We start from the raw sequence: 57,521 nt of genomic DNA on the forward strand, positions 1-57,521 counted from the left end.
CGCCGGCATCGCCTGCGCATAGTGCGGCTCCCCTATCGTAGGGAAATCCAGGATCAGCTGCATTTTATCGCCGGAGATATCGTACAGCTGAGCGCTTTGCGCCAGTTCGGGACCCGTAGGAAGATAGCGATCCTTGGTGATCTTGTTATAGGCGATGAGGTATTTTCCATAAGGATTTTTAGAATCGCCGCCAGGTATGCACAGGTGCCCGACCGAATAATAGGTGGGGGCGCGGTCCAGCACCTTCAGGTCTTTCAGGCTCCATTTCACCACTTCGGAGGATACGAACATGGACGTGTATGCATTGCCCTTGCCATCGAATTCCGTATGCAGCGGACCCAGCCCGGGCTTTTGCACTTCGCCCTGCAATGCAGCCGCGTATTTAATAACGGGAATTCCTTCATAGTCTCCTTCAAACTGCTTGTCGGCAATAGCTTTCAGCATTTTGGTATAGGAAAATACAGGTATCAGCGCCGCCAGCTTGCCGCTGCCCACGATAAATTCTCCCGAGGGATCCACATCACAGCCGTGGGGAGATTTCGGACAGGGAATAAAGTAAACCATATCCTTCAGCTCTTTAGGATCCAGCACCCATACTTCTTTCTCTACCGTCGAAGTAGCGCTATGTTTTTTCTCATCGTAAAGATTATGTACATAAGACACCTGTTTTTTAACTCCTTTACCCTGGCGCATGTATTCCTCCGCCTTCTTCCAGTTGACGGCCATGATAAAATCTTTATCCCGCTGAGAGGCATTGACCTCCAGCAGCGTGTGGGCCTGTTCGGTATTATAGCAGGAAAAGAAGAACCAGTCATGGGAGGGGCCTTTGCCCGCGTGGCTGAGATCGAAGTCGATGCCCGGCAGCATGAGCTGGAAGGCGATCTTCATCTGACCGGAAGACGAATCAACGCTGATGAAGCTCACGGTGCCATGGAAATTCTTCTTATAAGAGTTGAGAGGGACGTCCTGGTTGTCACCCATGGGAACGCTGAACCGGGTGCCGGCCACTATATACTCGGTGTTTTCGGTGGTGAAGGGGCTGGAGTGGTTCCCGCCGCTGTTGGGTAATTCCAGGATCTCCGACGTCCTGAAACTTTTCAGGTCGATGCGGGCCACCCGGGGCGTATTATTCGCGTTGGCAAAAAGCCAGCGGCCGTCCGGCTGCCCTTTCGTCTGTGAAAGCTCCAGGTGGTGCTGGTCATCCCAGGGAACAAAACCGTGGGAGGTATTCAACATTGGTTTCGTTTCCTCGCTATAGCCATAGCCATTCTCCGGGAATACGGAAAATACGGGGATCAGCTTCAGCAGCCTTCCCGAAGGAAGCCCATAGACGGACACCTGTCCATTAAATCCACCCGAGACAAAATTGTAGAACTCATCGTATTTGCCGGGCGCCACGTAAGTCCTTTCCGCCGCGTCCCCGGTGACGGCGGCACCGGCGTTCCTTGGTTTGCAGGCAGGTAATCCGAAAGTCATCATTATGCAGACGGCTAACAGGCCGTATTGATTTAGCATTCTCATATAAAAAAGAATTAAATTGAATTACTATTTTACTCCATCATTCTGGCGCATGAATTCCAGCACATTGCGTGCATCGGTGTCGGTGAGGTTCTGATTGGGCATTTTAACCATACATATTTCCAGCATTGCCTGCGCCTTGGGATCCTTGTTCAACATTTCTTCCGTGTTGGTCACAAAGTTCATGATCCATTCCGGTTTTCTTCTTTCTGTCACTCCCTTCCATCCGGGGCCTACCAGCTTTTCTCCCGTCAGCTTGTGACAGGAGGAGCATTTCACGTCATAAACGGCCTTGCCACCGTCAGCCATTTTATGATCCAGGCTGGATGCAAGGTCGACATGAGTGAATTTGCCCGCGCCTTTCGTCGAATCATAGGAGGATGCGGCTGCAGCGTTCTTGCTTTCCTTTTCCCCGGTGGAGCTATCCTTTTTTTCAGACCCACTGTCAGAACAGGCATAGATAAGGCCGCTCAAGGTTATCAATACCAGTAATTTTTTCATTTTGAATTTGTTTGATGGTTAAATAGGACACAAGATTACCCCTCGTTTATCGATTAAAATATGATCTAAATCATATTTACAGGCCTAATAATTGACTAAACACTGACTAAAATCATGTACATTAGGCTCAGAAATCAGGCGATCCGGTTGGTAGCAACGTTAGTTTTGAGGATATTACCGGAATCAAAATCAATCGCTATGATGATCGACTGCGACTTACTGCTTTGTTGGGGGGCAATTCACAGGAAGGTAATCAAGGGGCAGGCCATTTTTTACGAAGGTGATAATGCACTGTTCTATTACCAGGTAGTGCGGGGCCGTGTGAAAATGGTGAATACCAATGAAGAAGGTAAAGAATTCATACAGGGATTCTTTGGGGACGGGGATGCCTTTGGAGAGCCTCCGCTCTTCGATGGGAATGGGTACCCGGCCACTGCCATTGCGGAAGAAGATACCATCCTTATCCGACTGCGCAAGGATAATTTCCTCCAGCTATTAAAGGATAATTTTGAAATCCATTTTGCCTTCACGCAGCTGTTAGCCTCCCGACTGCGCTTCAAGTCCATCTTGTCTAAAGAGCTCTCCTGTCATGGTCCCGAGCCCAGGATCACTACGCTGATCCATTTGTTCAAGCATGCGAGTAACGTTCCTGATCATATGCGGTATAAAGTAAACCTCACCCGTCAGCAGATAGCAGATATGACGGGCCTTCGGGTGGAAACAGTGATCAGGGTCATCCGCGTGCTGTATGGTAAAGGGCGAGTTCTGCTGGAAAAAGGAAAGATATACGTTTGAATCCAGGTCCATCCGCCCGGAAAAAGTAAAAACCCAACTGATGAAAGGAATAGACGTCGAAAATTGCAGGCGATGGTCCGTACTTTGCCTGCTGAACTTTGTAATGGTGGCAGCATTGGGAATTATCCTCAGATATAAGATCGCGTTTTCGCTACCCTTTGTCAATTACAAATATCTTTTGCATGCTCATTCGCATTTCGCCTTTTCAGGATGGTTATCTACGGCCATTTTTACCTCCTTTGTATATATCTTATTACAGACCGGCTTCACCGGCCGGAGAGTATATGCCTACCTGTTCTGGCTGGCGCAGGCGGCTAGCTTTGGCATGTTGCTGAGCTTCCCTTTCCAGGGTTATGGCGCCGTGTCCATCTTCTTTTCTGTGTTGTCCGTTTTGTTTTCGTGGTGGTTCGCCCTTCGCTATTGGAAGGATGCCGCCGGAGCTCTTCCCGTCCTGACACGAGGTTGGATTAAAGCAGCGCTATTATTTTTCGTTCTGTCCAGCGCCGGACCTTTTATGCTGGCCTATATTATGTCACACCGGATCTCTGACACCCATCTTTACTACAATGCCGTTTATCTTTTCCTCCATTTTCAATATAATGGATGGTTTAGCTTTGCCGCACTGGGATTATTTTTCCATTCCGCCCATCGTCACGGCATACAGCTGGACAAGCCCAAAAGCCGGATCTTCTTTTTACTGATGGTCAGCGCCTGTATTCCGGCCTATTGCCTTTCCCTGTTGTGGACCGATCCGCCTGCCTGGGTATTCATTATTGCAACGCTCGCCGGCTGTTTGCAGCTGGCGGCGCTTGTTCCATTGCTTCAGCTCATAGGTCGATCCCGCAGCCAATGGGCAGTTCGATTGCCCCTGCAGGTAAAAATACTTTGGGGATTATCCTTATTCGCGTTTGCCATCAAATTGATATTGCAGGCTTTATCTGCCTTGCCTGTACTGGGCCATCTTGCATTTGGGTTCCGGCCAGTGATCATTGGCTATATTCACCTGGTGGTGCTTGGATTCATCAGCTTCTTCATGATGGGGTTCCTGGTCACGGAAAAGCTCTACCACGTCCTTTCGGGAGCCTGGAAAGCGGGGATCGTCATCTTTATAGCAGGCGTATTTGCCAATGAGCTGCTGTTGCTGGCCCAGGGCTTATCAGCTATTGTGGGGGGCCATGTTCCATTCGTTCCTGTCTTATTGCTTATTGCAGCTGTCACCATGTTTGCGGGCCTTAACTTACTGTTGATCTCCCAGCTCCGGGTGAAAAAGAAGCACCAGCTTTTCCTTTACTGAGGGAAAATGGATCTCAGCAATGCCGCCAGGGATGTCTTCAGCTCGCTGAAAGAATTGGACTTCCGGTAAAAGGCCTTCGCTCCGACGTCTTCCGGGCTAACGCCTTCCTGATATAAATTTGCAGTAGAATACATTACAATGGGAATATGTTGTATATCCGCAATTTTTTTGATCTCTCTCAGGCATTCCCAGCCATTCAAGGCCGGCATATTCAGGTCCAAAAAAATAATATCAGGCGTATCGGTCCTGTTATGGGTTAACCTGTCCAGCGCCTGCTGGCCACCGGAGCAATATTCCATGGTCATATCAATCGCTAATTCCTTTATTGCATCTGAAAAGAATTGAGCATCATCTTCATCGTCATCGATCAAAAGGACAGTTCGTGCCATCGTTATCTGTAAAATAATTAATTTTCCGAATTAAATCTCCAAAAAAAAGGCCAGGCGGTACGGCCTGACCTTTACCATTTCAATATAAAGCGTTATTCTTCGGTAGCCTCTTCGTTGATCGAACCCTCGGCAAGCGCCGTAAGGCTTTGATCGGCCTCTTTCTCTTCTTTCAGCGTTTGTTCAAGCAGGGAAGCGACCTCATCATAGCCGAGGGTCCTGGCCACCTGGGCAAGGCCGCCATAGGTAGCGATCTCATAGTGTTCCGCCTTCTGGCCAGCCATGATCAGGGCTACATCCCGGGTATGGGTACCTTCTTCGGTGTCTTCGATGACGCTGGCGCCTTCCTCTGTAATACCTTCCATGGCATCGCATTTCTTGGCCTGGGGCTTATGGCCCAGGATATCGAATACTTTTTCCAGGCGGGTGACATGCTCCCCGGTGACTTTCAGATGCTGTGTAAAGGCATTCTTCAATTCTTCTGAAGTAGCGGCATTTGCCAGCTTTGGCAAGGTCTGGACCAGCTTTTTCTCGGCCCAGTAAATATCCTTGATCTCGTCGTGGAAGAATTCCTGCAGTTTGGAATCATTGGCCCGGCTGCCTGACTTCGTTTTTGACTTTTCGGATGAACTGGCGGCTGGCTTTTTATGGGTGGCTGCTGCGCCGCCTTTTTGGGTTGATGTTGACATAATAAAAAAGTTTATTGATTTAACAGGGAGGAATAAAATAAGTATGCCAGGGATCGCGCCGTTGTAATGACCTGAAATGGGCAAGGAATTACTCACTTTTTAGCCGCTAATTTCCTCTTCCACTCATGTTTCTGCTGTGCCTCATCTATGGAATGGGACACCAGTAAACTTTCCTCTTTTCTGCTGGCCTCGCTCAGCTGTTTATAGAACTTTTGAATGACCTTCAGCTCATCCTCGGAAATGTTCTCGATATTGACCAGGCGATTGCTGGAATACTCGTGGGAAGCAATAAGCTCATTGAGCTTTAGCTGAATGGCCATAGAATCCTTGTTCTGCGTTTTCTGGATGAGAAAGACCATCAGGAATGTGATGATGGTGGTGCCGGTGTTAATGACGAGCTGCCAGGTTTCGGAGTAATGAAAAAAGGGACCTGTGATAGCCCAGATAAGCACAATGGCAAACGCTATGATGAAAGCAGGGGTGCTGCCGGTGGCCCGGGTGACCTTTTGGGAAAAATTCTCAAAAAAGCTGGTTTTCCGCCGGGAAGCTGTCGGGGAAGTATTCATTTCTTTTGTTTTTTGTTGCAAGTTGATTTTTATATTTCGGTGATCTTATTTATTTTCAGTCAATTTTTTGAAAATATGGCAGCGCATTCAGGCATCGTTATAGCTGAAGATGATCCGGAAGACATGGAAATGATCGTTGAAGCCATTCTGCTTGCAGAACCAGGGGCCCAATTGCATAAATTCAGCGATGGGTTTTCTGTCTATGAGTACCTGCACACAAGACCGGATAACGACCTTCCTTCCCTGATCATACTGGATTATAACATGCCTCAATTGACCGGCGCCCAGGTACTGAAGAACATCAGCGCAGAAATGCGCTATGGCCCTGTTCCGAAGATCATCCTTAGTACATCCAATGCGCAGCTGCACCAGCACGAATGTATACGCAACGGCGCCACGCAGTATTTCGTGAAGCCCAGTAACCTGAAAGATTTAAATAATCTCGCCAGAACGATGATAGGCCTTCGTCTTTAACTATTCGAACTTGGGGAAGTAGACGTTGAAGCAGGCCCCCTTTCCGGGGGTGCCATCTGCCTTTATGAACCCATTATGGTTCTGGGCAATCTTCGTACAGATGGCCAGCCCTATCCCTGAGCCACCCACCCCCTTTGCAGTTGCCAGCCGTTGAAAGATCTCGAAGATCCTGTCAGCAAATTTAGCATCAAATCCAATTCCGTTATCCATGACGGAGATCTTAAAATATTGTTTGGAAGGATCAGCCCTGGACGATACATGCAAATCACCTTTAACCAGCAGGCTCCTGATTGAAATATGGGCGTCCCGGTCCGGGTGCCTGTACTTAATTGCGTTGTCTATCAAATTAGAGAACAACTGTTTGACCTGGAAATGAATTGCATGGATCATGGGAAGATCTTCTATTTCGATGGTAATATTTTTTTGCTCCATATCTACTTTATGGAATGAAACCAGCTCATGCATGAGTTGGTTCAGATCCAATTCCTCATAGGCTTCGGTATTAGCGGTAGCTTTCGAATAAGTGAGCAGATCTTCGATGAGGTTCTTCATCCGTTCTGTCGCGTTGATGGACCGTTCCAGATAGGTCATCGACGTGGCGTCCAGCACATTGGAGGGATTTTCGACCACATAGCTATTGTACAAACGGATCTTCCGCAGGGGCTCTTTCAGATCGTGAGATGCCGCATAAACAAACTGCTCCAGCTCCTTGTTTTGAAATTCCAGCATAGCCAGATGCTCCCTGGTAATATCTTCGGCCAGCTTTCTTTCGGTGAGGTCGCGGGTAACTTTAGAAAATCCTATGAGATTATTATGATCGTCATGCATTGCTGTCAGAAGGACACTGCCCCAAAATTTCGTTCCATCCTTTCTTTTCCTCCAACCTTCGTAAGCTGCTTTTCCATTCTCCCTCGCCTCGCGAATGAGTATTAGGGGAAGGCCATTTTGCAGATCCCCGGCAAGATAGAATTCCTGAAAGCTTTTGCCTACGATCTCCTGTTCCTTATACCCTTTTATTTTTTCCGCGCCTTTGTTCCAGTTGATAATGATCCCGTCCGCGTCAAGCATGATGATAGCATAGTCCTCTACTTCTTCGATCATTTTATGATACCTGTCATCGCTTTTCTTCAGCTCGTTTATTTTTTCAGCGACTTTCATTTCCAGCGTATTCGCAAGTGTCCGGTATTTTTCTTCACTTTCGCGTAAAGCTCTTTCATTTTCCTTCATATCCGTGATATCCACCAGCATGTTGATAGCGCCGGTTATCTTCCCGGAATCGTCAAAAATCGGCTGCGGATAAGGAGCCACATCCCGCAAAGAGCCATCCGGACGAACGACCAGTATTTGCTCGCCGTACACGGGCCGCTGTTCTTTCAGGCAAAGCGCCATCGGGCAGCTATCCAGCGGAAGATCCGACCCATCCGTCCTCATGATCCTGAAAGAGCCACACCAAAGCTCCTTGCCGATCTCCGGTTCCCTGCCCCACAGGTCAGCCGCCGCCCTGTTGAATAATGTAATCATGCCTTCGGCATCCGTGGTATACAGAGGGGTATCCAGGCTCTGGATCAGTTGACGGTAGCGCAACTCGCTTTCCCTCAATGCCTGGTAAAGTTTCTTTTGTTCGGTGACGTCGATGGTGAAACAACGCGTATGTTTGAAATTCCCATTCTCGCGAAGAACACTGGAGCTGATGTGAACGATCCTGACGGAGCCATCTTTTGCCCGCAACTCCGATTCATATTGTACCAGGTTCTCGTCGTCGGCCAGCCGCTTAAGGATCTCGCCGATCTTTTCCTGGCTGACATGGAATTCAGCGATATGATGACCGATGTATTCCTCCTGTGTGTATCCCAGCATATCCATCTCGGCTTTATTAGCCCATTTAATGACACCGTTCCCATCTACCCAGTGCAAGCCAATATTTGCATTATCCAGATAGTCCTGCAGCTCAGCGGTCTTTTCCTGCAGCTTTTTTTCGGCTGACTTTTGTGTAGTGATATCATATAAACAACTGATCATACCCACCTGGACGCCATTTTCGTCCCGGAGAGGTCCTACGTTCACGCGTACATCGATCCGGGAATGATCGGGCCGTTCAACCACGACTTCCACATCCTTCCGCGCTACCCCGTCCTTCAGGCATGCGGCCGCCGACGTGTGGTCATGGGGTAATAAATCCCCGTTTATGTTGTAAAGTTTGTAAGCGCCGCTATACCGCTGCTCTGCGGCGCCCATTTCCGGCGCACGGCCCCATAATTTCACGGCCTCTTTGTTGTAGCCTTTTATGCAGCCATCCAAATCGCAGGCATACGTGGCCACCGGCAAAAGGTCAAGCATGTCGTTTCGCTGAAGAAATGCTGGAAACACATAACCCGTTGACCCTTCGGCCATTATCTCGCTCATAGTCTTTTGCATCTGCTGGAAATTTGCTTTAGAATTTTGAAATTGACCCATCGGGTTCCAGGACCTCATCAAAGGGCAGAACGCGGAATTTCGCTGGCATGGATATTCAGAGCCTTAAGTTAACGACCTGTTTAAGCAAGAAGTATTGCAGGAATTGCGCCAACCTGGCGAAGTGGCGATAAACACGGCTGATTTGTTCGGTGATGGATGATAAGCCGGTCACAGGGTCTTTAGCCGGATCATCGTCGCAATAGACAGTGCCCGCTGTCTTGCCAACTCGGCAACAGGGCCCTTGAAATGCTCGTCCAGCGTCTCCCGGAAGAGCTTCATCCACCTGTCGAAATGCGCCTGTTCCAGCGGAAATATTGCATGGAGCTGCTTATGAACGCTCATGGGATTCCCGGCATAATTACCCGTATGGAACAAGACCCCTTCCCAGAATTCATACATCACGGGAAGGTGATGATCCCAATCCACTTTTGCCACGTCGCTGAAAATAGGTCCTATCAGCTCGTCCTGGCGCACTTTTGCATAAAAAGAGCCAATCAATAACCGTATATCCTCCTTCCCTTCCAGATCTTTTTTCATCTTTTCATTTTCCGCAAGGTAGCACATTTCCCTGCATTCGCCCCTGGTATTCAAATTGCAATATTGCCCCTTAATAAATGACCTATGCCTGATAGCTATGGAAAATTCAGGGCCGGCACCAGCGGGCTGGTCCTCAGGGAGCCGAATAAGCAGGCATTCCCGGAAGCGCACCGCCAGAAGTCCCGTCTTTCTTATTATGCGACACTTTTCAACTCCATCGAGATCAACAGCAGCTTTTATAGGGTACCCATGCCAGTGACATTCACCAAATGGACCCACCAGGTCCCGGATGATTTTCAGTTCACTGTCAAGCTATGGCGGGAAATCACCCATGCGAGGGGCTTTGCCTTTAAGCCAGCGGATATCAAGGCATTCCTGAGAGCGGCTGCCAACACAGGGAGTAAAAAAGGCTGTCTTCTCATCCAGCTTCCACCCAGCATTGGCTGGAATAAGCTGGATCAATTGCAGCGGCTGCTGGACGAAGTTCGTATGTCTGATGACGACCCTGCCTGGCGGCCGGCCGTGGAGTTCAGGCACCGGTCCTGGTACCGGGAAGAGACGTATCGCCTGCTGGATACTTTTGGGGCCGCGCTGGTGTTGCATGACATTCCTGCGTCCGCCATACGGGCCCCCACGGAGAAGGCCCGCTTCGTTTATGTGCGCTTTCATGGCGTGAAAGGCGACTATAAAGGCACCTATACGTATGACCACCTCCGGGAATATGCCTTGGAGATCGGGGATTGGCTGCAGCAGGGCAAAGATGTCTACGCCTATTTCAACAATACGATCGGCGACGCTGTCGCCAACCTGGAAACCCTGAACGAACTGGTCTCATAATTGCGGCCAATTCCGTATGCATCGGAAAAAAGCATACCGGTCTATCAGGAAACATGGCGCAGGCATCCGGCAGAGCGTGTCGGTCTCTGCTTTCTTTGACGAAGACGACGTACATCATTTCCGGACGCATGCCAAGAAGCTACGGGCGTTACTTCGCTGGCTGGGAAAGGACGAAAGGACCTTGCCGCCTTCATTCAAAGAGATCTACCGTATTTCCGGCCAGCTGAGGGATGTACAGGTGCTACTGAAAAGCATGGAGGACCGACGGGAGGATTACCCGGCTTTTGCCGCCTGGCTGCGTGAAAATGCCAGCAGGCTACAGCAGCTCTGGGACGACAAGTATGATCCTGCGGTAGTCAGACGGCTGGAAAGAAGACTACGTGAACCGAAGCTGAAAAAACCCACCGCAGGCAGACTGCAGTCTTTTTTTAATCAACGGGTGGGGAAGATCGAATCGATCGTCTTCTTACCTGCGCCCGCAGATGAAGATCTCCATGATATCAGGAAGGAGTTGAAGGACGCGTATTTCGTATATGCATGGGGACAGAAGAATGATTGTGCGGGTGGGAACGATCAGATGCCAGCGATCCTGCAGCAATTGGGAGAGCGGTGCGGGGAATTCAATGACAGGAGGATCGCGTTGGTGCTGCTGGCGGCTTATTTACAGCAGGAGCAGGAGCCGGATGCCCACAAGGCGGCGGAAGCGCTGCGGGAACATTGGGAGGAGGAGCGTTTGTCCTGTAAGAGAGCGCTATTAAAAGATCTGCGCGCATTCGCAGAAAATACATGAGCCATGCCATCGTCCGTCATCCGCCGATTCCAATACTTTCCCGACCGTCACACGCTGAGGATCGTTTTTGTTTCGGGAATGGTATATGATTATGACCAGGTGCCTGTAAAGATCTATGAACAGATGAAGGCTGCTTTCTCCAAGGGAGAATTTTTCAACCGGGAGATCAAGGACAAATATCCTTTCAAAAAGATTGATTGACCTTCTCCGTATCCTCCATAAAATGCTTGAAGCCTTCGATATCTTTTTCTATCATGTTCTTGAATACAGGGGTCAGCAGACGGGACAGTCTTTCACCTAGGACGCCCATGGGGGCGCGGTAGGATATCATGACGTCGATGCGGGTACCACCAGCCGGCGTGTCGGAGAAATTGATCTTTCCTGTATTTTCAACACTGGCGCCCTGAGTCGACTGCCAGGATATTTCAGCATTCTCAACGTCTTTTATGATCTCCGCCTCCCATCGCACGTCGCCCAATCCGCCGGGTATCTTTACTTTCCAGGCAGAGATGGTATCACTCAGCTCGTCTACGCTTTCCAGGTGTTTCATGAACAAAGGAAGGTTTTCCAGCCTGCGCCAGAAAGCGTAGACCTCTTCTCTCGGGCTGTTCACCGTCACCTGTGTCCGGACATTGACGTTGCTGGGGCGATGGTCACGCCCGCCTTCACGGAGCGTTGCGGAAACGGGGCATTTCCCGGAAATGGCCCTGTACAGCAGGTAGCCTCCCGCAGCCAGCAGCAGGCTTTCTTTTTTATGCTTGCGGCTGACAAAATAAAGTAACAGGGATCCGCCTATGGCAGAGATCGTTCTTTCCGTCTTTCCTAACATAAACAAGAATTTAGATCATACCTGCAATTAACAAGCCAGGGGGTTGCCAATTGCTAAATAAATTAGTATATTGCAACAAATGAAGCATACCAGGCAATTATCGACGCATTCCAGGGTAGTAAAGGAGCTGCTCACCCGCTATAAGGACACTTTTACGGCATTTTGCGAGCTCCTGAACAACTCTTTACAGGCGAAGGCCACCCGGATCGACCTTACCATCGATTATACGGGCAATGGGATCCAGAAGGCCCCCATGACCCGTATAGAACTGACGGACAATGGCATGGGAGTAGCCGCTTCGGAATTTGAAGACAAGATCCTGCTGATAGGCACCAATGTGAAGAAGGACGGCCAGGGCGTCGGACGTTTCGGTGCGCTGCAGATCGGCGAAAAAATGACCATTGATACCGTGGCCTTCGACCCCGTGGGCGCCCATTATACGCGGCTTCATTTTCCCCTGGACTCCTCCACTATCTCCTCTACCCTGTCCAAGGTCAACCTGGAATATGATGTGGAAGTAATGAAGAAAAAGGCGAATTCCTACTACAAGGTCACGATCGAAAAGCTGCATCACAACAGGCAGGGGAAAATACCGTTGCGGAACAGGATCTCGGAAAAGTTCAGCAGCGACGCCATACAGCAATCCATCTTCGAGAAATATCCCTTACAGATCTTCCACCGCGAGGTGCAGTTCACCGTCAACGGCGCTGTTCTGGACCCTTCAGATTTCGTCATCGGCACGCCCGCGCTGAAAAAAACAATGTATGTCGACCTGAAGGGTACCGAGCATGCTTTCGATATCCATTTCTACCAGGTGAAGAGCGCGCTGCATAAGGTGAAGATCTTTTTCTACATCGATCATGCCGGCATCAAGTCGGTGGCGCATGAGTTTACCTATTCGTCCGATTGGTATACGCCCGATCTGGGGACCTGGTTCATCTATCTGGACTCTTCCTTTTTCAATTCCGGTCTGTTCCGCAATATCGACCTGGACTCGCTGGGAGATGAGGAGATCAGGAATCTAAAGGAGTTTATAAAGGATACGGTGAACGATTTTTTCAAGGCCAATAATAAACGTTTTGAAAAATTCATCGCCGGGCTGGAGAAGGACAGCGCCTACCCTGCATCATTCGATTCTCCTATTGCCCAATCCAGGGAATTGTTGTTCCAGAAGATCGCCTACATCGTGGAAGACGACTACAAGCTGCTGGACCAGAAGAATGAAAAGATCAGGGGGCTCTTTTATTCCCTGATCGATAAAGCGCTGGCCAATGGGCATGTGGAAGAAGTGTTTGCGAAAGTGGCGGGCCTTTCGGACGTTAATATGCAGAAATTCCACCAGCTGCTGCAACAGACGGAACTGGAGAACATCATTGCTTTTTCCAGTGCCGTCGCAGCCAAGCTGTCGTTCATCGACTTCCTGTACGAGCTGACCTATGGCGATGTCGCCGGGGTCCTGCTGGAAAGAAGCCAGCTGCATAAGATCATTGAAAGAGAGCTCTGGCTCTTTGGCGAAGCGTACAATGGTTGTCCTCACCTGTGGTCCGACAGGAAGATCGGTAATATCCTGGAGGAGCTGAGGAATAAGTACCTCAACTACCAGCCTTCGAAAGAGGACGAGAACCTTGTCCCGGACGTGGAGGGCCTGGATAACATAACAGACCTGTTCTTCTTCAACGAGAAAGTGCTGGATAACGAGGACAGGGAGATCATGGTGGTAGAGCTGAAGTCTCCCCGATGCGCCATCGGAAAAAAGGAACTGCAGCAAATAGACGAGTATGCTTTTACAGTGGAGAACTATCCCGGGCTTCCCCGGGAAAACACCCGGTATAAATTTATCCTGGTCTCTTCCCGGCTGACGCCGTACACGAAGTCCAAGATGAAGTCCAGCAGGGAGAAATATAAAGTTCCTTTCCTGTATGACCGCAAGGCGGAAAAGAACATCGAGGTCTGGGTGGTGGAATGGGGAGAGCTGATAGAGCTGAACAAACGAAAATTAGGCTATCTTTCTTCCAGGCTGGAAGTGAAGAACAGGAGCGTGAAGGAGAAGTTCGAAGCGGAATACGGAAATATCATCAACGAAAAGGTCGCTGCAAGACTCACGAGGAATAAAAGCTCACTCACCGTCTGAAATGGTCGTGGGGCCGTCAGTCATCATCGTCATTGGCATTATCCAGGCGGGCAAGCTCCCCTTCGTCCAGGTCGTCATCGGGTCCTCCCATGTCCATGTCCGGATCATTGAGGATGTCTTCATCGGCATCCCGGTGCGCCTGTAGGATCTTCTCTTTTTCATTGGAAGGCGGAGGGATGGACGCGGCCGGCTGAGGGGGTGTGCTTTGCGGCTTTTTCTTGCTCTTTGCCATAAAGTAGTTTTTATATACAGCAAAAAAACTATGCCAACCTCTACTCTTTTTGCAGCAGTCCTTCCACCAGCGCCTTCCACTGGACCTTCGAGAGGCCGATGGCTCCCAGGGTCCCTACGACCGCATTGCGGACTTTATCGGCTGTTCCCGGATGGGCCGTATTGGGCACTTCGTTACGCCCATATACGGTGGCGCTGACGCGACGATCCTCCCATTCCACGACAAAATTACTGGTGGCCGAATCTTCGAGGAAATGGGCGATGACAGCGGTGTCCTTTGTCTGCGGGTTGGCGCAGGGCCTCACCTGCAGGAGGGAAATGCCGCCGGAAGGTGAAGGAGCCGGTTGTTCGATCTTTTCTATCCGGACCCAGTCGTAGCCACGCCCTTCATCTGTGGACGGACCGGGAATATCAATACGTATATAGTCGCCTACGGCTGCCCGGCCCTTCAATGGCTCCCCCTCGTCGTCCGTCAGCTGAAAACCAGCCGATAAGGCGCCGCAATGGTCCGTCCATTCATTGACATCCAGCAGCCTTTTGGTCGCCCTTTCGAAGATGAACCGGGCATCTGTCTCTTTGCCCGCTGTGACCTGGGCCGTCGTCATGGTGGATCTGCCCTTTACCTGGGGCGGCAAAAGCTTTTCGATATGAGGCGGGATCTCGTCCTCTGAAGGCTTTTCCCCCGCGGACTGTTCTTCCGTCGCGGCCCAGCGGATAGCCTCTTCCAGCTGGGCAACGGCGAAACCTTTGTACTCGCCTGGCAGGAGAAAGCTGATATTGTCGGTGAAATTCCGGATCTTCTCTACATCGGAGATGATGGCTATTTTGCGCCAGCTGGCAAACTGCTTCATACCCAGCCAGATATCACGGATCCAGGCTCCAATGCTAAAATTTTTTAATGGCGTGTCGACATAGAATACAAAATTCAGTTTACCTGAAAGCGTTGTATGTCGCTTCACTTCGGGAAAGATCACCTTTTCAAAATCATCCTTTGTTACCTCCCCTGTAGCCTTAAATCCCGCGACATTCGAAGGGAGGCCCGGTAATATACCGATCATATCCGCTTTTTTTAGTTGAAAAAGCATCAAAAGTCAAGCCAGCCAAGCTGATCTGTCATTACTTATACGTCGCAGCCAATTTGAGCGCTTCGTAGGTATTGACCACCCCGCCCGTGACACAGATGTCCGAAAGCTGCACCTGGCGTGGTTTGCCTTCTTCGACGATCGTCACTGTGTGGGTGGGTTTCACCGCGCTGCGAAGGATGATATCCTTCACCTGCAGCGCCGTCAGCCTGGGATAGTATTCCCGGATGAGCGCGGCCAAGCCTGTTACGACGGGGGCCGCCATGCTGGTGCCGTCATGGTTGGCATAATGGGAGCCAGGAGTCGTGGAATAGATGGCGACGCCGGGAGCGAAAACATCGACCTTCGTCTTTCCATAATTGGAAAAAGGCGCTACCAGCGTGGAGTCGTCATCCGGTCCCGATGCGCCGACCTCGATCCAGGCGCCGGCAAGACCGCTGCTGTCTTCGTATACCCGTGTGGGGTAGTTGGTGCTCTTTTCAAGATCCTTCCCTTCGTTGCCTGCCGCGTGCACCAGCAGCACATCCTTTGATACGGCGTATTTCACGGCTTCGTCCACGGCCTTTTTATCCCAGCTATATCCTTTCCCGAAACTCATATTGACGACCTTTGCGCCATTGTCGGCCGCATAGCGGATGGCATTGGCTACGTCCTTATCCCTTTCATCCCCATCAGGCACGGCCCGCACCGCCATGATGCGCACATGATCCGCCACACCCATGATGCCAATGGCATTATCTCTTACGGCGCCGATGATCCCGGATACATGGGTCCCGTGATCCGCATTGGGGCCCGTGACGTCGTTGTTGCCATAGTTCCGCTGCCTGCTATTGCTGTAATCATCCCCTACGATGGAACGGGGGTCGTACGAAAGATTGTACTGATATTCCTTTTGCACCTCGAAATGCTTCAGCGCCTCTCCCAGCTCACCGTCCCGGAATTTGATGTAATCGGGGTCTTTCTCCAGCTGGCTGGTCACCACCTTGCAAATTTGCGTCTCCCCGGGGTCTTTGGGAATGTATTTTTTAAAATCTTCGATGGTCGGCGTGTCCTTACCGATGCCTGCTACCACCCTGTCCAGTACGCTTTTAAATCCCTGGATACCCTGCAGGGTACGCTGGGCATTGGTGTAAGCCTGCTCATATTCAGCCTTCATTTTGCGGTAATTCTCCCATTGGGGCCTTTCGGCCGGGGGCACCGTCGTCTCTGTCAGGCTGTCATAGCGGGGGGCATCCCGGCGAAGGATCCTCACCAGTTCCAGATTGTCGTAGTTGACATCCCCCTTGGGTCCCCCTATGAAGTTCCATCCATAAATGTCGTCCGTATAGCCATTGCGGTCATCGTCCTTTCCGTTGCCGGCCTTTTCTTTTGGGTTACTCCAGACGATGGCCTTCAGGTCCTCGTGCGCCGTATCCACGCCGCCGTCGATGACGGCCACCAGGACGGTGGTCGCTTTTTTCTTTGGCAACAGCTCCCGATAGGCCTTTTCTGTGCTGATACCGAACACACTATCTGTCTTAAGATCGAGATTTTGCCAGTTGGCTTTCTGGGCGCCGGCCTCCATACAGAGGGTGGACAGGCAAAGAAAAATGACGATTTTTTGCATGGACGCAAATTTAGCTTTCCCGGTCCGTATCCGGAAATCTGCTTTATAAGGGCATTTTCGTGGTCCGGCAGGGGATCAAATCCACAGGATCCGCCTGCCATCGTACATTTACTAACGTCAAAGTACGGTCGTTATACCCCCAGCAGGCGGAAAATATAACGTAAAATAAATATCGGTTCGGCGTAGTCCCCCCACCGTTTCCCGGTGTTTTTACTATAATAGAAACCACTTAATTCTGATCTAGGGGTAAATACCTCCCCCCTGATCAGTCACCCTTAATGATCTCTGCCATGTATAATTTTCTAAAGGTGGGCGAAGAAGTAAATTTCCAGTGCCTCCGCGACATCACGTTGATCGTAGAAGAAGTAAATGAATTCAAAGGCAACGTCCGTTGCAAGTATTTCGATGAAAACCTGAACAGGTTCATCCAACTCACGCTTCCTGCGGAATCACTGGTTCCCGTGAGAAAAACCAAAAGGGTGTCTCATACCTGAGACACCCCTCCTGGATTGACAAAGTCAATCTGGACATAAATGAGAAAGAGGGTGTCTCGATTTTTTACTTTTGAGACACCCTCTTTCAGATTATTTCACAATGAATCTCATCAACTTCGGTTTTTGTCCATCCTGCTGTTCCACGGACAGCAAATAGACGCCCTTTGCAAGTCCCGATACGGGTAATGTCTGCCGGAAACCGGTGAAAGGACTATTCAGCATCAGCGTTTTTACCACCTTGCCGCTGAGGTCATAGATGAGGAATTTCACTTCCCCTGTCTTCCAGCCGCGCCCTTCCACGGCCAGCTGCTGATCGCCTGCGACCGGATTGGGGTATAGGCTTATCGACCGCTGAGGGCTGTCGCCGGCATCGATAGGAGATGCTGCGCCTGTCGCCGGCTTTCTCAGGGCCGAACCGCCCGTACCTGTCACAACGATGGTGTCCCTGGCGCTGATGGTGGCGGTGTTGTTGTCCGTCGTCTGGATATTGAAGATATAGGTGCCGTTGGTCAGTCCCGTTACGGCGGTAGTCAGCTGGTTCGGGTTTGCGATCGTGGCGCCCGACGGCCCGCTGACCTGTGTCCACTGGTATTTCGTGATGGTATACCCATAGTTCGGCTTGCCTGATGCCGACAGCAGGCTGGCCGTGGCGGTGGCCGTCAGCGTAGCGCTGCCGGAGCTGATGCTTTGCTGCGCCGGCGTCGTCAGCGTATACGGCGTAAAGTTATAGTAAGTCGTCATGGTGGGGCTGATGGCCAGGGGTGTCCGCATAGAGGGCTTCAGCACATCCAACGCATTGGGCCACGTGCCTTCCTGGCCGTTGGCAACGCCATCCCCGCCGACAAAGCTCTTGTTACGCCCCCAAAAGTAGAGGGAGTCCTTATCGTCGGTGGCATAATGATAATACACGAAGGAATTGCCCGTGAACAGCTTTTTGAACTTCGTCCCCGGCATCACCTGCACCGGTGCGCTGGTAAGCATCTCATTCTTCCCCCAATCCCAGGCATAAGGCGTCGCATACAGTTCAGTATGATTGACCTTTTCCTGGCCATTGCCGATCTCACCCTGCACATTATCCCCCAGCCCGTAAAGGTTGCCCAGGCTGTCGATGTAATGGATCGCGCTCTCATTAGCGGAGATCTCCCTGATGGGAACGGTCATGCCCCACAAGGACTTGCACGCCACAGGAGCCGTGTAATTCGCGGCGGAAGCAGCTAAATAATGACCGTTCTCCGCGCCCCAGGCGTAGGGATATCCCATGGTGCTGACGGCAATATTATCCGGTACCACCGCTATGAAATAGCCCAAATGGCTGGCGGCGATGTCGGAAGCGGGACGCGGCAGGATCATTTTCACGTAGTTGCTATCCCCTTTGCCCCAGATATAGACATCTCCCGTCGTGGTCAGCGCCATCAGCGCATTGCCCGTCGCTATCCTGGTGAACTGAACACCCGGAGGCGTATGCAGTTTTTTGGGCGCGGTGATCGTCGTTCCGCTGGAACTGTAGAAGTGGTAATCATCTCCTCCCCAATACCAGATGCTGCCGTCGTTGCGGATGGACAGGTAGGTATAGAAATATCCATAGAGGGAGACATTGCCGGTGAAGGCAGCCCCGGTGGCGTCGGTATTCACACGGGTGCAGGTGTAGGTGCCGGGATCGCTCACCCATACATAGCTCTGGTCATCCAGGATCGAGATCTGGTTGAAGCCGCAGGACACATCCACTGCCTTACGGCCGCCGAAGGTGAAGGGCATGAACTCCACATGGCCTGACACCGTGTTATAGACAAAGCTGCGTACGCTGCTGTCGGTGTACATATAGGCGGCTTTGTATTCCGTACAGGCCACTTTGCGGACGGTGTTGCCGGCAGGAACGACGGGCGCGTTGACGGTGACCTGGACCGTTGCGGTATTCGTCTGGCTGCTGTTGTCGGTGACTTTCAGGGAGAAGACATAGGTGCCGGCGATCAACCCGGTGACGGTGGTGCTGGTAGTTGCCGGTGTGCTGATCGTTGACGTATTGGGACCGGAGACCTGGCTCCATAGATAGCCTGCCAGCGAATGACCGATGCCTGCCGTGGAGGCCGAACCGTTGAGGGTGGTCGATGTGGTCCCTGCGGCAAGCGTCTGGTTGTTGCCCGGGCGGGACACGGGTGGTCCTTTCCGGAGGTTCCACATTTGTGTCCAGGCATTCTGCGTTGTGCTCCAGACCCTTGCATTCAGCGGGAAAGGCGCATTCCAGATGAGGCTGTCGTGCATCCCGCCGGCAATTATTTTATGGTTCCAGCGGCCAGGGATGCCGAAGGTGGTGTCTGCATGGGCGTAGGTATGATAGCCAATGGCATTAAAGCCCGGGTCCTGGTCACCGATGATGTAAAGGACGGCCAGGCCTCTGCGCAGGTTGGTATCCAGTGCCGCCGCCATACCGGCATTCGAGATCGCATTGTCATATCCTCCGTTGGCCATCGGCATAATACCCGTGATCCGTTTGCCCAGGACCGTATCCGGCTGCGGAGGGGTCGGAACATTGTTGCCCATCACGACGGACCACGTGGCGGAGCCGCCGGCGGAAAGTCCGCCCACGAAGACACAGGAGGTGTCCACCCGGTAGTTGGCATAAAGGTAAGGGATCGTATACTGCAGCTGCGGGTAGGAGTAAGATCCGCCGCAGGAAGCGCAGTGTGGACTGACGACGATGAATTTCACCGTATCGCCCGTTGCGCTGTCGATAGCGTAGGGTTTCAGGCCGTGCGCAATAAGCTCGGGCAACGAGGTCCTGGTAACCTCCGTAATATCGCTGGACGCGCCTTCTCCGGCGCCGTGCAGGAATACGTACAAAGGATACCGTTTGCTGGCATTGGCCGGCAGATTGTAATCATCCGGGTAATAAATAAGGGCCTGCGCCTGTGCATATCCGGGAGGCGCCACCGCGATGGGAATGACGGTCTGGTTGCCCACCACCGTGCCGTTGGGCAGGGGACCGGCGGATGCGTTGACAGTGACCTGAACCGAGGCGGTATTCGTCTGGCCGATGTTGTCGGTGACCTTAAGGGAGAAGACATAGGTGCCTGGGATCAGCCCTGTGACCGTGGTGCTGACAGCTGCCGGCGTAGTGATCGTCGACGTATTGGGGCCGGAGACCTGGCTCCAGAGATAGCCGGTGAGCGTATGGCCGGAACCTGGCGTGGAAGCCGACCCGTTGAGCGTGGAGGAAGTGGTCCCGGCCGCCAGCGTCTGGTTACTACCGGGATTCGACACGGGCGGCGATGCAGGCGCAGACGCCCCTTTCCGCAGATGCCACATCTGCGTCCAGGCATTTCGCGTAGTGCTCCAGACCCTCGCATTCTCCGGGAACGGCAGGTTCCAGACGTTGGAGCTATGGGTGCCGCCGGCGATGATCGTATGGTACCACCGGCCCGGCACGCCGTAGGTGGTGTCGGCATGTGCATAAGTATGATATCCAATGGCATTGTATCCCGGGTCCTGGTCGCCGATGACGTAAAGGACGGCAAGCCCCCTGCGCAGGTTGGTATCCAGCGCCGCGGCCATGCCGGCATTCGAGATCGCATTGTCGTATCCGCCGTTGGCCATGGGCATGATGCCGGTGATGCGTTTGGCCAGGACCGTATCGGGCTGAGGAGGAGTGGGGACATTGTTGCCCATCACCACGGACCAGGTGCCGGAGCCGCCCGCGGAAAGCCCGCCCACGAAAACACAGGAAGTATCTACCCGGTAGTTGGCGTAAAGATAGGGGATCGTATACTGCAGCTGCGGGTAGGAGTAAGATCCGCCGCAGGAAGCGCAGTGCGGGCTGACTACAATGAATTTCACCGTGTCGCCCGTCACGGAGTCTATGCCATAGGGTTTTAAGCCATTGGCAATGAGATAAGGCAGGGACGTGTTGTTGACCTCGGTGATGTCGTTGCTGGCGCCTTCTCCGGCGCCGTGCAGGAATACGTACAATGGGTACCGTTTGTTGGCATTGGCCGGCAGGTTGTAATCATCCGGGTAATAGATCAGTGCCTGCGCCTGTGCATATCCGGGAGGCGCCACGGCGACGGGAATGACGGTCTGATGGCCTATCACCGTGCCATTGGGCTGGGTGAATTGAGCATGTACGTTGCCGGTAATCCCCAGCACGTACGTGAACAGCAGGAATAAGACAGGTAAAAGTGCTTTTTTCATCTGGACATAGTTTACAAGGTTAAAAATAGGAGTCCTTCGGGCTGGCCTGGTCGGGCGCAGTCCGGCACTATCATCAGCGCCTTAACGTATTCAGGTATGCAGGTTGAATAAAATGGACGGGTAAGGAAGCGGGGTTGACACGGGTAGGGTTCAATTAATGCGTCAAAGGAAGAGAAATATTCCGGGGCGTCCGGTGAGAGTTTACGGGCGTGCAGGTCCAGCCTGAGAGGTGTGTTAATCTGGCAATGGGCGTGTAACACAAAGCCCGGCGATTTGCCGGGCTTTGTGTTGTTTTTATCCTTTGGGATTCAATGCGAGCTTGATCCGCTCTGCAAGGTCCTTGAGATGATAGCGGCTGATCTTATCGGTAGTCGCCGGTATGGCGTTCAGCAACCTTGCTCTCAGCTCTTCCAGCTCACCTTTGCCTATGGAGGTGAGGTCGGTATTCTTCGTATTGACCCCAAATGTGAGGGTGAAGCCCGGAGCGATGTTCATAGATTGCGGCGGTGCGGGATTGGCCAGTGCGATCAGGGCTTCCACATAGGCCTTCTGCAGGTTCCTGCGATAAGGGTCGATGGCACCGTGTGTGCTGAGCTCTTTCCAGATCTCTTTCCTTACGTCGGCCAGCAGCTCGTCCACCGTATAGACCTTAGCATCCCCGAAACGACCGGCCGCCAGCAGGAGATTGTTCAGTCTCGAATTGGACAGGAGGCTACCCAGCACGCTTGTCTGCATGGAGCCTACTGGGTCGCCGCCGGCGGGGTTGCTTATCTTATTGAGAATGCCCTTATCCAGGAGCCATTGCGGCGTTTGAAATACCTGCTTGTTCAAAAATGCCACTGCTTCCTGCTGCCTTGCCTTTGGCGCCGGCGCATACACGTCTCCCGGCTCTTCCACACTATGGAAATTCTCGTAGACGCCGCCCACATTGCGCAATACATGTCCTACATAGCGGTTAAACTGGCCGACCACCTGCCGGTACATATCGGAGAGGTTCTCATATTTATCGGCCTCTTCGCGAGTCCATTCCGGTAGGTTAGGCAGGATCCGCTGCAGGTTCTTTATGCCATATTCACCTGCTTTCATGTTATTGTCGCCCAGGTCTTCCGTCTGTGCCCTGGAGTCGAGGCTATATCCTTCTCCGCCGAACCACAGGCGGGGGTTGGACCGCAGGCTGTCGATGATCCATTTATTGACGATCTTCTCATCCTCCTTTTCATCTTTCGCGCCCGACCAGGAATAACCCCATTTGATCGCCCACCTGTCGTATTCGCCGATGCGGGGGAACAGATCCGCTTCCGGGATATTATCCTGCGGCTGTGCCACATAATTAAAGCGCGCATAGTCCATGATGGAAGGCGTATGTCCGTGTTCGTCCAGCCAGGCTTTATCCCTGAGCTTTTCCACGGGCACGGTGCTGCTGCTGCCCATGTTGTGCCGCAATCCCAGCGTATGTCCTACTTCGTGAGAAGAGACAAAACGGATCAGCTGACCCATCAGGCTATCGTCCAGCCTGACCTTCCGGGCCCGGGGGTCCACCGCCGCCGTCTGGATCATATACCAGTCATGGAGCAGCTCCATGATATTATGGTACCAGCCGATGTGGCTTTCGATGATCTCCCCGCTGCGGGGATCATGGACGTTGGGACCATAGGCATTCTCTATATCGGACGCGAAATATCGCAGCACGGAATAGCGGGCGTCCTCCAGGCTCATGGTGCTGTCATGCTCCGGCCATTCCCTGGCCTCGATGGCATGCCTGAACCCGGCTTTTTCGAACGCCTTCTGCCAGTCATTCACGCCGGCTATCAGGTAGGACACCCATTTTCTGGGCGTGGCCGGATCGATGTAATAGATGATCGGCTTTTTAGGTTCGACCAGTTCACCCCGCTGCCATTTCTCCATGTCCTCAGGCTTCGGCTCCAGTCTCCAGCGGACGATGAATTCCTGGTTCTCTACCTTCTGCTGATCGTCTGTATAGACAGTATAGTCGTCGGCAAAATAGCCTACGCGTCTGTCGAACAGCCTTTTCTTCATGGGCGTGGACGGCAATAAGATAAAAGAGGTGTTGAGCTCCAGCGTGGAAGCGCCGGCAGCATCGGTAGGCGAATTAAAGCTGAAGCCTAAAGGGTTGGAGGGGCCGCCGCCAACCATAAAAGTCTTTACGGTCCTTACCTCTGTATTGATGGGAAAGGTGCTGATGTGGTCTATATAGCTGCGGTCACCGGCGAGTCCTCCCAGCTTCATCCTGCCCTTTACGCTTTGGGGAATGCTTACAACGAGATTGTCACCCTTGAAGAAGTCCGTGACATCGATGATGGTACTGGTCGTATCCTTGCCAAAAGCCTTTATATCGAAGGATGCGGCAATGGGGTTAACGTTAGAGTTGGTGACGGCTTTGTAGATCTTATTGGTGGAATCGGCCATGTTTACCAGGATCACCACCCGCAGGAATAAGGTATTGTTGGGGCCTTTTTCCCATTGCAGCACCTGCTGGTTGGCCATCTCACCGCCATAAACGCCTCCCCCTGCCGTTTTGCTAAACCGGGTAATAGCCATGACCTGCTTTTTCAGCAGGGAATCCGGGATCTCGAAATACCATTTTTCCTCTACTTTATGTACGGTGAACAGTCCCGTCGTAGTGACAGCTTTGTCTGTGATGACGTCTTTATAAGCTTTGGGACCTTGCTTGGGAGGCGCTACCACCGGAGGCTTGGGTTTGGATGTGTCCGTTCCCGGCGGGATCACGGTCTTACGTTGTGCGAATGCAGAAAATACGGTCACTGCGGCCATTGCAGTCAAAATGATCGGTCGCTTCATGTAATTGATTGAGGGGGTGTTGAATGTTTTAATAGAATTGAATTCAATTGCGGCCGGAAAATACGATTTTGTCGCAACTTTCGTTTACCATCGATAAAATAACCCCGCCCTCCCATGCGACCTGTTTATACGCTTTCGCTCTTCCTGGCGACATTTGCCGTGACGGCTGGCCATGGTCAGAAAAAAGCCCCCGATGAGGAGGTACATGCCGGCCTTATTTCCGGCAAAAAAAGATCCATGATCGCCTATGCGGGGAAGGATCATTCTTTTACGATGGACGTCAGCAAAAATGCTAAAAATTCCGATCTTCCCGGGTTTATCACTGTCGACGGCCAGATCGTACAGGCTACCCTGGTACCTTCGCAGCCCGCTGTTGATGCACGACAGCTGACGACTGCGCAGGAGAAGGAAGTGTTGACAAAATACATGAATTATGAGTTGGGATATTACAAGAAAAAGTTAAAACAAAATTATAGCCAGCTGCAGACGGAGTGGATCACTGTGAAGGACAGGATCTTTCTTGTGTGGTATTTCGACATGCCGAAGGATTACAGGCTGGTGAGCAGGCAGCTGTATTTTTCGACATTGTTTGGCGGGGAGGTGCTGGACCTGAATGCACCGGTGTTTAAAACGGAACAGTTCTCGAAGGCGAGAGGAGTGCTGACGAGGTTGGTGAATTCGCTGAAGACGTATGAGAAGTTGCTGGATGTGGAGGGATTGAAGAAGGAGCTGAATAAGGGGTAGTTATTGGTTAAACAAATCCTTTGTATCTTAAACAAATGAAATCCTTGCTAACTTTCATTTGCCTGATATTTATTTTTTCCTTAGGCTCGCAAGCGCAATCCAAAAAATCCCCGCCGGATTATTTTCCCCCTCCCAACGAATGGCAGCACCGCGCGCCTTCTTCCCTGGGACTGGACTCCACTCAACTTGCCGAAGCGATCCGCTTCGCAAAAGACAACGAGGCCAGGATGCCCCGCGACCAGGAGCTGGCGCAGGCAGAGACGTTTGGCCGGGAGCCGCATGATGAAGGCGTGGGCCCCTTCGCGGACCGGGGCGATCCCACGGGCGTCATCATTTATAAAGGATATATCGTCGCCGAGTGGGGAGAGCCTCTTCGCGCGGACATGACCAACAGCGTTACCAAGAGTTTTTTATCCGTCGTCGTGGGACTTGCCGTGGACCAGGGACTCATCCGTAAGGTGACCGATACGGTAAGCTATTATGTTCCGCCCATAGAGGTGTACAATCCTCTGAATGTGGAAAGTTCCAGGCTGATCTATCCTTTCGAAACCCCGCATAACAAAGTCCTCAGCTGGGAGGTGATGCTCCGTCAGACCAGTGACTGGGAAGGGGTGCTATGGGGCAAGCCCGACTGGGGCGACAGACCGGGGAGCAAGCCGGAGGAATGGGTGGGGCGTCAGCGCAATGCGCCGGGCTCCGTCTGGAAATACAATGATGTACGCGTCAACGCCCTGGCGCTGGCTGCCACTTGTGTGTGGCGCAAGCCGCTGCCCCAGGTGCTGAAAAGCTATATCATGGACCCCATCGGGGCATCCTCCACCTGGAGATGGAATGGCTATCGCAATGCATGGATCGTGGTGGATGGGCAGCCTGTGCAATCCGTCAGCGGCGGCGGCCATTGGGGAGGCGGTATGTTCATCAATGCTTATGACATGGGGCGCTTTGGATTGCTTACCCTTCACAGGGGTAGTTGGAATGGCCGCCAGCTGATCTCAGAACAATGGGTGAGACAATCGCTGACGCCTACCGGCGCGAATCCCACCTATGGATATATGAACTGGTTTGTCAACACCGATCATAAAATGCTGCCCAGCGCACCAGCGACGGCCTTTGTCCACATCGGCAACGGGACTAACTTTATTTATGTAGATCCTGTCCATGACCTGGTAGCTGTCGTGCGGTGGATCGAAAACGCTTCCATGGACGGGATGGTAAAAAGAATTCTGGCGGCTGTTCCTTAAATATTTTTATCTTTAATAATAGGTTCCGCTGGTAGCGCTTAAAAACTTCAGCCATATGGAAGAATACAATGTACAGCGTAAACTGAGAACTTATTCTGTAAATATTCGATTACTCCAGCAGATTGAAGAACATATAATTGATAAAATGCCGGGAATCATGCCGACCTCACCGGGAGAAAGCCATTTGGAAGGACATACCACGCTTTTGGTGTCTGATCCTTCAGGCACCGAGCAATTCACCCCGATGAGCAAATACACGCAGCCACGTTTTGATAGTGATGTTGAAAAAGTAGCACTCGAATGCAGTTATTGGGTCGGGCAAAACGTGTCTGAACGCCAGGCACTTCTATTAGCCCTCAGGTTCAGCAGCGACAGCGGGGATACGGATCTCTCCATCACGCTGAGGACGCATGCCGCCAAAGAAAAAGCTATGGACCTTGAACAAAGCGTGCTGCAAAAGCTGGAGGAAAACAAGACCATCAACTGGATCGCCTACCCCAATGATTTTATTCCTACACTGATATTCGTCACTGGTTTCCTTTCATTTCTATTTGCATTAATGGTTGCCAATCCAATATTGAAAACCATTTGCATCCTCGTGTTCGCAACTGCTATCTATCTCGTCATGCATCGTTTTATGAAAGGATATTGCAGCTTTGATTCCGTTCGTCAACGGCGGCTGGATGCAATTTTTAAATGGATCGTCTTTGCTATCATTGGTTTTATAGTACTGTCCATGTTCACCCCCCTCAGAAAAATATGGTGGGGTTTTTGAATGGACCTTGCCAAAACATATCGTATCGAGACTGAAAGGCTGGTGCTGCGATGCTATGAGCCCGGCGATGCGTCCAGACTTCATGAAGCCATCATCCGCAGCCTGGATCATCTTCGTCCGTGGCTGCCCTGGGTACAACACGAACCCAAGGATCCTGAAGCGCGGATCGACCTTATCCGCATGTTCCGGGGACAGTTCGACCTGGGAATGGACTACGCATTCGGGATCTTCGACAAGATGGAAACAACGCTCATCGGCAGCACAGGTCTGCACACCCGCATCGGAAAGAATGCCCGGGAGATCGGCTATTGGATAGGCGTCGACCATGTCGGCAAGGGCTATGCCACAGAAGCCGTGAGCGCGCTGGTCAGGATCGCCTTTGGCATCGAAGGACTGTCGCGGATCGAGATCCGCTGTGCGCCGGACAATATCAGGAGCCGGCATGTTCCGGAAAAGCTGGGCTTTCAGATGGAGGGTGTCATAAAGAGGACGTTGTCTGACGATATTGTCGACACCATGGTCTGGGCAATGACAAAAAAAGACTATGAATCCAATCCTATCCGCCAATTGCGGATAAAGACATTCGATCTAGCGGGCAGGGCCCTCTTTCTCCCCTAGTTGCTTATACCGCAGCATGGCTTCCACAAAATAATAGTCGGCATAGGTTAGCGGCACATCCACTTCAGACTTTCCGGGGAGATGCCCCACGCTGTGCTTTAAAATAAATCCGCCATTGGAACCCACCACGGCCTTATAATTATTGGAAGACAGGGAGACGATGATCTGTTCCGCCACGTCCAGGTATTCCCTACCCTTTTCCGGGGCGACATCCCTGCTCAGCTCTATCAGTGCGGAGGCCATGATGGCTCCGGCCGAAGCGTCCCGTAAAGCCCGCTGGCCTTCCGGAGCGTTGTAGTCCCATACGGGGATCTTGTCTGCCGGCAGGTTGGGGTTGGTCAGGATAAAATGAGCGATATGTTCTGCCTGCTCCAGATAGCGGGGGTCATGGGTGCTGCGATACATCACGGTGTAACCATACAGGCCCCAGGCTTGTCCCCGCGCCCAGGCTGAAGAGTCGGAGAATCCCTGCGCCGTCTGACGGGCCAGCACGGCGCCGGTGGCCGTGTCGTAATCCACGACATGGAAGCTGCTGTAGTCGGGTCTGAAATGGTTCTTCATCGTCGTGTTGGCATGTGTCACAGCGATCTTGTAGAAGGAAGAGTCGCCGCTGACATGCGTCGCCCAGAACAGGAGCTCCAGGTTCATCATATTATCGATGATGACAGGGTATTTCCACTTCCCGTTATCCCAGCTGCGGATAACGCCTGCTTTCGCATTAAAGCGTGTGGAGAGCGAGCGGGCGCTGTTCAGCAGGATACTGTCATAGTCTCTGGTATTTAGTATGCTACGGGCATTCCCAAAGCTGCAATACATCATGAAGCCCAGGTCATGCGTGCCTTTGTTGAACTGTTCTTTTTCCAGGAGACTGAGCCTGCGCGTGGCTTCATGCAGCAGGGAAGTATCGCGGGTAAAACCGTACAGGTACAGCAGTGTTCCCGGATAGAAACCGCTGGTCCACCATTCCGAGTTGCTGGTCTCCAGCTTATCCGCGCCTGCATAATAGGTTTTGGGCAGACGGTCGGCCGGAACCTTTCCCATCAGCACTTTATATTGGTTGGCAGCTTGCCGGAGACTGCCATCGATGAGACGGATCAGGGGCTGCTTGGGTTGAAGGCGAACAGGCTTTTGCGCGATGCCGGGTAAGAAAGAACAGGCGATGATCAAGATAAGGAAAGGGATTCTAATCATAAGGTTGCCATTATTTATTTATGCTAATCTATGGAATGATCTCCGGAAACATCCTGCCCGCTCCATATTTTCTGCGCCGTCCATTGCGCCTGTGGAGAAGACCAGAACACGTCCGTATCCGGTAGCCCCAATGGCAGCAGGATGACAGCGCAAAGGTAGCCGCTGCCCGTCGTATTGTAAAAATCGGCCTGATCGGGTTGACTCCCCACCACTCCTATGTTCAGCCAACCGTCTTTCGTATAGGTATGGGGGTCGTCCATGGTCCTGTGCAGGACGGCCGTAAGAGCGCATCGCACCTGGGCTGGCGTCAGCTGTGCCGGCAGCTCTTTCCGCCAGGCCATATCTGCCAGGTGCTGGAAGACGGCGCCCCTGTAAATGACGGATCGTCCCATTACCGGGTAAGATCCATCAGGGTTGACCAGCCGCTCCTGGATGAGGGCATAGCGTTCATCCCGTTGTTTAAATTTATCCAGGAAGGGAGCATATGCGCCGTTCTTCCCGTGCACGATCTCCGTGATGGCGGTGAGAAAAGGATGAATGACAAAGCTGTTATAGTAGTCGTTGTGGTAGGCGGGTCCATCCGAATAAAGGCCATCTCCGATATACCAGTGATCCACCTGGCGGATGGCGTAGTCCATGCGCATCTCATCGTAAGGAAGGTCGTACCTGCAAAAGAAAGCTTCTATCATCCCCGAGAACAGCAGCCAGTTGTTAAAGCCGGGCTTTATCTTCCGCGTGCTGACCAGGGCCGTCACCACCTGCCGGCGGGCAGCCGTATCCAGATGTTCCCAGATCCAGGGACAGCGGACTAAGGCGAAAGCAAAAAAAGCGGCGTCCACCAGGGCCTGGCCGGGGCTATCCCAGGACATATAATCCGCCGCGGAAGGATCTGTGGCATGGGTGATGGCTTGCAAGACCCAGGTCCTGTACTGGCTACGGAGGGCCACCTCCATTGCCGGGCCTCCTTCGCCGCCGAGCCAGGGCGCGAGCCCGCAGAGAGTACGGCCAAAAGCTTCCAGGTAGGAGGCCTGGGTACGTGATGCGGCATTGTCCGACCTTTTAGAGACAACCACCGGCATGCTCTTCCTGAGATCGTCCTGCGCAAGATGGGAGAGGACGGGCCGCGCCAGCTTGTCCATTTGCTGCAGCCAGTATGCCCTGTCGGATGCCGTTTTCTGGCTGTAGGCGGCCGTACAAGCCATCAGCATTGGGAAAAGAAGCAATTTCAATTTGTTCACTATTCTGGATTTTGGCCTAATTTAATCAAATGTCGTCTTAACATTTCATACAGGCGTCGTGAAGCATCCTTTTTGCCCGATATGGCGTATAGGAGGTATGCCCGTGCTGCATACCAGTCAAACCAATAATATTTACATCCCCGGCCTGGGCAGGGCGGAAGATGACCTGGCTGCTTTCGCTCCGGGCGGCAGGGACCGGTGTGTGCGCGGTTTTACGGATGAGGAGGTGGCTCAGTTGCCGGAGTTGCCGGAAAGTCATGTGCAAAGCGGGATCTGGCGTCATCGTAAGGCATCTTCCCGCCGCCTGGTGGAGTACCTGGCCTTTAAGAAAAAGGCGCTCAGTATCCTGGAGGTTGGCTGCGGCAACGGGTGGCTCTCCTTTCAGCTGTCTTCCATACCCGGCAATAAGGTGCTGGGGCTCGACCGGGACCTGGGCGTGTTGCAACAGGCGGCAAGGGTCTTTCGTCACCAGCCCAATCTGAAATTCATGTGCGGGGACTTTTATTCGGACATCATGACCGGGCTTACCTTTGACACCATTGTCTTTGCCGCATCCATCCAATACTTCCCCTCCATGAGGGATATTCTGGGGGCCTCCATGCTGCGGCTGAAAGAAGGGGGTGAGATCCATATCCTGGACACGCCGATACGGGCAGGGGAGCTGCGCATTTTCAGGCATCGTTATATGTTCAATCCCCGGTCTTTCTGCAACAGGCTCATGGGGAGGGCTAAGCAACCGCCCTGGATACGGGTGACCAATTACCGGCTAAATCGTTAATGGCCTAAAGTTCTTAAATTTGCGCCCATGAGCGCAACATTGCTGAATTTGGCCCGGCAACTGGAAGGAGAATTCTATTTCGACGATACGATGCGGACCTTATATGCCACGGATGCTTCCGCCTATCGTGAGATGCCGCTGGCCGTGGCCGTTCCAAAGACGGTGGAGGATATTAAAAAGCTCATCGCCTATGCCCGGACGGAAAAGCTGTCCCTCATTCCACGCACGGCCGGTACGTCCCTGGCGGGGCAGGTCGTGGGTAAAGGCATCGTGGTAGACGTCTCGAAATATTTCACCAGCATATTGGAGCTCAACAAGGAAGAAAGGTGGGTACGGGTACAGCCGGGCGTCATCCGGGATGAGCTGAACCTGTTCTTACGTCCCCATGGGTTGCTTTTTGGTCCCGAAACGTCCACCGCCAACCGTGCCATGATCGGCGGAATGGTGGGTAATAATTCCTGCGGGTCCAATTCCATCGTCTACCGGAGCACACGGGAGCATCTGCTGGAAGTGAAAGCCTTGCTCAGCGACGGGACGGAGGCCGTTTTTCATTCCCTCTCACCCGATGCGTTCCATGCCAAATGTGATGGGACAGGATTGGAGGCGGCAGTTTACAGATCGGTGCGCCAGATCCTGGGGAACTATGACAACCAGGTGGAGATCCGAGCACAATTTCCCAAGGCCAGCGTCGAAAGAAGGAACACGGGCTATGCTTTGGACCTCATGCTGGATACCGCCCCTTTTACTGCCGGGATGCCGGATTTCAATTTCTGCACGCTGCTGGCAGGCTCCGAAGGCACACTGGCCTTTATCACGGAGATCAAATTGGATTGCTCTCCCCTGCCTCCGCCCGAATCCGGCCTGCTCTGCGTGCACTTCAATACCATCGACGAATCCCTGAGGGCCAATCTGATCGCCCTGCAGTATGGCCCCAGCGCCAGCGAGCTCATCGACCATTATATCCTGGAATGCACGAAGGATAATATAGAACAGCGCAAGAACCGTTTTTTTGTGCAGGGCGACCCCGGCGCCATCCTGGTGGTGGAATTTTCCCGGCACAGCCGGGAGGAGATCAAAGCCGTCGCAGCAAAAGTGGAAGCCGACATGCGGGCGGCGGGACTGGGTTATCATTTCCCCCTGCTGTTTGGAGAAGACACCAAAAAGATCTGGACCCTGCGTAAGGCGGGATTGGGATTGTTGAGCAATCTGCCTGGTGATGAGAAAGCCGTTCCCGTCATCGAGGACACCGCTGTGGATGTTCGGGACCTGCCGGCTTATATCCGGGAGTTCAATGAGATCCTGCAAAAGCATAACCTGTATTCCGTACATTATGCGCATGCGGGCAGCGGGGAGATCCATTTACGGCCCATCATCAATCTGAAGACTGCCGAAGGTAATCGGCTCTTCCGCACGATTGCGGAAGAGATCGCCACCCTGGTGAAAAAATACAAGGGGTCTCTCAGTGGCGAGCATGGAGACGGGAGGCTGCGGGGGGAGTTCATTCCTCAGATGGTAGGCCACCGGAACTATGAGCTGATGCGCGACCTGAAACGAAGCTGGGACCCTGACGGCATCTTCAACCCCGGGAAGATCGTCGATACCCCTTCCATGAATTCCATGCTGCGTTATGAGCCGGGCCAGCGGACCCCGGCTTTTCCCACCGTGTTCCGCTTCCACCGCCAGGACATCCTGCAGCATGCCGAGCAATGCAATGGCTCCGGCGATTGCCGCAAGACCCATCTGTCGGGGGGCACCATGTGTCCTTCCTTTATGGCGACCCGTAACGAAAAAGACACCACGCGTGCGAGGGCCAATATCCTCCGTGAATTCCTTACCCATAGCGATAAGGCTAACCGGTATGACCATAAGGAAATATACGAGGTAATGGACCTCTGTCTCAGCTGTAAGGGCTGCAAGTCCGAATGTCCCTCGAATGTGGACGTGGCGAAGCTGAAAGCCGAGTTCCTCCAACATTATTACGATGCCAATGGCGTGCCGTTCCGCAGCCGGTTGATAGCCAATTTCGCCGCCTCCGCCCGTCTGGGTTCGCTGGCGCCGGGACTCTACAACCGGGTGGTAAAGGGTCGTCTGACGGGCCGGTGGATCAAACAAATATCCGGCTTCGCCCTTGACAGGAGCATGCCGCTGCTGCACAAGACCACGTTAAAGGCATGGTATAAAAAACATACGCGCGCCGCGTCGGCTGCCAAGGGGCGTGTCTATCTTTTTTGCGACGAGTTCACCAATTACAACGATACGGACATAGGGATCAAAACGATCCTGCTGCTGGAAAAGCTGGGTTATGAAGTGGTGATCCCGGACCATGGGGAAAGCGGCAGGGCCTGGCTTTCAAAAGGGCTGGTCAGGCATGCGAAGAAGATCGCCGCATCCAATGTACGACTTTTGAGCCCACTGATAACGGAGGAGACGCCGCTGATCGGCATTGAGCCCTCCGCCATTCTCACGTTCAGGGACGAATATCCCGATCTGGCCGACGATGACTGGCTGGCAGCGGCGCAAAAACTGGCAGCCAATAGTTTCCTGGTGGATGATTTCCTGGCCCGGGAGATCGATAAAGGTAATATCACGTCGGGGCAGTTCATCAGCGATACCCGGCAGATCCAGCTCCATGGCCATTGCCAGCAGAAGGCGCTTACCACCGTAGCCGGCTCCGTAAAGCTCCTGTCCCTTCCGCAAAATTACTCCGTGAAGGTGATCCCGTCCGGCTGTTGCGGGATGGCAGGGTCCTTCGGTTATGAGAAGGAGCATTACGACCTTTCCCAGAAGATCGGCGAGCTGGTGTTGCTGCCGACGGTCCGCCGCCAGCCGGAGGATGTGATCATTGCCGCACCCGGCACCAGCTGCCGGCACCAGATCAAAGACGGTACGGGCAGAAAAGCGCTGCACCCCGTGGAGGTACTCTATAACGCCTTGTTGTAATTTAAATCTATCCAACGACCATGGCCCTGAATAAAAGGATCGACCCGTATATAAAACCCAACAACGATACGGGGTTCGGCACGAATGCAAGCAGTTACGGCGGAAGGTTCATCAACCGGGACGGGTCGTTCAACATCCGTAAGGACGGCGTGTCCTTTATGAACAGGTATAGCATCTTCCATGATATGCTGACCCTGCCGAGATGGAAGTTCATCTCGGTCATCGTACTTTTTTACCTTGTCATCAACCTTCTTTTCGCCGTCGTCTATCTCCTTATCGGGATCGATCAATTCCAGGGGGTCATTGGCAGCACTCCCTGGGATAAATTTAAGGAGGCCTATTTTTTCAGCACGGAGACCTTTACGACGGTGGGATACGGCAGGGTCAACCCGGTTGGCGACGGCGCCAACCTGGTAGCCTCTTTCGAAGCTATGATGGGATTCCTTTCCTTTGCCCTGGCCACCGGCCTCATGTATGGACGCTTTTCCCGCCCCAGGGCCTACCTGGTATTCAGCGACTTTGCGCTCATCAGCCCCTACAAAGGAGACCAGGCGCTGATGTTCCGGTTTGCCTCCTACAAGGACAAGCATACGCTGACGGATGTGGAGATCCGGGTGAACATCGGGTTGAAGGTCCAGGTGGATGGGAATGCGGAATACAGGTACTATGAATTGCCCCTGGAGCGCAACAGGGTGGAAATGCTATCGATGAACTGGACGGTGGTGCATCCGCTGGATGAGAAAAGCCCTCTCCGCGGCTTCACCTGGGAGGATATGAAGTCATCCGATGTGGAGGTGTATGTGCTGATCAGGGGATTCGACGACGTCTACTCCAACCAGGTGCTGCAGCGTACCTCCTATACCTATGACGAGATACGCTTCAACGGTAAGTTCGTACCCATGTACCGGGAGAGCGATGACGGCAAGACCACCATCCTTGAGCTGCATAAGCTGAACACTTTTGTCGAAACGGACCGTCCACCGGCAAACAGGCAAGATTAACCGATCCTTTACAACAGTCACGCAACGGCGTTCTGAAAATTGCCGTAATGTTGTGGCGGAACCCATTCCATTTGACCAGCCGTATCAAAATAGCCTTATTATTTCTTTTTTCCTTCCTTCTGATCTCAGCAGTAAGATCCCAGGATGCATCCAGGGAATCGGACCTGGTGGACCTGGGACGCCGCCTGCTGAAAGGCTCCGCGACGCGGCGCCGGGACACCGCCCTTCAACAGGCGGGAAAGCTCCACATTTCCGCTTTGCCCGTAGTAGGATATACTTTGCAGACCGGCTTTGCGGGAGTGCTGAGCGCCAATTTCGCCTTTTACACCAGCAGCGAGGGTCCCACCAACATCTCCAGTATCCTTACCAGTGTCACTTATTCCCAGTACCGGCAGATCATCTTCCCGATACAGGCCGACATCTGGACAAAGGGGAATAACTATAATATCATCACGGATTGGCGTTATCTCAAATATCCCTCGCTCACCTATGGATTGGGGGGGAATACGTCGCCGGACAGCGGATATAATATCGATTATGCTTACCTGCGACTCCACCAGGCCATCCTGAAAAGGATCGCCAGGGATCTCTACCTGGGGCCCGGCTATGACCTGGATTATTTCTGGAATGTACGGGAAGTTGACCCACCAGCTGGCAAAGAGACTGATTTTCAACAATATGGCTTACATAAGACAGCCATAGCGTCCGGCGTATCGCTCCATTTTCTATACGATGCCCGCCATAACCAGATCAACCCGGACGGCGGGGGGTATGCCAGCGTCAGTTACCGGCCCAATTTCACGTTTTTGGGCAGCGACGACAACTGGCAGTCCCTGATCCTGGACCTCCGCAAATACCTCCGCTGGCCGGGCAATACCCACAATGTCCTGGCCATCTGGAGCTATAACTGGTTTACCACAGGCGCTGGCAGGCCGCCTTACCTGCTGCTCCCCGCCACGGGCTGGGACGCATACAGCAATACCGCCCGGGGCTATATCCAGGGACGTTTCCGGAGCAGGAATATGCTGTACCTCGAGACGGAGTACCGCTTCCGGATATTATCCAATGGCCTGCTGGGAGGAGTGATCTTCGGGAATGCTCAATCCTTTTCCGAGCCGGGGTCAGGGCGATACGAATATTTTATGCCGGGCTATGGGACAGGCCTGCGCATTAGCCTGAATAAATTTTCAAGGACCAATCTATGTATCGATTATGGCTGGGGAACACATGGTTCAGGAGGGTTCTTTGTAAACCTGGGTGAGGTCTTCTAATCCACACTAATAATCAAAAAAAAAGTAATGTAACGGGGGTCTGCAGCCGTACATTACCTGTCTTTTCAGGGGTTGATCACAGGAGAATATATTTACGACTAGTCCTTACCGGGAATGGAGGACAGCCTGCATAAACAATGTTGGGTGAATTGCCACAAATTATGTACCACTTTTTCGTATCTGGCTGATATTCCCCGCATTAGCTATATAAAACCAAAAAAGGCAGGTTGAGATCAACCCGCCGGCATAGTGAGATTCACATGAGAAAACTAATCTTAAAACACCAGAATGAGATTATTGTACTATCATATTAAAAAAATATTTCCTTTAAAAAAAAGCCGGTCTTCCCGGTTACGTCCGGGGGACCAGCTTTTACTAATGGTAAATCGTACCCCTCATGGGCGGCACAGAACTAGGGCAAAATACATTCGAACATTTCGTAGATCTTTACTGTCCCTCTATTTTTTCAGCGATAGCCAAGCTGACAGGATTGAGGGATAATAAGGAGATCGAAGGATTGACGGTGAACGTCTTTATCGACTTGTGGAAGACCAACCATGAGCTGTTTACGGACGCGCGGCCTCCTGCCCTGGTGTATAAGATCATCCTATTGCATGTCTTCACCTATCTGAAGCGGGAAGGATACGAGGAAAGGATCATGCAGCTGCAGAATACCCTACCTATCGATCCCACCAATTATACCCCTGTCCTGGAGCCGCAAAGTGAAGAGCTCAGGGTCGCACTGCTGCGCAAATTGATCAACCTGTTAAATCGCTAGGGCAGATCGCTATTTTGCAATTCCCTTCTTAAAGTACTTTTTCACCACGAAGCTTGTGATAAGCCCGGCTGCCATGCGGAAAAGACTCGTCTTTACTTCGGAGCGGCCGCCAAATAAATTGGAAAAAACGCTTTTCAGCAGATTGACTGGTTTGAGCCTGTCGGCAATTTCCGCCACCTTCTGGCGCATATGCTGCTCATTCACGTAGTTCTGATGTTCCAGATCACGTATAGCCTCTCTAAGATCTTCTAAGTTCCTGATCTTTGGCATAGATGCTATTTTAATATTTTTCTTATCAGCAAGTTGCTGAAAGGCTCTTTCAGCCAACGATCCCGGCGAATAAAACAGATGAGTCCGAAGATGAAATAAGCGCCTCCGATGATGAAGAAGCCATAAAAGCTTTTCCCCAGCCAGTCGCCTATCAGTAAAGCAAAACCTACGCTGAAGAGCATCACTGTGAAGGCAACCAGCCCGATCATCCCCAGGCCGGACACCAGCTCGCCAGATACGTCTGCAAGACTTTCAATGGCTTTCAGTTTCCACAGGTTGGCCCTGGTCTCCAGGTAATCCCCTGCATCGGATAGCAATGCGTCTATATCGTGCCGTTGATCTTCCATGTTTGTTTGAGTTACACGACCGTTGTAGCTATACGGCGGCGTTTTTTGTTTTGCCGAGGTTTTCTTTTACACCATCCACCATCTCATTGAACTTTCCTTTGATCGTTTCCCCCAGGTCGGTGATAGAGTCACCGAGATCGGAACCTTTCTCTATTATCTTCCTTCTTGTCTCCGTGCCTTTGTCCGGAGCCAGCAATATACCTAATGCGCCACCGATGGCCGCGCCTACCAGGAATCCTACTAAAACTTTTGAAGTGCTCATATGCTTGATTTTTAAAGTTTACGATAAATCTACTCTCGTATATCTAAAAATCCCTGCCAGATTTAATTGCGCCTGATTCCCTGTGTTAGCAGTCCTAAAAGCATTCTTCATGAGAAATTTTTTCTACACTATGGGTAGATTCACCTATCGGTGTGCCCATTGCGACCGGAAAATTTTACCAAATCAGCCATAGTTGGGAAATGGTACTATTCTGGTTGTTATATCCCAAAAAGAAATAAACATGCAACCTCAAATTGGAATTTCAGCCAAAAATTTAAAAAGCGTTGCTTCGCTGCTGTCTGTGGTCCTCGCAGACGCCGTAGTATTGTATACCAAGACCCGCAAGTTTCACTGGAACGTCAAGGGAGAAAGTTTTATGGAGCTGCATCTCCTGTTTGAAAAGCAGTACAACGAACTGGAGGAAGCCATTGACGAAATTGCCGAAAGGATCAACAAACTGGGGGAGCAGACCATCGGCACCATGAAAGAGTTCCTGGAGCTGACCCATCTCAAGGAGGCGCCTGGCACCTATCCTACGCGCAAGGAAATGATAAAAGAATTATTAACAGACCATGAATCCATCATCATTGCTTTAAGAAAGGGTGTGGACCAATGCCAGGATGAGTATAAAGATGCGGGTACGGCCGACTTTCTTACAAACCTGATGGAAGATCATGAGACCAATGCCTGGAAGCTGAGACGATATCTTGATTAGTTTATTTTAAACCCTAACCTGTAAGCATGCAGAACGGAACTATCTTTCAATTTTTTCATTGGTACTATCCCAATGACGGCAGTTTGTGGAAAAAAGTAAAGGAAGAGGCAGCTCATCTGGCCGGGCTCGGCTACACGGCCGTGTGGCTTCCCCCCGCCTTCAAAGGCACCAATGGCATCTATTCCATCGGTTATGACGTATATGATATCTATGACCTGGGCGAGTTTGACCAGAAAAATTCGATCAGGACCAAATATGGCACCCGGCAGGAATATTGCGACGCTATCAAGGCATTGCATGACGCCGGCCTGCAGGTGTACGTGGACATTGTGTTGAACCATAAGGCCGGAGGGGATGAGTCCGAGCTGATAAAGGTGAGAAAGGTGGATCCGGAAGACAGGAATAAGTTCATCAGCGAGCCTTTCGACATAGAGGCTTTTACCAAATTCACTTTTCCGGGCAGAAAGGGAAGATATTCACCTTTCATCTGGGACTTCCGTTGTTTCACAGGGGTGGACTACGACAATAAAAGCAAGGAAACGGCGATCTATAGCATTCTCAACGATTACGGCGAAGGTTGGGAGGAAGTAGTGGACGATGAAAAGGGAAACTACGATTACCTGATGTTTGACGACATCGAATTCCGGAACCCGGCCGTACGGGAGGAGCTGAAGCGTTGGGGTGAGTGGTATTGGAAAGAGACCGGGTTTGACGGCGTCCGCCTGGATGCGGTGAAGCATATCGCTCCTGATTTTGAGAATGAATGGCTGGATCACATGCGTAAGTTCACGGGGAAGGAATTTTTCGCCGTGGGCGAATACTGGGCGCCGGGCAATCTGCCCCTGCTGTTGAAATACATCGATGCTACGGAGGGAAGGATGTCGTTGTTCGATGCTTCCCTTCACCACAATTTCGAGGCGGCTTCCAGGCAGGGAAAGGATTTTGATCTGACCACCATTTTCAACGATACCCTGGTGGCCACCAAGCCCGGGCTTTCCGTCACCGTGGTAGGCAATCACGATACCCAGCCCCTTCAGGCCCTGGAAGCGCCCGTGGAACAGTGGTTCAAGCCCCTGGCTTACGCCCTGGTATTATTGAGGGAACAAGGTTATCCCTGTGTCTTTTACACCGATATGTACAGCGCTACTTATAAGGACAAAGGACATGACGGGCAGGAATATGAGATCTTCCTTCCTGCCTGCGAGAACATTGATAAACTATTGCTGGCCAGAAAGCAGTTTGCTTACGGCCGGCAGCGCGATTATCTCGACCACGCCAATTGCATCGGCTGGACCCGCGAAGGGGACGGGGACCATTCCGGCTCAGGCTGCGCCGTTCTGCTCAGCAATGGAGATGAAGGCTTTAAGACAATGGAAGTCGGCAAGATGCATGCGGGCCGGAAGTTTACGGACTGGCTGGGCAAATATCCCGGGGAAGTTATCATCGACGAGGGAGGGAATGGCATCTTCCATGTCAGCCCGGGATCTGTCAGCGTGTGGGTTCCAGCCGGCAATTGAGGGAAAAGGTTGCGTTAATGGGAGGCAGATGTTATGAGTACGGTCATGAAAAAATTTGCAGTTGATCTGCATACCCGTGTTGGCTATGGAACGGCATTCTTCCTGCTGTTGATATCCTACCTGTTAACCCTTTATGCCAATTCCGAGCTGTTGAAGCAGGCCCGGCTGGTGGACCGGAGCAATAAGATCATCATCCAGATGGAGGATTTGCTCTCTTCCCTGAAAGACGTGGAATCAAGCGCGCGGGGTTATTTATTATTGAAAGACGACCGGTTCCTGCGGCCATATGAAAACAGCAAACGCCTCACCGACTCTTTATACGGTGAACTGCATGTAGAAACATTGGGCGACACGATCATCGGGGAGGACCTGCTGACACTGCGCAGCCTGATAGACAAGCATTATCAGCTCGTCGCCTTTGTCATCGACGATTTCAATCAGCATCAATACCAGCTCAACGACGCACAAAGATCGAAAAGCTTCTTCAGGGAGGAGATCATGGATCACATCCGTACCATAGTGAAAGAGATACAGGGAAACGAACATTCCAGGTTAAAAAAAGGCCTGGATGAAATGACTACCCGCTACCGCATCCTGAACGCTGTTATCATCATCTCGCTGATCCTGGCCGTCGCCCTGGCGGCATATGGCTTCTTCACCTATTCAAGAGAGAACAAAGCCCGCCGCATTGCGGACGAAAAAGTTGCCGGTTACCAGGAGCAGCTAAAACAGCAGATCGCCGAGCTGGACAAGGCCAATAAGGAGCTGATACAAGTGCGCAGCATTGAAAAATTCGCCTCCACCGGCCGGATCGCCCGGACCATCGCCCATGAGGTGCGTAACCCGCTGACCAATATCAACCTGGCCGTGGATCAACTGGAGACGGAGTTCAACAGCAATTTACCGTCCAGCTACAGGATGATGCTGGATATGATCAGCCGCAATAGCGTGCGGATCAACCAGCTGATCACCGATCTGCTCAATTCCACCAAATTCGCTGAATTGGTCTATAAGAAGATCCCGGTGAACCAGCTGCTGGATGAGACGCTGGAACTGGCACGGGACAGGATCGACCTGAAGAATATCACCGTAGTGAGAAACTATTCCAATGATATCTGTGATATTGCCGTGGATGTGGAGCGTATTAAGATCGCCTTTCTGAACATCATCGTCAATGCGTTGGAGGCCATGGAGCCGGGCATCGGGATACTCCAGGTGCGAACGTGCAGTAAGGACGATAAGTGTGTCGTCACCATCACTGATAATGGACCGGGCATCGACCCGGAAGCACAGTCCAGGATCTTTGAGCCTTATTACACCACTAAGTCCAAGGGCACCGGGCTGGGGCTGACCAATACGCAAAATATCATCCTCAACCACAATGGGCATATAACGCTGGAGAGCGAGAGAGGGAAGGGAACTGTATTCACGATCACGCTTGACTTTGCATAAAAAAAAACGCCTGCGGCGTTTTTTTTTATCTTAATCTGCTCTGCGGATGACCTTCAGCAGGATCGCGATTACTGCTATCACGAGCAAAAGGTGGATGATGCCTCCCGCATGGTAGCCCAGAAATCCAATGGCCCAGGCTATAACGAGTATCACTGCAATCAGGTACAATAGATTTCCCATCTTGATGTTATTTAAAGGTTAGAAACTACAGTATGATTTGCAGCCGCCCTGTTGAATCGGGCCTGTGAAGCTTGTCAATGGCCTCGAAGATCATCTGCCTGTTCAGCGGCTTTGCAATGAACAGGTCTACTCCTCCATTGTAAGCCTTTTTACGGTCAGCCGCCCCGTCATGGGCCGTGATCATCACGACCTTTATTTCCGGGTAATTCTTTTTTACATAAGGTATAAAGTCAAGGCCAAACCCGTCCGGCAGGTGATTATCCAGAAACAATAAGGAGGGAGTATCCTCCTGAAGGGCAGTAACGGCGTCGGATAAGGAATTTACAAAAGCGGCCCGAAAATTTCGCTGTTTCAACATCCCGCTGAGCAAATAACAAATATCCAGTTCATCGTCAACAATTAAAACCTTGGAATTGTCTATCATAATATTGCTTTCCACGTACCTCAAAAATTAAAATCTCATTAAAGCGCTGCGTTCGTTGTATGAATCTATTACAATTTTATTGCCATATAAAGTGGCAACATCAACCGGGCGGAATAAAGGGTTCTTCCCTTATGGGATCTTCCGGAGGAAGCATTATGTCCCCCCAATCCACCCGGCGACACCCCAATGTGTGGAATTTTTTCCCCATTTGAACTTTAACTTGCGGTTTAACAAGTGCTTGAAATTTGGCGTGATGTTCGGTATAAAGACAATGTAAACTATTAGATAGTCCCTTTTTATACTTTTTCCAGTAATTTTAAATAAAGAAATTATCGTTTATGAAGAGAATTCTGATCATTGATGATGATATGGATATGTGTAATTTATTGAGCCGGTTCTTGGGAAAAAAAGGGTTTGAGACGGAAGCAGGGCATAGCGGTAATAAGGGCATTGCAAAATTCAAGGAATCGAAGTTCGACGTAGTGCTCTGCGATTTCAGATTGGGCGATAAAGAAGGAAGGGAAGTATTGAAGGAGATCAAGCAGATCGATCCTTACGCCATTGTCATCATCATTACGGGCTATTCCGATATCAAAACGGCGGTGGACGTAATAAAGGCCGGCGCGTTTGATTATATCACCAAGCCGTTGATACCGGAAGAGGTATTGAATGTCATTGGGAGGGCCTTGCAGCAGCAGGCTTCCGGCGATGTCAGCGCTACTGATTCTCCCAGGCCGGCAGCGGCGCAAACAGCCAAGAGGAAGTCCTATACCGAAGATGAATTCCTGGTTGGCCAGGCTCCGTCCACCAAGGAGCTCTATCGCCAGATCGAGCTGGTAGCACCCACCAATTACAGTATCATCCTATATGGAGAAAGCGGCACGGGAAAAGAGGTCATCGCCCGTACCGTTCATCAACTCAGTGCCCGCAAGGACAAGCCTTTTATCGCGATGGACTGCGGCACCCTGTCCAAGGAACTGGCGGGAAGTGAGCTGTTTGGACACATGAAGGGCGCTTTTACGGGGGCCCTTGCGGATAAGGAAGGTCATTTCGAGCTTGCCAATGGCGGCACGCTCTTTCTGGATGAGGTAGCCAATCTTTCCGTGGAGATCCAGGCAGCGTTGCTGCGGGTCATCCAGGAAAGAAAGTTCAAAAGGGTTGGCGGCGTGAAGGAAATGGATGTGGACGTCCGGATCATCGTCGCTTCCAATGAGAACCTGCAGGATTCCTATCGGAAAGGAAGGTTCCGGGAAGATCTTTTCCACCGTTTTAATGAATTCTCCATCGTATTGCCTGCCCTTCGCTACAGGAAGGAAGATATCCTGCCGTTTGCCGATTTCTTCCTGGCAAAGGCCAATAAAGAGCTGAATAAAGAAGTAGAAGGCTTTGATGCCGAAGTGATGCAGATCTTCATGAATTACTCCTGGCCGGGTAACCTGCGTGAATTCCGGAATGTCATCCGGCGCGCGGCCTTATTAACGTCCGGGGGGCTTATCAATACCCGGGTATTGCCTCCTGAGATCGTGGATAGCAATGCCTTCGGCCCCTCCGCCAGTGACGCTTATTCCCCTACCGTCCAGCATCATCCCGTGGCGCATAAGGAGACAGACCTGAAGAATGCGGCAGCACAGGCAGAGTATGATACGATCATGAATGTGCTCAAACAAGTGAACTATAATAAATCACGTGCGGCGGAGATCCTGAAGATCGACCGTAAGACGCTGTATAATAAGATTAAGAGTTACCAGCCGTGAGCTACAAGCTGCAAGCTACAAGCTACAAGCTAAGGAATGCCTAAGAATATCCGGCTTGCAGCTTGTAGCTTGTCGCTTGCAGCTTAATATATAGCCAGTTTTGCCCGATTCACCGTGTGGGCGCTGAAATAGCCCAATGCTCCTCCCGTGAGATTGGTGATGGGGTTATTGGGTGTGGCGGCCTGAAAGCCGTTGTTGGCAGTCACCTGTAACAGACTGAAGAAATAATTGTAAATATTCCTGTCGATACAATACATTTTTAGTTGCAGTGTATCTCCTCTTTTCAGATAAGCGCTGTCATTGAATAAAGGCTGTTCTATGTACCTTCCATCCGACAGCCTGTCCTCAAAAACGAAAGTGTTGGGGATCATCTTACCGTTGAGATATTCGATGAACTGATAATAATTCACTATTCCCGAAGGGTCCTGGAAATTCACCACCGCATTCAGATCCTTTTTGCCATTGAAGTCCGTGTTCAGGGCGAAGGAGACGGAGTCAAGAGGGACGAGTGCCGGCATGGTAGAGACGGCTGTATATTGTTGCCCGTCCGCCTGCACCACCAGGCTATAGGTGTGTCCTGGCTTGCCAGTGAAGGCGGAAGTTTCATACCTACCGGGAGATGCTTCCGTCAACGCGTAGGACAGGCCGCCCGTGCTGTCCGAGATCTGCACAGCGGCGCCCGTGACGGGAGGGAAGGTATTGAGGTCGGAGAAATTCACTGTCCGGGTGATCTTCACCAGGTGGGGGCCAGCCTCGTTTGTGATGTCTCCCTCGATGACGATCCTTGACGGGGCGTCATCCAGCTGTACCTGTATGGTCCTTTTACAGGCGGGGCCGCCTGTTGCAAGCAGCAGGATCAGCAGCCGGGCGGTATATGTACTTTTTATTGTCATGAGAACAGGTCCCCCAGGGACGCATCCGTATAATCCTCTATGAAATGGACGATATTCGGATAATCCCGGAACTCCTCTTTGTCATGCATGGTCGTCAACACTACACAACGCATCCCTGCATTCAGGGCGGCTTCCACTCCTTTCGGAGCGTCCTCGAAAACCAGGCAGCCTGGCGGGGCCACCCCCAGCAGGTCTGCAGCTTTTAAAAATGTTTCCGGATGCGGCTTGCTGATGGTGACATCATCCGCACTGACAATGGCCTGAAAATAATGACGGATCGACAGGTTATCCAGTATAAAATCGATGTTGAAAGTAATGGCGGCCGAGCCGATAGCCATCCTGATATGGTGTGCTTCGGCTTTCTTCAGGAGATCGGACAAGCCGGCGATCAATTGAAGGTGCGGGCGAAAAGCCTGCTGGTACCTGTTCTCTTTCGTCTTCGAGATCTCGAGCACCTGGTCCTGGCTAAAATGTCCTTTACCAAAGATCCTGTCCAGCAGCTCTTCATTCTTGCCATACATATGGCCTTTTACTTCTTCCCGGCTCAGGCCGGCGTTGAGGTCCTCATTCAGAATATTGTACCACGCCGTGAGGTGGTATTCCATGTCGTTGATCATCGTTCCATTAAGGTCGAATACGAATGCCTTAGGTTGCTTCATCCTGTAAAGATACAAACCCCGGCAATTCCGTATTTTGTGCACATGAAAAATTATAAGTGGGGTATCATCGGCCCCGGAAAGATCGCTCATAAATTTGCCGTCGCCCTAACCCTTGCGGGAGGCGCCCGGTTGGAGGCCGTTGCTTCCCGGGATGGCAGCCGGGCCCGGGAGTTTGCTGAAAAGTTTGGGGCTTTAAAGCATTACGACAGCTATGAAGCACTGGTAAAGGACCCGGATATAGATGCCGTGTATGTTGCCACCCCCCATGCCTTTCATTGTGACCAGGTGTTGCTGTGCCTGGCCCATGGCAAGCCTGTGCTTTGCGAGAAGCCCATGGCCCTGTCCGCCAGGCAGGTGGAGAAAATGGTGCAGGCAGCCCGGGACAACCAGGTATTTTTAATGGAGGCCATGTGGACCCGCTTTCTGCCCCATACGGAAAAGATACTGGAGCTGATCCGGGAAGGGCGGCTGGGAACCATCCAGTATGTTCGTGCCGACTTTGGGTTCGCGGGTGTTTATAATGTCGAAAATCGTCTTTTCAATACGTCCCTGGGTGGCGGCTCGTTGCTGGACATCGGGGTATATCCGTTGTTCCTGTGCCTGCTCCTGTTGGGTAAGCCTGACAAGATCCAGGCTACGGGAAAGCTGGCCCCCACCGGAGCGGACGAGAGCTGTCATGCCCTGCTGCATTACAGGGAAGGGGCCACTGCAGTCGTCAGTTCCACTTTCTCCTGTCAAACCTCTATTACGGCAGAGATCGCGGGTACGCTAGGGCTGATACAGGTGCCTTCGGCATGGTATAAGAATGATCGTTTTACTTTACGGGATCCGGGTGTGGATAGTACGCCTGAGGCATTCCAGCTGGAGCCGATGGTCAATGGATTCGAATACCAGATCCGGGAATTGATGCGTTGCGTGGAGGGGGGACTGATCGAAAGTCCTGCCATGTCCCATGACTTTAGCCTCCTGCTGAGCAGGACGATGGACGAAATCCGCCGGCAGGTGGGGGTCAGGTATCCGGGGGAGTGAGTTTTGAGCTGTGAGCCGTGAGCTACGAGCTGTGAGTTGGGGTTGGATCAGGTCTTTTTGATGTCGATGGAATAAGTGAACTTGTCAGCCCTGTAGTATCCGATATTGTACTCAATGGGGCGGTTGCCGGGATCGTATACAAAACGCTCCCGGATGAGAATGGGATCGTTTGCGGATATACCCAGCTTTTTGCCCATAGGGCCGGCCAGGGCGGCGCTGATGTTCTCATTGGAACGTACGACCAATACGCCGAACTTGTCCTCCAGCATCGTATACAGCGGTTTGGAGAAATTGTCCTCCGGCACCACGCCGATGCGGGGGTGGAAATAACTTTCGAAATATACGATGGGGTCGCCCGCGCTGCCTTTCAACTTAGCCAGCTTTACCACAGGCTTGCCTTCGCGGATATTAAAAAAGCGGAGTATTTTTTCATCGGCCTTTACATATTCAGCCTTTATAGAGATATTTTCCACCTGTATGCCCCTTTCCCGCATCTCCTGCGTAAAGCTATACCAGTGATCCAGGCCTGTGGACAAAGGCTTTTTTTCCGCTACCTTGGTCCCAACCCCTTTCTTACGGAGCAGCAATCCCTCATATTCCAGCTTATTGGTAGCCTGCCGGATGGTGTTCCGGGAGACGCCCAGCCGGTTAGCCAGCTCGACTTCCTTCGGCAGGAATTCGCCGTTCCGGAATTCCGGAGAAGCGATCAGCTTGCGCATCAGCTCTTCCACCTGGATATGGAGGGGGACTTTCTTTTGATGGTCAATATGCAGCTTCATTCGTATGGTATGAACCTATGTTATGAATGTTCAAACATACTACTTTATAATGAATTTCTCAATGTGAGATAAAAAGGAACTTCCTGCTTCCGGCAGGTGTTATCCAGCACCAGCCTGGCGGCCATGGTCCCCATCTCCTGGAAGTCAGTGGAAATAGTAGTGATCCCATTGAGGATGATCTTCTTCAGGGGCGTCTCATTATAGGATATCAGCCCTACCTGGCGGCCTAATTCCAGCTTCAGGGAGATGATCCGCTCGATCAGCAGCACGAGGTCTTCCTCCATCAGGTTGATATACACTTCTCCTTCCCGGATGGGCTCTTCGGCAATGTTGCTGACCGTCTTGAACGTGAAGGCATATTCCTGGCAGAATCGCCTGCAGCCGTCGAGGATCTCTACGGGATGATAGGTATAGGCGGGGAAAATGACCTTGATCGTGTGGTATTTGCTGAGGTGCTCCCTTGCCTTATCCAGGGCGCCGTAGATATCCGCTTCGAAATTCTCATAGACGGCGCAATAATCCCCTTCGATGCCGGGGATCATTTTATCCAGCAGGACCAGCTTGTTGGCTGGGATGGTGTTGATGATCTCCGGAGCACGCTCCTCCCCTTCCCGGAAATGGGGGATAATGACAAAGTGGGAGTAGTCCTCGTCCTTTTTTTCCATCAGGAGCTTTTTGAAGAGGCCGAAGTCGTTGTTGTAGATATAGAAGTCGACTGCCGCGTATTCACCCAGGGCGGACATGAAGGCGTCGTAGATGATCTTCTTGTGGGCGCTGAGCTTATTGAAGAGGAGGAATACTTTCAGCGTCTGTTTGAAATCCGCGTTTTGTATGAAGTAGCCTTTGCCGGGCACGGACCCCAGCACGCCCATTTTCTTGAGGTATTTGTATCCCTTCTCTGCGGTGTCCCGGGAGATCTCCAGCTCGAAGCTCAGTTCGTTGATGGAAGGCATGATGTCGTTCTTTTTGATCTTGCCTGATTCTATGGCTTTGAGGACGGAATTGGTCAGCTGCAGGTATTTTGGAGTCGCAGAGAACTCATCCACACGGATCCATTCGAATATGTTGTTGTGCTTCATGATGAATTCAAATATAATCAATAAAACCCCGCATCCGACATCTCCTCATCGAGGAGGAAAACCGTCATACTTTTCGGCCCGTGCGCACCCAGCACCAGCGATTGTTCGATATCCGCCGTCTTCGACGGCCCTGCGATAAAAACGCCAAAGCCGTATTCAGCCCCGGCAATTCGCTCGTATGCCTCATACATGGTGGGGACGATGTCCTTCCTGCGGATCACCAACGCCAGGTCTTGCGCAATAAAAGGAAGGGCACGTTCGATCATTTTTTCTTCCGTGATCCAGCAGGCGCCATTTTCAGCGACAGCAAAATGCGCTTCGAGTACCACCAGCCCCACATTTTCCAACGTATGGGGATCTTCATAGTGTTGAGAGATCTCCGCCAGCGCAGACAGTTCCGGGCAGGTGGAGACGATGCGATGCGTATCCGTATATTGCTCTTTCAGGATCGTTGCGATACGATGGAAGCCGGACACTATATAAGCGCGGCCTCCGATGCCTTCCAGGACTTCGATGAACTGACGGGACAAGCCGGAAAATTCACCTGTGCCCGGAGGGGTTACTGCAGGCAGGTCCCGCTGATCCGGTTGATTATTCTTGATAGCTGCCAATATCTTATCCCTGCTGCTCATATCATTTTCTGTTTTTCTTATACCATTGCCCGAATGATTCCCTGGGAACTTCCGGCATATCCCTTCCCTTCCACCAGGGGTTCAGCCCATTATTCACCGTGAAAGGAGCATTGAGCATGAACCAACGCCCTGCTTTCCCGGCCGTATGATAGACGGAAGGATTGGACAGCACCCAGTTCATTGCCTTCATGGCGAGTTTTTTCCCGGCAGGGGCATACCCCTCCTGTACGATCACCTGTCTCCATTTGTAGAGCTGCTCGTGTATATCGATCTTCACCGGGCATACATTGGAGCAGGACCCGCACAAAGTGCTGGCGAAAGGCAGATCAGAATATTGTTTCATGTCCAGGTTGGGCGAGAGTATCGACCCGATAGGGCCGGCAACAGCCGTATGGTAGCTGTGCCCGCCACTGCGGCGGTAGACAGGGCAGGTGTTGAAACAAGCGGCGCAGCGAATGCACTTCAGCGAGTTGCGGAAGTCTTTCCTGCCCAGCTGGACGCTCCTGCCGTTGTCTACGATCACGATGTGCATTTCCTGGCCGGGGCGCGGCCGTTTGAAGTGACTGGAATAAGTGGTGATCGGCTGGCCCGTTGCGCTCCTGGTCAGCAGGCGGAGGAAGATGCCCAGGTGCTTACGCTGCGGGATCAGCTTCTCGATGCCCATGCAGGCGATGTGGATATCGGCAAGATGAGCACCCATATCGGCATTGCCCTCATTAGTGCAAACTACAAACTCACCCGTCTCCGCAATAGCAAAGTTCACCCCCGTGAGAGCGGCCCTGCGGGTAAGGAATTTTTCCCTGAGATGCAGCCTGGCCGCGTGCGTGAGGAACTGCGGATCGGCATTGCCGGCAGGTGTGCCCAGGTGCTCGTGGAAGATCTCCCCTATCTCTTCTTTCTTCTTGTGAATGCAGGGAAGCACGATGTGACTGGGAGGCTCGCCCGCCAGCTGGACAACACGTTCTCCCAGATCGGTGTCCACTACATCGATGCCCTGCTCCTTTAAGTATTCGTTGAGATGGCATTCTTCCGTAAGCATCGACTTGCTCTTCACCATCCTGTCGATCCCGTGTTTTTTGAGGAGGCTATAGACAATATCATTATGCGCTTTCGCATCAGCCGCCCAATGGACGACGATGCCGTTGCGGATGGCCTGTTCTTCGAAAAGGGTCAGGTATTCGCTGAGGTTGGAAAGGACATTGTCCTTTATCTTCGAGGCAGTGTCCCGCAGCCATTCCCATTCAGGAACTTTTTGGGCTGCCTTATCCCTTTTTTCCCTGACGAACCAAAGGGTCTGGTCGTGCCAGTCCACCCGGGGCTCGTCCTTATTAAATTCGTCGGCCAATGCCGCGTGGTCTTGTTTGCTCATTCCTTACTATCTAATATTTCTGCTATATGCTTGACTTGTACGGGGCTCTTCTGCCGCCGGAGAATACCCTCCAGGTGCATGAGACAGCTCATGTCGGCGCCCGTGATATATTCCGCGCCATGGTGCAGATGATCCGCTACCCTGTCCTTTCCCATCTTCACCGACACAGCCGCCTCGGCCACACAAAAGGTGCCGCCAAAACCGCAGCATTCGTCCTTGCGTGCCAGGTCTATCAGCTGAATGCCTTTCACCATCTTCAATAGTTGCTCCGGCTTGGAAAAAGGCGGCGCCATCAGCTCCGTCATCTGCGCCAGCTTCAGTCCACGCTGCCCATGGCAGCTCTGGTGCAGGCCTACCTTGTGCGGGAAGCTGGCCTCAATATTTTCAACTTTCAGGATGTCCGTGAGGAATTCCACGAGCTCGTAGATCTTTTTAGGAATATCGGCATCACCGTGCAGATGATCTTTGATATGCAGCGTACAGCTGCCTGAAGGACACACGATATAGTCATAGGCTGCAAAATTCTTTATGAACAGGTCGTTGCACCCCTGCGTAAGATGTTCGAAGCCGGAATTCGCCATCGGCTGTCCGCAGCAGGTCTGATCGGCGGGGTAATCCACGTCGCAACCATATTTTTCCAATAAATGAAGGGTGGCTATCGCTACCTGTGGATACAGCTGGTCAACATAACAGGGAATGAATAATCCTACACGCATTTAACGAAACTACTTATAAAATTTCAATTCTATGATATCTCCCGGCAGCGATAAGGTATTCCAATGAGGATGGATTGCCAGGGCGGCTCCGATGGCAGTGGCCTGTGGTATGCTGGCGGCAAATACTTCTATATGAGGGAAGGCGGCTGCCAGCAAATGCATATAAATCTGGTTCCTGGCAAATCCGCCATCTACAAAGATCCTTTTGACTTCCGTCCCTTCCAGCACCAGCCGGGTAGAGGCCGCCTGCTGTGCCATGATATCCATGATCAGGTGATGATAAGCCTGCTCAAAGCTGACGTGGTCGTCCGGGTCACTTAAGTGTAAAGTTGACACGATAGAAGGGTCATAGGCCACTGTTGCTGCATATTGCGGGTCTTTATGGAACCGGGCCGCCAGCTTTTTCACCTGCTGCTCATGCTCATACCCCGCAAACAGCCTGGAGGCCTTTACAGGACGTCGCTGGTAGCTGATGTAGCACAAACAATCCTTCTGCAGCTCGGCCACGGTGAGGGGATGATCATTGAAAGGGTTCATGCTGATGCACCAGGTCCCGGTGGAGATGAGCACAAAGGGCTCCTGGAAGCTTTCCAGGTAAGGTATCATAGCTGCCGAGCTGTCGTGAAGGCCGATGCCGGTCCGCAGAGGTTTTCCGTCAGTCTGGACGGGCAGCACGCTGTCTGACCCCAGCAGCGGCGCCAGTTTATCAATGATGCCCTCCCGGAGTACCCATTCATGATAATTGTCCTGTGAAAAATTCCAAAGGTTCGTGTGGCATCCGATGCTGGTGATATCCGAATATTGTTGTCCCGTCAACAAGAAGCTCAGGTATTGAGGAAGGTGCAGGCTGCATTGGATCTGCTCATAGATATCCGGCTGCTCCTCCTTTATCCTGTATAACTGCATGCCCGAGTTCAAACTGCCCAGCACCGGAGAGGCCGTCAGCATGCTGAAAGTGATCTCCCCGCCGTACTTGTCATAAAACTTCTTCTGTAAGTTCTCCGGGTAAGGCTTAAGATAGTTGTAGAGCGGGGTCACGGGCTTACCGTCTTTGCCGACGTGTACAAAGCTGGCGCCGTAGGCGGAAAAATTCACTGCGCGGATGTCGAAGTCTTTTTGGGCTTTCGCCGTAGCATATGCTTCTTTGACCCAGGCGGTGAGACCTGCGATGTCCTCACAGGCCTGGCCATCTTCGTCTGTAGTTTCGGACAGGGACCGGGACTGCTCCCAAACGATCTTATACTGTTCGTCCAGCAAAAACACCTTTTTATTGGTCTTGCCTACATCGAACAGGGCAATTACGGATCTGGCGGGCATAGCGCGTTGTTTATAGGCCCGTAGCCACCGTCCTGGCGCCACGTTCTTTGATCAAATGTTCACGGACTTTTTCACTGCGGTACAAAGCCAGCGGATCCAATGCGCCGCCAGCCCGAAGACGCGCTTCAGCGACCAGGGCACGTACATCGGTGCGGAAACTGTTCTGCAAAGCTTCCTGCGCCGCCACCGTGTCGTTGGATTGCTGTGCTTCCGACAATTTCTTCCTGTCCACGATCAGGGCCTGCGCATAGGTGAGCATAATGGCTTCCACCGATTGCAAGAGGTCTTCCAGCGGATCTTTTACGTTATGCGAAGCATCGATCATCCAGCCCAGGTCCTTCGTATGGTCCATGCCGCGGGCATCCATCCCTTCCACCAGCTCGTTGAAGATGAGGAAAAGCTGGTAAGGCTTGATGCTGCCTACGGTCAGGTCGTCATCGCCATATTTGCTGTCATTGAAATGGAATCCGCCCAGTTTCCCCTCCATCAGCAGCAATGCCACGATCTGCTCTATGTTGGCATTGGGCAGGTGATGTCCCAGATCCACTAATGTGTATGCCTTAGGGCCCAGTTTGGAGGCATACAGGAGGGACTGTCCCCAATCGCCGACGGTGGTGGAATAAAAATTAGGTTCAAAAGCTTTATACTCTACGAACATCTTCCAGTCGGCAGGAAGTGCCGCGTAGATCTGCTGCAGACCATCCAAAGTATTTTGAAAGGCCTTGCGGAAATTCAGCTGTCCCGGGAAGCAGGAGCCGTCGGACAACCAGACAGTGAGGGAATTGGACCCCAGTTCCACCCCGTGCCGGATCACTTCGATATTATGATCGATGGCCTGCTGCCGGACTTCCTTGCGCACGTGCTGCAAAGACCCGAACTTATAGCTATGCTTTTGTCCCGGCTGATCCTGGAAGGTATTCGAATTCATCGCGTCAAAACGAAGACCATGCTGGGCAGCCAGCGCCCTGATGGCGGCGGCATCCCTGGGAATATCCCAGGGGATATGCAGGGAGATCGCTCCGCTGCTGCGGTTCAACGCATGTAACGTTCCAATGTCTTCCATCTTTTCTTCCAGGCTACGCGGCTCGCCTCCGCCGGAAAAACGTCCGAAGCGGGTGCCGCCCGTACCCAGCGCCCAGCTAGGTATGGCTACCTGGAAATCGATCAGCTTTTGGAGGATACTTTCGAGGTCCCCGATGCCGGCCGCGAGGAATTCAAATCTCCGGCGATGCTCTTTAAGCAGGGACTGGTTATGGCTATCTATCTTATATTTTTCAATTTGCATATGGATACAATTTTTTATGGCATATAAAATACTTCCTGCAAGGGTTTTGTCACGGGCGAGGTATCGGGATGCACTTCCATGATATCTTTCATATGGTCCCACCATTTCCACATGATGTCATGGGCCCTGGTCTCGTAGAGCTTTTCAGGATCCTCTATCTGAAGGTAGGCGAACAGCAGAAGGGTCTCTTCGTCCAGGAAGATCGAATAATCCTTTACGCCCACCGACTTCAGCAAGGCTGCCAGCTCCGGCCATACAGCAGCATGGCGGCGCCTGTATTCGGCCTCAAATCCCGGAAAAAGTTTCATTTTAAATGCTATCCGCGACATGGCAATGATTTTTATCTTACAAAGGCCATCGCTACGCCTCCGTCCACATTGAGCACATTCCCGGTGGATTTGTTCATCAGGCCCCCGGTGAGCACAAAACAGGCGTTGGCAATATCTTCCGGTAAAATTATCTCATTTAGCAATGTCCTTTTCGCATAATAAGCAGGGAGCTCTTCCACCTTGACGCCATACGCTTTCGCGCGGCCTTCGGCCCAGGCGCCCGCCCAGATCTTACTGTCCGAAATGACGGCATCCGGGTTCACCGTGTTGACACGGATCTTGTCGGCGCCCAGCTCGGCGGCATTCAGGCGGCTGAGATGCAGCTGGGCAGCTTTGGCCGACCCATAGCCTGCATTGTTCGGGCCCGACACCAGCGCATTTTTACTAACGATGTTGATAATATCGCCCCCGATGGCCTGTTTACGCATGATCTCTACTCCTGCCTGCGTCACGAGGAACTGTCCTTTTACCAGCACGTCATACAGCAAGTCCCAATCTTTCTCCGTATGTTCTTCGATGGGCTTGGAAATGGACAGCCCCGCACAATTCACGATGATGTCCACGCCTCCGAAGGCCAGGGCCGCCGATTGGTATGCATGATGGATCGTTGCGGCGTCCGTCACGTCCAGCAGCTCCGCGACGAAGACATCCCGGCCATATTGTTTCTGGAATTCCTGCTTAGCCGCCTCCAGCCGCTGAGCATCATTGTCATTGATGACGATGCAGGCGCCTTCATCCGCCATTTTTTTCGCAATGGCTTTTCCAATGCCGCCCGCACTACCGGTGACCAGGGCAATCCTTCCGGACAGGGCCTTGGGCTTGGGCATCCGCTGCAGCTTTGCTTCTTCCAACAGCCAGTATTCGATGTTAAAAGCTTCCTGCCGGGGCAGCGAAGTGTAGGAAGACACAGCTTCCGCGCCCTTCATCACGTTGATGGCGTTGATATAGAACTCGGCAGCCACCCTGGCCGTCTGCTTGTCCTTCGAAAACGTAAACATGCCTATACCCGGGTACAATATGACGACGGGATTGGCATCGCGCATAGCCGGGCTATTGGGATGCCGGCAGGAATCATAATAGTGCGCATACATTTGCCGGTAGCTTTCGAATTGGGGCGCCAGCTTTTCCTTTAGTTTTTTTACGTCTTTCAGGTCTTCGGTCGTGCTGATATCCAGTACAAGGGGACTGATCTTGGTACGGAGAAAGTGGTCAGGACAGCTGGTGCCCATGGGAGCCAGCCTGGCCAGGTCATTGGAATCGATGAACTCCAGCACCCGGTCGTCATCCGTAAAATGACCTACCATCTTCGATTTGGAAGAGCAGAAGCCTCTCAGCACAGGGGCCAGGGCCGCCGCCCTCGAGATACGCTCCTGCTTTGAAGCAGCCTGCAACCTTGCCCCGCCGAAAACGGGCCCTTTTTTCCCGATGTGATCTTCCAGGTATTGCGCACAGGTCTCTATCACCTCCAGCGTATTGATATAACTTTCGTAAGCGGTATCCCCCCAGGTGAACAACCCATGGGAGCCCAGCATGATACCGCGGATACCGGGATTGTCATCCAGGCATTTTTTCAGCTTTAATCCCAGGTCGAAGCCCGGGCGCTGCCATTCGACCCAGCCTATCTTGCCGCCGAACAGGTCCTGCGTGATCTTTTTACCATCCTTAGCCGCGGCGATGGCGATGGCCGCATCCGGATGCAGGTGATCGATGTGTTTGAAGGGTAAGAAACCATGCAGTGGCGTATCGATGGAAGGCGCTTTGGAGCTCAGGTCATAGATACAATGATTGAACAGCTCTACCATTTCGTCCTCGAACTCGATGCCGCGGTATACATTCTTCAGGCTCAGGAGTCTTTCAGTGTACAAGGCGGCCAGTCCGCTGCGCTTCAATGTACCCAGGTCGCCGCCGGACCCTTTCACCCACATCACTTCTGTTTCTTTTCCCGTCAGGGGATCTTTGGCGTTAGTCTTACAGGAAGTATTACCGCCACCATAGTTGGTAAGACGAAGGTCCGCACCCAGGAGGTTGCTGCGGTATATTAATAATGCCACTTCATCCCCGGCAAGGGCTGCCGCTGCTTTTTCATCCCATAAATAGCTGACATGCTTAAATTGCTTCGTTGTAACAGACATATTGATTCGCTTTGTTATTTATTCAATGAATTGCCATATCCCACCAGGAACACCGACAGGAGAATAGTAATGATCCCCCATGTTATGGTGGTCCGCGTTTTTTTGCTTACGCCATTCCATTCCTTCAAGGCTATTCCCCACATATTGGCCACCAGTATGATGAATGCCATGTGGAGGATCCAGGAGCTGGCGCCATTGCCCAGCCTGCTCTCGCCCATGCCATAAAAGAAAAATTGCAGGAACCAAATCGTGCCGGCCAGCGCTGCAAAAAAGTAATTGTTCCTGAGGGGAGCTTTTTTATTCGTATAATCCCCAAAGGTCTTATTTTTCGCGTTCAGGATCATGCACCATATGAAGTTGGTGGTGAGCCCACCCCACAACAGCACGATGTAGGTCACATTATTTTGATACAGGAATTTCGTCGTTGCCTCCGGATGAGCCGCCTGCCAGAAGCTATTGGCCATTTCGGACATCGGACCGCCCGCTTCGATGCCATAGTTGAAACAGGCGCTTAGGATACCGGAGATGGTACATACCACCAGCCCTTTTACCAAATTGAATTCCTTGATACTTTCTTTCTTCTTTTCTTCGGGGAGCTCCTTTTCCTTGAGGACGCCTGCACGGCCGCAGATATAAATGCCCAACAGGCAAAGCACCACGCCGGCCAGCACGATCCGGCCCCATGAGGTCGTGAGCAATTCCGTAAAAGTAGTTTTGCCGGGAGTTTTTGCGAAGTTGTAATAGATGGAAGGAACAAGGGCGCCGAATGCGGAAGTGAAACCGAGGAGCACCGAATTACCCAGGGACATACCGAGATAGCGCATCCCCAGTCCATACATCAGCCCTCCTATCCCCCAGAGTATCCCCCAGAAAAAAGTCCATCCCAATGTAGCGGCGGAAGTAGCTGAAATGATCTCTGTAAAATGTGGTACGGTGAGCCAGGCTGCCAGTGGAGGGATGATCAGCCAGGAGAACAGTCCGCCGACGATCCAATAGCTTTCCCAGGACCAGCCTTTCACCTTTTTGTACGGAATGTAAAAGCTGCCGGAAGCGAAGCCTCCGATGAAATGAAAAATGATGCCGAAGAGTACTTGCATGTGTGAATTTATTTTTCAATATGGTTGCAATATAGATTTTGTAAATGTAAAGCGGAATCGGCTAGGAGCTGTCATGCACTGTCATGTGATTTCAGGGTTTATGGATTAAAAAGTTCCGAATTTATTTGCTAATAATATTAGTAATTTTATTGCCTTAAAACCTGACTTATGAATAAGGAATATATGCGGATGATCGTCGATCTCAAACAAAGCATTATACAGAGCCGGTATGCGGCTGCGAGACTGGCTAACAAGGAGCAGTTGCTACTGTATTTTAAGACCGGGAAGGTATTGTCGGAGAAGATTGCGGCGGAGAGATGGGGGGTGAAAATAGTGGAGCAGATAGCGGATGATCTTCAGAAGCAGCTACCAGGATTACGAGGGTTCTCTTATCGTAACCTCATGAAAATGAAGCAATTTGCTGAAACCTATGCGGTGGTTCCATTTCTGCCGTCGGTGACGGCAGAAATACGAAAAATTCGTAACAGAA

General features: G+C 51.9%; 55 protein-coding genes (2 of these 55 only partly in view). 23 read left to right on the top strand and 32 right to left on the bottom strand.

Annotation, left to right across the window (positions count from 1 at the left end; translation table 11 throughout):
- A protein-coding gene (gene nosZ / locus Q4E93_RS08240; protein WP_303584170.1) for a Sec-dependent nitrous-oxide reductase crosses the window boundary here: on the bottom strand, nt 1–1,521 show its 5' portion. Its footprint begins 465 nt before the window's first position; the window shows 1,521 of its 1,986 coding nt (coding positions 1–1,521); the start codon lies at nt 1,519–1,521; the stop codon falls past the left edge of the window.
- Between the two features lie 24 nt (nt 1,522–1,545).
- Complete coding sequence (locus Q4E93_RS08245; protein ID WP_303584171.1) at nt 1,546–2,019, bottom strand: c-type cytochrome; 474 nt, start codon at nt 2,017–2,019, stop codon at nt 1,546–1,548.
- 198 nt (nt 2,020–2,217) lie between these two features.
- Here Q4E93_RS08245 and Q4E93_RS08250 point away from each other — a divergent pair, with 198 nt between their 5' ends.
- The gene (locus Q4E93_RS08250) at nt 2,218–2,814 is read left to right on the top strand and encodes a Crp/Fnr family transcriptional regulator (RefSeq protein ID WP_303584172.1); all 597 of its coding nucleotides are present in this window, start codon (nt 2,218–2,220) and stop codon (nt 2,812–2,814) included.
- Between the two features lie 40 nt (nt 2,815–2,854).
- The gene (locus tag Q4E93_RS08255; RefSeq protein ID WP_303584173.1) at nt 2,855–4,108 is read left to right on the top strand and encodes a hypothetical protein; all 1,254 of its coding nucleotides are present in this window, start codon (nt 2,855–2,857) and stop codon (nt 4,106–4,108) included.
- On the opposite strand, the gene Q4E93_RS08260 is transcribed toward Q4E93_RS08255, so the two are convergent.
- The 3 genes from Q4E93_RS08260 to Q4E93_RS08270 form a co-directional block, all read right to left on the bottom strand.
- Complete coding sequence (locus Q4E93_RS08260) at nt 4,102–4,497, bottom strand: response regulator (protein ID WP_303584175.1); 396 nt, start codon at nt 4,495–4,497, stop codon at nt 4,102–4,104. The genes Q4E93_RS08255 and Q4E93_RS08260 overlap by 7 nt on opposite strands.
- Nucleotides 4,498–4,589: 92 nt before the next feature.
- Complete coding sequence (locus tag Q4E93_RS08265; protein WP_303584177.1) at nt 4,590–5,183, bottom strand: YciE/YciF ferroxidase family protein; 594 nt, start codon at nt 5,181–5,183, stop codon at nt 4,590–4,592.
- A gap of 92 nt (nt 5,184–5,275) precedes the next feature.
- Nucleotides 5,276–5,749, bottom strand: coding sequence for a low affinity iron permease family protein (locus Q4E93_RS08270; RefSeq protein WP_303584178.1), 474 nt, complete (start codon nt 5,747–5,749; stop codon nt 5,276–5,278).
- Between the two features lie 75 nt (nt 5,750–5,824).
- Between Q4E93_RS08270 and Q4E93_RS08275 the strand changes: the two genes are divergently transcribed.
- Nucleotides 5,825–6,223: a response regulator gene (locus Q4E93_RS08275; protein ID WP_303584179.1), complete on the top strand. Its 399-nt coding sequence runs from the start codon at nt 5,825–5,827 to the stop codon at nt 6,221–6,223.
- Here the strand turns inward: Q4E93_RS08275 and Q4E93_RS08280 are convergent, their stop codons facing one another.
- Entirely contained in the window at nt 6,224–8,638 is a 2,415-nt protein-coding gene (locus tag Q4E93_RS08280; RefSeq protein ID WP_303584181.1) for a PAS domain S-box protein, read from the bottom strand.
- A 207-nt stretch (nt 8,639–8,845) separates the two neighbouring features.
- Entirely contained in the window at nt 8,846–9,214 is a 369-nt protein-coding gene (locus Q4E93_RS08285) for a group III truncated hemoglobin (RefSeq protein ID WP_303584182.1), read from the bottom strand.
- Between the two features lie 84 nt (nt 9,215–9,298).
- Between Q4E93_RS08285 and Q4E93_RS08290 the strand changes: the two genes are divergently transcribed.
- The 3 genes from Q4E93_RS08290 to Q4E93_RS08300 are packed head-to-tail and all read left to right on the top strand — an operon-like array spanning nt 9,299 to nt 11,042.
- Nucleotides 9,299–10,051 (top strand): DUF72 domain-containing protein, encoded by a 753-nt coding sequence (locus tag Q4E93_RS08290; RefSeq protein ID WP_303584184.1) that lies wholly within the window; start codon nt 9,299–9,301, stop codon nt 10,049–10,051.
- A gap of 16 nt (nt 10,052–10,067) precedes the next feature.
- Nucleotides 10,068–10,841, top strand: coding sequence for a CHAD domain-containing protein (locus tag Q4E93_RS08295; RefSeq protein WP_303584186.1), 774 nt, complete (start codon nt 10,068–10,070; stop codon nt 10,839–10,841).
- A gap of 3 nt (nt 10,842–10,844) precedes the next feature.
- On the top strand, nt 10,845–11,042 hold the full coding sequence (locus tag Q4E93_RS08300; protein WP_303584188.1) for a KTSC domain-containing protein: 198 nt from the start codon (nt 10,845–10,847) through the stop codon (nt 11,040–11,042).
- Here Q4E93_RS08300 and Q4E93_RS08305 read toward each other — a convergent pair.
- Complete coding sequence (locus tag Q4E93_RS08305; RefSeq protein ID WP_303584190.1) at nt 11,026–11,670, bottom strand: SRPBCC family protein; 645 nt, start codon at nt 11,668–11,670, stop codon at nt 11,026–11,028. The genes Q4E93_RS08300 and Q4E93_RS08305 overlap by 17 nt on opposite strands.
- Before the next feature lie 79 nt (nt 11,671–11,749).
- Here Q4E93_RS08305 and Q4E93_RS08310 point away from each other — a divergent pair, with 79 nt between their 5' ends.
- Nucleotides 11,750–13,801 (top strand): ATP-binding protein, encoded by a 2,052-nt coding sequence (locus Q4E93_RS08310; RefSeq protein WP_303584191.1) that lies wholly within the window; start codon nt 11,750–11,752, stop codon nt 13,799–13,801.
- A 16-nt stretch (nt 13,802–13,817) separates the two neighbouring features.
- Here Q4E93_RS08310 and Q4E93_RS08315 read toward each other — a convergent pair whose 3' ends face one another.
- Genes Q4E93_RS08315 through Q4E93_RS08325 form a run of 3 tightly spaced genes read right to left on the bottom strand, consistent with a single transcriptional unit; the run spans nt 13,818 to nt 16,720 of the window.
- Nucleotides 13,818–14,033 (bottom strand): hypothetical protein, encoded by a 216-nt coding sequence (locus Q4E93_RS08315; protein WP_303584193.1) that lies wholly within the window; start codon nt 14,031–14,033, stop codon nt 13,818–13,820.
- Nucleotides 14,034–14,073: 40 nt separating this feature from the next.
- A complete protein-coding gene (locus tag Q4E93_RS08320) occupies nt 14,074–15,090 on the bottom strand; it encodes a SpoIIAA family protein (protein ID WP_303584195.1) in 1,017 nt (338 codons plus the stop codon).
- Nucleotides 15,091–15,148: 58 nt separating this feature from the next.
- Nucleotides 15,149–16,720: a S8 family peptidase gene (locus Q4E93_RS08325; protein WP_303584197.1), complete on the bottom strand. Its 1,572-nt coding sequence runs from the start codon at nt 16,718–16,720 to the stop codon at nt 15,149–15,151.
- A gap of 290 nt (nt 16,721–17,010) precedes the next feature.
- On the opposite strand from Q4E93_RS08325, the gene Q4E93_RS08330 reads away from it, so the two are divergent.
- A complete protein-coding gene (locus Q4E93_RS08330; RefSeq protein ID WP_303584199.1) occupies nt 17,011–17,214 on the top strand; it encodes a hypothetical protein in 204 nt (67 codons plus the stop codon).
- Between the two features lie 90 nt (nt 17,215–17,304).
- On the opposite strand, the gene Q4E93_RS08335 is transcribed toward Q4E93_RS08330, so the two are convergent.
- Together Q4E93_RS08335 and Q4E93_RS08340 are read right to left on the bottom strand one after the other, a co-directional pair.
- Nucleotides 17,305–21,399, bottom strand: coding sequence for a PKD domain-containing protein (locus tag Q4E93_RS08335; RefSeq protein ID WP_303584201.1), 4,095 nt, complete (start codon nt 21,397–21,399; stop codon nt 17,305–17,307).
- A gap of 294 nt (nt 21,400–21,693) precedes the next feature.
- On the bottom strand, nt 21,694–24,219 hold the full coding sequence (locus Q4E93_RS08340; RefSeq protein ID WP_303584203.1) for a zinc-dependent metalloprotease: 2,526 nt from the start codon (nt 24,217–24,219) through the stop codon (nt 21,694–21,696).
- 114 nt (nt 24,220–24,333) lie between these two features.
- Between Q4E93_RS08340 and Q4E93_RS08345 the strand changes: the two genes are divergently transcribed.
- From Q4E93_RS08345 to Q4E93_RS08360, 4 genes are read left to right on the top strand one after another with little or no spacing between them, the layout of a single operon-like run.
- Entirely contained in the window at nt 24,334–24,963 is a 630-nt protein-coding gene (locus tag Q4E93_RS08345) for a hypothetical protein (RefSeq protein WP_303584205.1), read from the top strand.
- Between the two features lie 35 nt (nt 24,964–24,998).
- Complete coding sequence (locus tag Q4E93_RS08350) at nt 24,999–26,204, top strand: serine hydrolase domain-containing protein (RefSeq protein ID WP_303584207.1); 1,206 nt, start codon at nt 24,999–25,001, stop codon at nt 26,202–26,204.
- 55 nt (nt 26,205–26,259) lie between these two features.
- Entirely contained in the window at nt 26,260–26,979 is a 720-nt protein-coding gene (locus Q4E93_RS08355; protein WP_303584209.1) for a hypothetical protein, read from the top strand.
- Nucleotides 26,980–27,597, top strand: coding sequence for a GNAT family N-acetyltransferase (locus tag Q4E93_RS08360; RefSeq protein WP_303584211.1), 618 nt, complete (start codon nt 26,980–26,982; stop codon nt 27,595–27,597).
- On the opposite strand, the gene Q4E93_RS08365 is transcribed toward Q4E93_RS08360, so the two are convergent.
- The gene (locus Q4E93_RS08365) at nt 27,568–28,788 is read right to left on the bottom strand and encodes a YyaL domain-containing protein (protein WP_303584212.1); all 1,221 of its coding nucleotides are present in this window, start codon (nt 28,786–28,788) and stop codon (nt 27,568–27,570) included. The two genes, Q4E93_RS08360 and Q4E93_RS08365, sit on opposite strands and share 30 nt — an antisense overlap.
- Before the next feature lie 23 nt (nt 28,789–28,811).
- Nucleotides 28,812–30,026 carry a DUF2264 domain-containing protein gene (locus Q4E93_RS08370; protein WP_303584214.1) on the bottom strand — a complete coding sequence of 405 codons (1,215 nt, stop codon included), beginning with the start codon at nt 30,024–30,026 and terminating at the stop codon, nt 28,812–28,814.
- Nucleotides 30,027–30,084: 58 nt separating this feature from the next.
- On the opposite strand from Q4E93_RS08370, the gene Q4E93_RS08375 reads away from it, so the two are divergent.
- From Q4E93_RS08375 to Q4E93_RS08395, 5 genes are all read left to right on the top strand, one after another.
- Complete coding sequence (locus Q4E93_RS08375; RefSeq protein WP_303584216.1) at nt 30,085–30,804, top strand: class I SAM-dependent methyltransferase; 720 nt, start codon at nt 30,085–30,087, stop codon at nt 30,802–30,804.
- 27 nt (nt 30,805–30,831) lie between these two features.
- Entirely contained in the window at nt 30,832–33,744 is a 2,913-nt protein-coding gene (locus tag Q4E93_RS08380) for an FAD-binding and (Fe-S)-binding domain-containing protein (protein WP_303584218.1), read from the top strand.
- A gap of 20 nt (nt 33,745–33,764) precedes the next feature.
- Nucleotides 33,765–34,745: an ion channel gene (locus Q4E93_RS08385; RefSeq protein ID WP_303584220.1), complete on the top strand. Its 981-nt coding sequence runs from the start codon at nt 33,765–33,767 to the stop codon at nt 34,743–34,745.
- A gap of 71 nt (nt 34,746–34,816) precedes the next feature.
- The gene (locus Q4E93_RS08390) at nt 34,817–36,016 is read left to right on the top strand and encodes a BamA/TamA family outer membrane protein (protein ID WP_303584221.1); all 1,200 of its coding nucleotides are present in this window, start codon (nt 34,817–34,819) and stop codon (nt 36,014–36,016) included.
- Nucleotides 36,017–36,413: 397 nt separating this feature from the next.
- Nucleotides 36,414–36,794: an RNA polymerase sigma factor gene (locus Q4E93_RS08395; protein ID WP_303584222.1), complete on the top strand. Its 381-nt coding sequence runs from the start codon at nt 36,414–36,416 to the stop codon at nt 36,792–36,794.
- Nucleotides 36,795–36,803: 9 nt separating this feature from the next.
- Here the strand turns inward: Q4E93_RS08395 and Q4E93_RS08400 are convergent, their stop codons facing one another.
- From Q4E93_RS08400 to Q4E93_RS08410, 3 genes are read right to left on the bottom strand one after another with little or no spacing between them, the layout of a single operon-like run.
- A complete protein-coding gene (locus Q4E93_RS08400) occupies nt 36,804–37,064 on the bottom strand; it encodes a hypothetical protein (protein ID WP_303584223.1) in 261 nt (86 codons plus the stop codon).
- Nucleotides 37,065–37,069: 5 nt separating this feature from the next.
- Nucleotides 37,070–37,411 carry a hypothetical protein gene (locus tag Q4E93_RS08405; protein ID WP_303584224.1) on the bottom strand — a complete coding sequence of 114 codons (342 nt, stop codon included), beginning with the start codon at nt 37,409–37,411 and terminating at the stop codon, nt 37,070–37,072.
- 28 nt (nt 37,412–37,439) lie between these two features.
- Nucleotides 37,440–37,673, bottom strand: a complete 234-nt coding sequence (locus Q4E93_RS08410; RefSeq protein WP_303584226.1) for a YtxH domain-containing protein — start codon at nt 37,671–37,673, stop codon at nt 37,440–37,442.
- A 241-nt stretch (nt 37,674–37,914) separates the two neighbouring features.
- Between Q4E93_RS08410 and Q4E93_RS08415 the strand changes: the two genes are divergently transcribed.
- Genes Q4E93_RS08415 through Q4E93_RS08425 form a run of 3 tightly spaced genes read left to right on the top strand, consistent with a single transcriptional unit; the run spans nt 37,915 to nt 41,357 of the window.
- Nucleotides 37,915–38,388 carry a Dps family protein gene (locus tag Q4E93_RS08415; protein ID WP_303584228.1) on the top strand — a complete coding sequence of 158 codons (474 nt, stop codon included), beginning with the start codon at nt 37,915–37,917 and terminating at the stop codon, nt 38,386–38,388.
- Nucleotides 38,389–38,414: 26 nt separating this feature from the next.
- A complete protein-coding gene (locus Q4E93_RS08420) occupies nt 38,415–39,905 on the top strand; it encodes an alpha-amylase (RefSeq protein ID WP_303584230.1) in 1,491 nt (496 codons plus the stop codon).
- Nucleotides 39,906–39,950: 45 nt separating this feature from the next.
- Nucleotides 39,951–41,357, top strand: a complete 1,407-nt coding sequence (locus Q4E93_RS08425) for an ATP-binding protein (RefSeq protein WP_303584232.1) — start codon at nt 39,951–39,953, stop codon at nt 41,355–41,357.
- A 30-nt stretch (nt 41,358–41,387) separates the two neighbouring features.
- On the opposite strand, the gene Q4E93_RS08430 is transcribed toward Q4E93_RS08425, so the two are convergent.
- Nucleotides 41,388–41,537, bottom strand: coding sequence for a lmo0937 family membrane protein (locus tag Q4E93_RS08430; RefSeq protein WP_303584233.1), 150 nt, complete (start codon nt 41,535–41,537; stop codon nt 41,388–41,390).
- Between the two features lie 25 nt (nt 41,538–41,562).
- Nucleotides 41,563–41,961 (bottom strand): response regulator, encoded by a 399-nt coding sequence (locus Q4E93_RS08435; protein WP_303584234.1) that lies wholly within the window; start codon nt 41,959–41,961, stop codon nt 41,563–41,565.
- A gap of 338 nt (nt 41,962–42,299) precedes the next feature.
- Between Q4E93_RS08435 and Q4E93_RS08440 the strand changes: the two genes are divergently transcribed.
- On the top strand, nt 42,300–43,715 hold the full coding sequence (locus Q4E93_RS08440) for a sigma-54-dependent transcriptional regulator (protein WP_303584235.1): 1,416 nt from the start codon (nt 42,300–42,302) through the stop codon (nt 43,713–43,715).
- Nucleotides 43,716–43,798: 83 nt separating this feature from the next.
- On the opposite strand, the gene Q4E93_RS08445 is transcribed toward Q4E93_RS08440, so the two are convergent.
- On the bottom strand, nt 43,799–44,608 hold the full coding sequence (locus Q4E93_RS08445) for a DUF4249 domain-containing protein (protein WP_303584236.1): 810 nt from the start codon (nt 44,606–44,608) through the stop codon (nt 43,799–43,801).
- Nucleotides 44,605–45,267, bottom strand: a complete 663-nt coding sequence (locus Q4E93_RS08450) for an HAD family hydrolase (protein WP_303584238.1) — start codon at nt 45,265–45,267, stop codon at nt 44,605–44,607. The genes Q4E93_RS08445 and Q4E93_RS08450 overlap by 4 nt, the downstream gene beginning before the upstream one ends.
- A 42-nt stretch (nt 45,268–45,309) precedes the next feature.
- On the opposite strand from Q4E93_RS08450, the gene Q4E93_RS08455 reads away from it, so the two are divergent.
- Nucleotides 45,310–46,296, top strand: coding sequence for a Gfo/Idh/MocA family protein (locus Q4E93_RS08455; protein ID WP_303584240.1), 987 nt, complete (start codon nt 45,310–45,312; stop codon nt 46,294–46,296).
- A 47-nt stretch (nt 46,297–46,343) separates the two neighbouring features.
- Here Q4E93_RS08455 and Q4E93_RS08460 read toward each other — a convergent pair whose 3' ends face one another.
- The 10 genes from Q4E93_RS08460 to rhaT are packed head-to-tail and all read right to left on the bottom strand — an operon-like array spanning nt 46,344 to nt 57,031.
- Nucleotides 46,344–47,075 (bottom strand): GntR family transcriptional regulator, encoded by a 732-nt coding sequence (locus Q4E93_RS08460; RefSeq protein ID WP_303584242.1) that lies wholly within the window; start codon nt 47,073–47,075, stop codon nt 46,344–46,346.
- Between the two features lie 44 nt (nt 47,076–47,119).
- Complete coding sequence (locus Q4E93_RS08465; protein WP_303584244.1) at nt 47,120–48,154, bottom strand: GntR family transcriptional regulator; 1,035 nt, start codon at nt 48,152–48,154, stop codon at nt 47,120–47,122.
- A gap of 17 nt (nt 48,155–48,171) precedes the next feature.
- Nucleotides 48,172–48,786, bottom strand: a complete 615-nt coding sequence (locus Q4E93_RS08470) for a LutC/YkgG family protein (protein WP_303584245.1) — start codon at nt 48,784–48,786, stop codon at nt 48,172–48,174.
- Between the two features lies 1 nt (nt 48,787).
- A complete protein-coding gene (locus Q4E93_RS08475; protein ID WP_303584246.1) occupies nt 48,788–50,155 on the bottom strand; it encodes a lactate utilization protein B in 1,368 nt (455 codons plus the stop codon).
- Entirely contained in the window at nt 50,152–50,871 is a 720-nt protein-coding gene (locus Q4E93_RS08480) for a (Fe-S)-binding protein (protein WP_303584248.1), read from the bottom strand. The genes Q4E93_RS08475 and Q4E93_RS08480 overlap by 4 nt, the downstream gene beginning before the upstream one ends.
- Before the next feature lie 9 nt (nt 50,872–50,880).
- Nucleotides 50,881–52,188 (bottom strand): FGGY-family carbohydrate kinase, encoded by a 1,308-nt coding sequence (locus tag Q4E93_RS08485; protein WP_303584250.1) that lies wholly within the window; start codon nt 52,186–52,188, stop codon nt 50,881–50,883.
- A gap of 10 nt (nt 52,189–52,198) precedes the next feature.
- Complete coding sequence (locus Q4E93_RS08490; protein ID WP_303584252.1) at nt 52,199–53,473, bottom strand: sugar isomerase; 1,275 nt, start codon at nt 53,471–53,473, stop codon at nt 52,199–52,201.
- Nucleotides 53,474–53,487: 14 nt separating this feature from the next.
- The gene (gene rhaM, locus Q4E93_RS08495) at nt 53,488–53,802 is read right to left on the bottom strand and encodes an L-rhamnose mutarotase (protein ID WP_303584254.1); all 315 of its coding nucleotides are present in this window, start codon (nt 53,800–53,802) and stop codon (nt 53,488–53,490) included.
- A gap of 11 nt (nt 53,803–53,813) precedes the next feature.
- A complete protein-coding gene (locus Q4E93_RS08500) occupies nt 53,814–55,934 on the bottom strand; it encodes a bifunctional aldolase/short-chain dehydrogenase (protein ID WP_303584256.1) in 2,121 nt (706 codons plus the stop codon).
- 14 nt (nt 55,935–55,948) lie between these two features.
- Nucleotides 55,949–57,031: an L-rhamnose/proton symporter RhaT gene (gene rhaT, locus Q4E93_RS08505; protein WP_303584258.1), complete on the bottom strand. Its 1,083-nt coding sequence runs from the start codon at nt 57,029–57,031 to the stop codon at nt 55,949–55,951.
- A gap of 168 nt (nt 57,032–57,199) precedes the next feature.
- Here rhaT and Q4E93_RS08510 point away from each other — a divergent pair, with 168 nt between their 5' ends.
- Nucleotides 57,200–57,521, top strand: the 5' end (the start) of a protein-coding gene (locus Q4E93_RS08510) for a PDDEXK nuclease domain-containing protein (RefSeq protein ID WP_303584259.1). 740 nt of this gene lie beyond the right edge of the window; the window shows 322 of its 1,062 coding nt (coding positions 1–322); the start codon lies at nt 57,200–57,202; its stop codon lies off the right edge, out of view.

The sequence above is a fragment of the Flavitalea plasmicola genome (genome assembly GCF_030546645.1).
Classification (GTDB): Bacteria; Bacteroidota; Bacteroidia; order Chitinophagales; family Chitinophagaceae; genus Puia.

Bases quoted from the DNA above. Each gene is read 5' to 3' on its own strand.
- Q4E93_RS08260 (WP_303584175.1), bottom strand. From the start codon at position 4,497: ATGGCACGAACTGTCCTTTTGATCGATGACGATGAAGATGATGCTCAA.
- Q4E93_RS08280 (WP_303584181.1), bottom strand. From the start codon at position 8,638: ATGCAAAAGACTATGAGCGAGATAATGGCCGAAGGGTCAACGGGTTAT.
- Q4E93_RS08355 (WP_303584209.1), top strand. From the start codon at position 26,260: ATGGAAGAATACAATGTACAGCGTAAACTGAGAACTTATTCTGTAAAT.
- Q4E93_RS08270 (WP_303584178.1), bottom strand. From the start codon at position 5,749: ATGAATACTTCCCCGACAGCTTCCCGGCGGAAAACCAGCTTTTTTGAG.
- Q4E93_RS08325 (WP_303584197.1), bottom strand. From the start codon at position 16,720: ATGCAAAAAATCGTCATTTTTCTTTGCCTGTCCACCCTCTGTATGGAG.
- Q4E93_RS08400 (WP_303584223.1), bottom strand. From the start codon at position 37,064: ATGCCAAAGATCAGGAACTTAGAAGATCTTAGAGAGGCTATACGTGAT.
- Q4E93_RS08450 (WP_303584238.1), bottom strand. From the start codon at position 45,267: ATGAAGCAACCTAAGGCATTCGTATTCGACCTTAATGGAACGATGATC.
- Q4E93_RS08395 (WP_303584222.1), top strand. From the start codon at position 36,414: ATGGGCGGCACAGAACTAGGGCAAAATACATTCGAACATTTCGTAGAT.
- Q4E93_RS08435 (WP_303584234.1), bottom strand. From the start codon at position 41,961: ATGATAGACAATTCCAAGGTTTTAATTGTTGACGATGAACTGGATATT.
- Q4E93_RS08460 (WP_303584242.1), bottom strand. From the start codon at position 47,075: ATGAAGCTGCATATTGACCATCAAAAGAAAGTCCCCCTCCATATCCAG.
- Q4E93_RS08480 (WP_303584248.1), bottom strand. From the start codon at position 50,871: ATGCGTGTAGGATTATTCATTCCCTGTTATGTTGACCAGCTGTATCCA.
- Q4E93_RS08445 (WP_303584236.1), bottom strand. From the start codon at position 44,608: ATGACAATAAAAAGTACATATACCGCCCGGCTGCTGATCCTGCTGCTT.
- Q4E93_RS08300 (WP_303584188.1), top strand. From the start codon at position 10,845: ATGCCATCGTCCGTCATCCGCCGATTCCAATACTTTCCCGACCGTCAC.
- Q4E93_RS08255 (WP_303584173.1), top strand. From the start codon at position 2,855: ATGAAAGGAATAGACGTCGAAAATTGCAGGCGATGGTCCGTACTTTGC.
- Q4E93_RS08385 (WP_303584220.1), top strand. From the start codon at position 33,765: ATGGCCCTGAATAAAAGGATCGACCCGTATATAAAACCCAACAACGAT.
- Q4E93_RS08425 (WP_303584232.1), top strand. From the start codon at position 39,951: ATGAAAAAATTTGCAGTTGATCTGCATACCCGTGTTGGCTATGGAACG.
- Q4E93_RS08465 (WP_303584244.1), bottom strand. From the start codon at position 48,154: ATGAAGCACAACAACATATTCGAATGGATCCGTGTGGATGAGTTCTCT.
- Q4E93_RS08340 (WP_303584203.1), bottom strand. From the start codon at position 24,219: ATGAAGCGACCGATCATTTTGACTGCAATGGCCGCAGTGACCGTATTT.
- Q4E93_RS08330 (WP_303584199.1), top strand. From the start codon at position 17,011: ATGTATAATTTTCTAAAGGTGGGCGAAGAAGTAAATTTCCAGTGCCTC.
- rhaM (WP_303584254.1), bottom strand. From the start codon at position 53,802: ATGTCGCGGATAGCATTTAAAATGAAACTTTTTCCGGGATTTGAGGCC.
- Q4E93_RS08405 (WP_303584224.1), bottom strand. From the start codon at position 37,411: ATGGAAGATCAACGGCACGATATAGACGCATTGCTATCCGATGCAGGG.
- Q4E93_RS08485 (WP_303584250.1), bottom strand. From the start codon at position 52,188: ATGCCCGCCAGATCCGTAATTGCCCTGTTCGATGTAGGCAAGACCAAT.
- Q4E93_RS08360 (WP_303584211.1), top strand. From the start codon at position 26,980: ATGGACCTTGCCAAAACATATCGTATCGAGACTGAAAGGCTGGTGCTG.
- Q4E93_RS08290 (WP_303584184.1), top strand. From the start codon at position 9,299: ATGCCTGATAGCTATGGAAAATTCAGGGCCGGCACCAGCGGGCTGGTC.
- Q4E93_RS08305 (WP_303584190.1), bottom strand. From the start codon at position 11,670: ATGTTAGGAAAGACGGAAAGAACGATCTCTGCCATAGGCGGATCCCTG.
- Q4E93_RS08250 (WP_303584172.1), top strand. From the start codon at position 2,218: ATGATGATCGACTGCGACTTACTGCTTTGTTGGGGGGCAATTCACAGG.
- Q4E93_RS08415 (WP_303584228.1), top strand. From the start codon at position 37,915: ATGCAACCTCAAATTGGAATTTCAGCCAAAAATTTAAAAAGCGTTGCT.
- Q4E93_RS08410 (WP_303584226.1), bottom strand. From the start codon at position 37,673: ATGAGCACTTCAAAAGTTTTAGTAGGATTCCTGGTAGGCGCGGCCATC.
- Q4E93_RS08490 (WP_303584252.1), bottom strand. From the start codon at position 53,473: ATGCAAATTGAAAAATATAAGATAGATAGCCATAACCAGTCCCTGCTT.
- Q4E93_RS08320 (WP_303584195.1), bottom strand. From the start codon at position 15,090: ATGATCGGTATATTACCGGGCCTCCCTTCGAATGTCGCGGGATTTAAG.
- Q4E93_RS08470 (WP_303584245.1), bottom strand. From the start codon at position 48,786: ATGAGCAGCAGGGATAAGATATTGGCAGCTATCAAGAATAATCAACCG.
- Q4E93_RS08345 (WP_303584205.1), top strand. From the start codon at position 24,334: ATGCGACCTGTTTATACGCTTTCGCTCTTCCTGGCGACATTTGCCGTG.
- Q4E93_RS08420 (WP_303584230.1), top strand. From the start codon at position 38,415: ATGCAGAACGGAACTATCTTTCAATTTTTTCATTGGTACTATCCCAAT.
- Q4E93_RS08475 (WP_303584246.1), bottom strand. From the start codon at position 50,155: ATGAGCAAACAAGACCACGCGGCATTGGCCGACGAATTTAATAAGGAC.
- Q4E93_RS08500 (WP_303584256.1), bottom strand. From the start codon at position 55,934: ATGTCTGTTACAACGAAGCAATTTAAGCATGTCAGCTATTTATGGGAT.
- Q4E93_RS08285 (WP_303584182.1), bottom strand. From the start codon at position 9,214: ATGAAAAAAGATCTGGAAGGGAAGGAGGATATACGGTTATTGATTGGC.
- Q4E93_RS08245 (WP_303584171.1), bottom strand. From the start codon at position 2,019: ATGAAAAAATTACTGGTATTGATAACCTTGAGCGGCCTTATCTATGCC.
- Q4E93_RS08440 (WP_303584235.1), top strand. From the start codon at position 42,300: ATGAAGAGAATTCTGATCATTGATGATGATATGGATATGTGTAATTTA.
- Q4E93_RS08350 (WP_303584207.1), top strand. From the start codon at position 24,999: ATGAAATCCTTGCTAACTTTCATTTGCCTGATATTTATTTTTTCCTTA.
- Q4E93_RS08310 (WP_303584191.1), top strand. From the start codon at position 11,750: ATGAAGCATACCAGGCAATTATCGACGCATTCCAGGGTAGTAAAGGAG.
- Q4E93_RS08455 (WP_303584240.1), top strand. From the start codon at position 45,310: ATGAAAAATTATAAGTGGGGTATCATCGGCCCCGGAAAGATCGCTCAT.
- Q4E93_RS08295 (WP_303584186.1), top strand. From the start codon at position 10,068: ATGCATCGGAAAAAAGCATACCGGTCTATCAGGAAACATGGCGCAGGC.
- Q4E93_RS08315 (WP_303584193.1), bottom strand. From the start codon at position 14,033: ATGGCAAAGAGCAAGAAAAAGCCGCAAAGCACACCCCCTCAGCCGGCC.
- Q4E93_RS08265 (WP_303584177.1), bottom strand. From the start codon at position 5,183: ATGTCAACATCAACCCAAAAAGGCGGCGCAGCAGCCACCCATAAAAAG.
- Q4E93_RS08335 (WP_303584201.1), bottom strand. From the start codon at position 21,399: ATGAAAAAAGCACTTTTACCTGTCTTATTCCTGCTGTTCACGTACGTG.
- rhaT (WP_303584258.1), bottom strand. From the start codon at position 57,031: ATGCAAGTACTCTTCGGCATCATTTTTCATTTCATCGGAGGCTTCGCT.
- Q4E93_RS08365 (WP_303584212.1), bottom strand. From the start codon at position 28,788: ATGATTAGAATCCCTTTCCTTATCTTGATCATCGCCTGTTCTTTCTTA.
- Q4E93_RS08380 (WP_303584218.1), top strand. From the start codon at position 30,832: ATGAGCGCAACATTGCTGAATTTGGCCCGGCAACTGGAAGGAGAATTC.
- Q4E93_RS08430 (WP_303584233.1), bottom strand. From the start codon at position 41,537: ATGGGAAATCTATTGTACCTGATTGCAGTGATACTCGTTATAGCCTGG.
- Q4E93_RS08275 (WP_303584179.1), top strand. From the start codon at position 5,825: ATGGCAGCGCATTCAGGCATCGTTATAGCTGAAGATGATCCGGAAGAC.